Consider the following 57,536-nt stretch of genomic DNA (forward strand, 5'->3'; position numbering starts at 1 on the left):
CTTTCTTTTCATGCCGGGCAACAACCCCGGCATGCTTGCCAGCGCGCAGTGCCTGGGAGCGGATGTGGTCATCTTTGACCTTGAGGACGCCGTGGCCCAGCTGGAAAAAGACGCCGCCCGCACATTGGTGAGTCATGCCCTCACGGAACTGCGCCCGCAAGGCGTGGGGGTGACGGTGCGCATCAACGGTCTGGATACGCCCTACTGGCAGGCTGACATGCAAGCCGTGGTCGCCGCCGGGACGGATTTTGTCATGGTGCCGAAAATTGAAAGCGCTGAGCAGGTGCTGCAAGTGGCCGAAGCCATAGAAAGCGCGCGGCAAAAGCACGCCATAACGGCCCCCGTCAAGGCGCTTGCCATTATTGAAAGTCCCCTGGGGCTCGAGAATGCCTATGCCATAGCTTCGGCCAGCAAAACTCTGCACGGCATCCTTCTTGGCGCCGAGGATTTTACCGCTTCAATGGGTGCGCAGCGCACAGCCGAAGGGGCCGAGATAGCCTACGCGCGCTCGCGCCTGCTCACGGCCTGCAAGGCTGCGGGCGTTCTGGCCATTGATACGCCCTTTCCCTTTGTGTCTGACCTTGAAGGGCTGGAAAAGGACGCCGCCTTCGCCGTGCAGTTGGGTTTTGACGGCAAGGCCGTCATTTCGCCCCACCACGTGCACAGGGTCAACCAGGCATTCATGCCCGCGCCGGACAAGGTCAACTGGGCCAGGCGCGTCATGGCGGCGGCCCGCAAAGCCAGCGATGAAGGCAAGGGAGCCGTTTCACTGGACGGAATGATGATTGACCTGCCCATTATCAAACGGGCGGAACGCATCCTGCTTCTGGCTGATGCATAAGGGGGCGCTGTAATGAAACGCAAATATATCTCCACCATTGCCGCCGCGCTGCGTGAATGCGGCCTCAAGGACGGCATGACCCTGTCTTTTCACCACCACCTGCGCAATGGCGACCATGTGGTCAACATGACAATGGACGCTGTGGCCGCACTCGGGGTCAAGGGCATCACCGTGGCCTGCTCTTCGCTTTTTCCCGTGCATGAGCACCTGATCGAGCATATCAAAAACGGCGTCATCACCGGGCTTGATACGGACTACATGAGCGGCCCCCTGGCCAAAGCCATCACGAGCGGCATTTTGCCCACGCCCGTCATATTCCGCTCGCACGGCGGGCGTCCCCGCGCCATAGGCGAAGGCTCGCTCAAGATCGACATCGCCGTGGTCGCCGCGCCCGCCGTGGACGCCATGGGCAACATCACCGGCACTGAAGGCCCGTCCGCCTGCGGCTCGCTGGGCTATATCATCCCCGACACGCAGCATGCCGCAAAAGTCATCGCCGTGACCGATCACGTGGTTGAGGGTGGCCTCAGCCGCATAAGCATACCCCACGACGTGGTGGACCATGTGGTCGTTGTGGACAAAATCGGCGACCCCGCCGGTATTGTCTCCGGCTCCATCAGCCTCACGCGCGACCCTGTGGCTCTGGCCATTGCCCGCAACGCCCAAGCCGTCATCAAGGCCTCCGGCCTGCTGCAGGACGGCTTCTGCTATCAGACAGGCGCTGGCGGCGCTTCGCTGGCGGCATCGCTTTTTCTGCGCGAAGACATGCGCGCCATGAAGGTGCACGGCGGTTTTCTGCTCGGCGGCATCACCAAATACATGGTCGAAATGCTTGAAGAAGGCCTGTTCGACAACGTATTTGACGTGCAGTGCTTTGACCTGAGCAGCGTCAAATCCATTGCCCAGAACCCGCGCCACGTTGAAATATCCGCCGACACCTACGCAAACCCCAACAGAAAAAGCAATTGCGTGGACTTTCTCGACGCCGTCCTCCTGGGCGGCACGGAAATCGACCTTGATTTCAACGTCAACGTCACCACGGATTCCAACGGCAATATCATTGGCGGTTCCGGCGGCCATAACGATGCCGCTGCCGGGGCCAAGCTGACCATCATTGTGGCCCCCCTGGTGCGCGCCCGCCTGCCCATTGTGGTGGAAAAGTGCACCACCCTGACGACCATAGGCTCCACAGTGGATGTGCTGGTGACGGAGCGCGGCATTGCCGTGAACCCGGCCCGCAAGGAACTTGCCGACAGGTTGCGCGACGCGCGCCTGCCCGTATGCGGCATTGAAGACCTGCACGACCAGGCCGTGCGCATGACCGGCAAACCTCTTGCCTACGAGCGCGGCGACAAGGTCGTGGGCACGATGGAGTACCGTGACGGAACCATTGTGGACCATATCTACGCCACAAAATAACAGACACACGCCATGCTCCGGCGCGGCGAAAGCCCTGACGCCGCCGCGCCGGAAACGGAGTTTTCATGAGCCTGAACGACATCCTTGCCGCCCCCCTTGCTGCCATCCTTGTTGAAAGGGAAGCGCGCTGGAACCTGCGCCGCGAGCTTGCCGCAACCTGCGGGCAGGCCGTGATTTCGCTCACGCTCAATATTCCCGGCGCGGATAAAAATCCGGCAGGGACAGCGCAGGCCTTCGACAGCCTGCGGCAGACCCTTCGCCGCGCCATTGCGCGCGACTGCGGGCACGCAGCCTGCCTTACAGCCGAAAAGGAACGCGCCGGGGTGGACGGCCCCTGCTGGATAGCCGCTGTGAACCTTGACCCGGCACAGCTCAAGGCGCTTTGCGTGGCCGTGGAAGAAGAGCACCCCCTGGGCAGGCTGGCTGATGCGGATGTGCTCAACGCGCAGGGGCAGCCTGTGAACCGGGCGGACGTCGGACTTCCCCCACGGCGCTGCTTTTTGTGTGAAGCCCCGGCAAGCCTCTGCCGCAGACAGGGCAAACACGACCCGCAAGAAATCATGGCCCATGTACGCAGTCTGCTGGCCCTCGCCACCAGCGCGGACGCCCATTCCTGATGTCCTGCCAGATTGCGGCATGGGTACAGGAACGGTGCAGGGCCTGAGTCAGAGCAAGAGTAAGAACAGGAATCAAGGCCAAAATCGGGGGCGTGAAAATGAGTGGAATCTGCCGGAACCAGGCCAGAATCGAAACCGGAGTCCCTGTCGGAGCCAAGGTCAGAATCGGAGCCTGAAATCGGGCAGGCAACAGACAGAATACCATCTTGCGCCGCACAATTGCCCTTATAACCAAAACTGCCAAGTTCACACGGAATCCCGCATGCCTGAAAGCCGCCACGCACTCTCTTCATCCGCCATGCCCGATATGGCACTGCCTGCCTCCGCGCTGCTGTCCGTCTCCATGCCGTCCTTCACTATGCCGCCTGTCGCCATGCCGTCCTCTGCGGCTCTGTCCGCCGTCGTGCTGCCGGGCCTGAAAAACCTGCGCGCCTGCGCTCCCAGACGGCAAAAAAGCTCGTCCCTTTCTTCGGCCCGCGTTGGCGAACTGGCAGTTCGGGCCGCCATTCTTGAAGCTGCCGCCGGGCCAAAGCCGGGGCTGGTCTGCCGTGACAGTCAGGGCGCGCATAAAGACATGGACTACGCCACCTTTGTGCGCAGCGCCCTTGCCCTGCAAGGCTATTTCACCCAGGCCCACGCGCTGGGCTCGGCCACCACAGCGCTGGAATCGGGGGCTGTTTTTCCACGCCTGCGGGCGCTGGGCCTCAAGGCCGAACACGACATGTTTGCGGCCACCAATGGCGTCAATACCCACAAAGGACTGGTTTTTTCTCTGGGCCTCTTCTGCGCCGCCCTAGGCAGATTGGGCAACGCCGCCAACGTGCAGGCGCTGTGCCGCACGGCGGCCTCCTTTGTGCGGGGCATCACCAGAGCGGACATGGCCGCACTGCCCTGCGGCCCACAGGCGGCACAACTGGCCATCCCTGGCTTCTGCCCTCACAAGGCGCGGCATGCCCTGCCCAAGGCCACGCGCCCCCTGCTGGAAAAAGCTCTGGGCCGCAGCCTGACCCCTGGCGAGGTTATCTATGTCATGTATGGCATGCGCGGCGTGCGCGGCGAGGCGGAACAGGGCTTTCCCGGCGTGGCCCTTGCCTGCCACAGCCTGCGGCGGCATGGCGCGGCCGTGAACATGAACAGGGCCATGGTCCATACCCTGCTGGAACTGCTGGCCCGCGTCGAGGATACAAGTCTGCTCTGGCGTGGGGGCGGCAGGGGCTTTGCCCTGGCCAGAACCTACGCAGCCACGACCCTTGACGCGGGCGGGCTGGACACAGCCCACGGCCGCCGCACCCTTGACCGCATGGGTGCGGCCTTTGTGCGCCGCAGGCTCAGCCCCGGCGGCTGCGCCGACATGCTCGCCACTGGCGTTTTTCTGCACCTGCTCGGCCGCGACAGCGGCCACTTCTAGCGGCCCTGCTGGCGGTCGCTGTCAGGACAATGTCAGGTTGTAATGCTTTGTGGAGGAAAAATGTTTTGTGGGGGAGGAAACCCTTTTGCAAAAGGGTTTCCTCCCCCACGCCCCCACCCCCTAAAACTTTTATTGTAGTTCACTGCCCGACCGCACAGGACCAGAGCGCTTTCATAATGAAACTGGCTGGCAGGCGGCGCACACCTGTTCTCTCACATCTCCCTTGCCATCCTACAGTGCTCACTATCCCCAAAAGATTGCCCCGGCGCCTGCCTCTGAACGCATGCAACCACTCGGCTAGCACGCCACGCAAGGCACATGCGGCGCGCCTCCGGCTTGGCGCCATGCCGCGATCCTCATGCCGCGTTCACCCTGGCGCGGCTTTTGTCGAGCGGCATTCACGTATTGCCCTTTGGCAAGGTTTACTGCTAAATTTAAAGGGTTATTCATTTTGTCGGAGCAGGTTGGCCTTGGGGGGACGCGTTCCCAATGGCAAACCACGCCAGTTACGACGCATACTCACGCAAACGGATTGCGTTTGCATTTTTTTGGCGGGCTCTGCCACGCACCACCCGTGTTTCACGGTAAAAACGCTTTAGAGCAGTTTATAACTGAAATGAGTTAACTGCTCTGCAAGGATTTTCCTGAAAATCCTTGCCACGAAATGCGAATAAGCAGGCTTTGCCTGCCGGACATGAGCATTTCAAGTGTTAAATGCTCTAAAATACCACCCGGAGGTCCGGCGTGAAATCCTTTTTGACCTTGCAGCCCGTGGAAAAGGTTATCGGGCATATCCGCACCTTTCCCGCGCTCTGCGCCGAGCGCGTCCCGCTGGACGCGGCCTCTGGCCGCCGCCTTGCGGACGACTTTGCAGCCCCCGCCGACCTGCCCGGATTCGACCGCGCCACTGTGGACGGCTATGCCGTGCGGGCCCGCGATATTTTTGGCGCGCAGGAGGGCAACCCGGCCCTTGTGGAATGCGTGGGCGACTGCCCCATGGGGACGGCTCCCTCCATCATTCTCCACGAGGGGCAGACGGCGCGCATACTTACGGGCGGCATGCTGCCGCAGGGTGCGGACTGCGCCGTCATGGTGGAGTATTCCCGCCCGGCCGGAGGCAACCTTGTGGAACTGACCCGCAGTCAGGCCCCTGGCGACAACGTTGTTCTGCGTGACGACGACGCTGCCGCCGGAACAAAGCTCCTCGCCGCCGGACGCCGCCTGCGCCCGCAGGACATCGGCCTTCTGGCGGCCTTTGGCCAGACCGATGTGGCGGTGCGGCGCAGCCCGCGCGTGGCCATTGTGTCCACCGGGGATGAAGTGGTGCCCATTGAAGAAATGCCGCCGCCCGGAAAAGTCCGCGACGTCAACGCCCACAGCATCGCCGCCCTGTGCCGCGAGGCAGGGGCGCAGGCGGTGCGGGCCGGGCTTGTGCGCGACGATGCCGGTGAACTTGAGGCCTGCCTTACGCGGCTTGCAGAAGAATACGATGTGGTGGTGGTGTCCGGCGGTTCGTCGGCGGGCATGCGCGATCACACGGTTGAAGTGTTCACCGCAGTGCCCGGTGGCGAGATTCTCACCCACGGCGTGGCCCTCAGCCCCGGCAAGCCCTTCATTTTGGGCCGCGCCGCCGCTGCCCGGCGCACGGTCTGCCTCATGGGGCTTCCGGGGCATACTGCCAGCGCCCTTATCTGTGCGCGTGTCTTTCTACTGCCCCTGCTCCACCACCTTCAGGGCCAGGCAGAGCAGGAAATTGCCCCCTGCGTTCCGGCGTGCCTGACGCGCTCCATAGCATCAACACAGGGCCGCCGCGACTACCTGCGCGTTCGTCTGACGCCGCTTGCGCAAACAGCGCCCAACAGCGGCGACGCACTGTGCCCGCTGTATGAGGCCGCCCCCCTCACGGGAACCTCCGGCATCATTACCGGCATGACGGCGGCAGACGGCCTGCTGGTCTGCCCGGAAAACCGCGAAGGATTCAATGCGGGAGACATGGTCATGGTGGAGCTGTTTCAGTAAAGCCTTCACATTTACCCCGCACCAGCACGGAGAACGCCCTTGAAACGCAATACCTACCTGACCCTGCTGCCGCCCGATGAAGCCAGAAGCCTCTGGTTTGCAAAGCTCAACGCCCACATGCACAGCCTGGCGGAAGAAACCGTTCCTCTGACTGAGGCCCTTCGTCGCGTGCTCAGTCGCCCTGTGGCGGCCCTGCGGTCTTCCCCGGCATTTCACGGAGCGGCCATGGACGGCATTGCCGTCAATGCCGAAGACACCTTTGCCGCTTCCCCACGCAATCCCCTGCGCCTTGAACTCGGCAAGGCCGCCCACTGGATCAATACCGGCCACCCCCTGCCCGATGGCTGCAACGCTGTCATCATGGTGGAAAACGTTAATACTGAAACGGCTGAAGACGCTCAGTGGGCCGTCATAGAAAAAGCCGCCTTTCCCTGGCAGCATGTGCGCAAGATGGGTGAGGACATGGTGGCCACGGAGATCATCCTGCCGCCCGGCGTGTGCATTGGCCCGTATGACCTGGGCGCTCTGGCTGCGGGCGGGGTGCTTGAAGTGCCGGTGTTTGCCCGCCCGCGTGTCGCCATCGTTCCCAGTGGATCGGAAATTGTGCCCCTGAATCAGGCCAGGGAGGAAGATCTGCGCGCCGGACGGGTGCTGCCGGAATTCAATTCGCTGATTTTTTCGGCCATGATTACTGAGGCCGGGGGCGATCCCGTCACCCTGCCCGTGGTTCCCGACGAGCCGGAGGCCATTGCCGCCGCCGTCATGGCCGCCCTTGATGGGGCGGGGGCAGAAGCAGGTACGGGGACGGAGTCTGGAGCGTGGTCGGGAGCGGACGCAGGGACGGAAGCGGGAGCCGACCTTGTCATTCTTAATGCCGGGTCTTCGGCTGGCAGCCATGACTACACGGCCCATGTGCTGGAGTCATTGGGCGAGGTGCTGGTGCACGGCGTTTCGGTTATGCCCGGCAAACCCACGGTTCTGGCCGTAGTGCGCGGCAAACCCGTTATCGGCGTGCCCGGCTATCCAGTTTCGGCCGGTATCGCCATGGAAGAATTTGTGCTGCCCCTGCTGGCCCTGTGGCAGAAGCGTGTTGCAACGGAGCGCGAAAAGGCCACGGCCATTCCCTGCAACCCCTTGCCCTCACGCCCCGGTATGGAAGAACGCCTGCGCGTGAAGCTGGGCCGGGTGGATGGAACCATCGTCGCCGTGCCCCTGCCGCGCGGCGCGGGAACCATCACCAGCCTGAGCCGGGCCGACGGCATCATCCGCATCCCCCGCGACAGCGAGGGCTGCGACGCCGGGGAACCCGTGACCGTGGACTTGCTGCGTCCGCAGGCCGCGCTTGATAACGCGCTGCTGGCCATCGGCAGTCACGACAACACGCTGGACCTGCTGGACAGCCTGCTGCGCAAAACCCACCCCCGCTATCGCCTCACCTCTGCCCACGTGGGCTCTCTGGGCGGACTCATGGCCCTTGGGCGCGGCCAGTGCCATCTGGCTGGCAGTCACCTGCTGGATGCCGCCAGTGGCGTATACAACCGCAAGGCCATTGAAGAAAATCTTGAAGAACCTGTTGTTCTGCTGCGTCTTGTGGACAGGGAACAGGGCATTTTGACAGCGCCCGGCAATCCCCTTGGCATCAGCGGCATTGAGGATCTGGCGCGGGAAGGGCTGCGTTTCGTGAACCGGCAGCGAGGCAGCGGCACCCGCGTGCTGCTGGACTACAGGCTTGCGTGTCTTGGCATTGCGCCCACGCGCATCACAGGCTACCGGGATGAGGAATACACCCACATGAATGTGGCCGCAGCCGTGCTTTCAGGCCGCGCGGACGCGGGTCTTGCCGTGCGCTCCGCCGCCAACGCGCTGGGCCTGCCCTTTGTGCCCGTGGGTGTGGAAGAATACGACCTCGTCATCCCCCGCCGCTTTTATGAAACCCCGGCCATGCAGGCCCTGCTGGACGTCATACGCAGCGCTGACTTCAAGCAGACGGTAACGGCCCTCGGGGGCTACGGCACGGAAAAGACGGGGCAGATCATCTGGGAGCACCCAGGCAGATAGGCCCGGCACCCTGCGGAAAGAAGAAGAAGAAGAAGAAGAAGAATTGCCCTGCGGCGTAGGGGGCTGTCAGGCCATGACGACCACGCCAATGTGGCCCGACAGGATACCGCCCGTCCGTGCTGGAGGGTTACTCCCAGAAAAAGCGTTCCAGTTCCGGTACGGACATATCCAGATGGTAGAGGGGCGACAGCACCCCTGGACCATGCCCGGCTGGAAAGTGCCCGGCTGGCATATTACCGACTGGCAGCGGCTCGGGTGCCGGGTTTCCGGCTGGCAACTGTCCAGCTGGCGGCTCTCCGACGGCGGCACTTCCCTGCGAGGCAGTGGCGCATTCCTGCGCCTGCGGCCCGGCGCACGGGCATGGCGCGCCGCCCGCTTCCGCCCCGACGACCTCTTCTGCCCCGGCTCTGACGGTTTCAGCGCCTGCCCCAGAAGACGGGGCAAGCACAACGCGCAGGCACAGTCTGACCATAAGGCAGGCCACAGCCGCCGGAGCCAGCGTTCCCACGCCTTCACGGCGGGTTTGGGCAAGTTCTTCAGCACTTTGCCCCTGCGGATACAGCTCCGTCAGACGGGGCATGGCCCCCCCATTTACGTAGGCAAAGCCCTCGTCCCGCAAGATGGAGCCATGCACAAAGGGCACCCCCGCCGCAAGACAGGCCCCTTCCAGCGCTGTCTTGTCCGCGATGTTGTCGAGGCAGTCCAGGGCCACGTCCACCCCCCGCACAAGATCGGGCAGATTGTGTTCGTCCGCCTCAAGCTGCACTGCCTCGACGTCAAGGTGCGAAGCCACGTCTGCAAGGGCCTGCCGCACCACGAGGGCCTTGGGATGGCCCAGGGCGCTTTCGGTACAAAAACGCTGGCGGTTAAGATTACTCTCGTCAAAAACATCATTGTCCACGAGGCGCAGAAAACCCGCGCCCATACGCGCCAGCAGCTCCGCCGCGTGGCCCCCAAGCCCGCCGCAGCCAAGAACAAGAATACGGCTGCGCAACAGGCGGGCCATATCCTCTGTGGAGAACAGCCCATAGTTACGGCGAAACCGCTCGGGCCATATGTTGAAGGACAGCAGACGCGCCATGGCCTCACGCTCGTGCAGGCCATGTTTTTTCGCCCAGGCCCGCAGGCCCGCAAGGCTCACAAAAAGCGTGCTTTCAGGATCTCCCTGCTCGCAGGAGGCCGTGGCGCTGTCAGAATGTGGGGGGTATTCGGCGCGCAGGTAGGGAGTAAAAAAGGCGCGCGCTTCTGGTTTTGTCATGGCCAACGGACGCTAGCCTCCACCGACAGCCGGGAAGAAGGCAATGCGATCTCCGTCGCGCAGGAGATCGTCCACCTTACGCTGGCGTCCGTTGACCATAACAATTTTGATGTCTTGCAGCGGCAGATTCAGATGCCGGGCCAACTGTTCCGCGCTGCTGCCTTCCGGCATGGCAAGGTGCAGGCCCGCTTCCGGATTATAGCCGGGCACGTGGTCGCGCAGCGTGGTACTCAGCTTCACGGTCAGGTGCATGACAAACTCCTTGGCCGCAACACGGCCAGATCATATATGCCCACGCCGCCGGGTCGCCGTCAAGCCGCAGGCAGAGGTCATGCCAGCCCTTGCGCAGTGCTGGCCATTGCCGATCCCGCCAGTTTTTCCGCCAGACCAAAAGAGGCACGTCTTCGCCAAAGCCTTGACTGGCGCTGTCTGGCTACCAGAAGCTTCAGTAAAAACCCCACTGCCCCGCCTGCTCCTGCCCCTGGCAGTCACAGGCACCTCTGCCGCAAACAGCAAGACAAAATTTTCCACCGCCCCGGTCTTGCCCGACCGGGGCGGACATTTTTCGTAATGCGATCTAGAGCAGATTAACTTTGAAATGTTTTACATTTCAAAGTTTTCATTCAGCCGAAAAATGCGATTTTCGGCTGAATCCACGTCACTTTGTAGCGCGCTGCACTTTCGTGCAGCGTTAGAACATTTACACTTTTTCAAAGTTAAAATGCTCTAGCCCTTTTCCTCTATCCAGTTGAACACGGTCTTGAGTTCGTCGTGGGTGATGTCAAAGGTGGTGTTGTGCGGGGGAAGCTTTTCATCCGTAAAGAAATCGGGCAGGACGTCCGCGGCCTGGGTGATGCCCGCGCGGCGGTTGAAGTCGATTTCCGTAGACAGGATGCGCTGGCCCAGAGTCACCACGTCATCGCCCGTAAGCTGCCAGCCGAACTTGGCGTTGAGCATGTCCACAATGGCGGGCAAAGCGTCCGGCACGTCAAGAATGGCAAAAGCAGTGAACAGGCACAGCCCCACGGAATCCACCGAGGCGGTGGCCACCTGAAGATTGCGCGAAAGCTCGATCTGCCCTTCCTTTTTCAACGGATCAACCGTGCCGCCGCTGCTCAGGATGTTGGCGGTAACGGCATATCCGGCCGTGTGGTCAGCGCCCATGGGCGACGTGGCGTAGGTAACGCCCTGGCCCTTGACGGCGCGCGGGTCATAGGCTGGCAGGCTCTGCCCCTTGACCGTGGGCACCCGGCGCACGCCGAAAACCCGGCCAGTGGTCGCCGTGCCGCAACCGATGATGCGCCCAAGGGGCGTGCCCTCGCTGATGGCATGCATGGCGGCCAGCACGGCCTTGGCGTCGCCGTAAGGAATGGCCCCACCGGCCATGGCAACGCCCATGGCGACACCCACGTCGATGGTGTCCACGCCAATGTCGTCGCACAGATAGTCATACTGCGAGATAGCGTCCAGATCGCCAATGCCCGAATGGGGGCCAAAGGCCCACAGGGTTTCATATTCGGGCCATTTGCTCTGGAACTTGCCTTTCTTGTCGGGCAAAATGCCGCTGCAACGGATCATGCAGCCGCTCATGCAGCCATGCGCCACCGTGCCGCCGCGTTCCTTGGTAATCTGGTTCAGCAGTTCGCCGGACACGGCCTCATGTTTGTCAAACCGCCCCACGGTAAAGTTCGCTGTGGGCAGGCCGCCCGCTTCATGCAGAATGTTGACAAGCACAGCGGTGCCATACTCTGCAAGGCCCTTGCTCGTGATGGGATGCTCGGCCAGAGCCTTGGCAAAACGCTTGGAAGCTTCACGAAAGGCCGCTTCGTTCACAAGGGGCTGATTTTTACCGCCCTCGGGATTCACGATGATGGCCTTGAGTCCTTTAGAGCCCATAACGGCGCCCACGCCGCCGCGCCCCGCATGACGCATGGGACGCAACTCGCGGTCGGTAAAGGCGATGGAGGCGGCGGTAAGCTTGAACTCGCCCGCACGGCCAATGGTGACATAGCTGCAATCACTGCCGTACTTTTCAATAAGCTTGGCCACGGTATCAAAGTTGTTCAGCCCCGCCGTTTCAGAAGGCACAAGCTTTGCGTGGTCCTTGCTCACTTCAAGCTGCCACCACTGGCCTTCTTCGGCCATGTCTTCAACAATAACGGCAAGGATGCCCAGCCGGGCCAGATGTCCGCCGGGCTGGCCGCCCGCGTTGGACTCCTTGATGCCTTCGGTAAGGGGGCTTTTACAGCCAACGGAAATGCGGTTGGCGTTGGGGCTGTTGGTGGCGCCCAGCAGGCCAGGCGCGAAAACCAGCTTGTTGTGGGGGCCGATGGGCGTACAGGTGGGCGGAACTTCGCGCGCCACAATGGCCGAAGTCAGGGCGCGACCGCCAAGGCCAGCATATTCCTGAGGGATTTCTTCAAACACACAGGTTTTTGTCGCCATATTAACGCGCAAAAAACGAAACATGAGGCCTCCTTACAGCGCTGCCGCGCAGTATATGTTTACGCAGTATCTTTTTACACAGCATGTCTTTATGGCTTTCTACGGCAGGATCAGAAAAAACGGCAACTCCCCTAAAAAAACGACACGCTTTCATGCCCAAGCGGCACGAAAGCGGACAAAAGAAGGACAATACGGCAAACGCGCGTCGCGTGCGCCGTGTGCGAGGGCTGGCGCGAATTCATTTTGAAGAACTTTGTGGGGGAGAATGGCCGGAACGGACGCAATCAATCAGCCCTATCGCTCCTCCCTTGGGTAAATTTGTGCATGGTTTTGGGGTATTTTTCTGCATCCTGGCCGGGGGGATTGCCAAACATCCTAGAGTACTCACGACTGAATTGCGAAGGACTTTCATACCCTACATGATACGCGGCCTCAGCAGCGCCCTTCTGTTCCGCCGTTATGAAGCGCCTGGCTTCGATCAAGCGAAGCTGCTTTTGGAACTGCATGGGCGTCAGCGTGGTTATCTCTTTAAACCGCTGGTGAAGGCTGGAAACACTCATCTCCGCAATTCCCGCCAACTCGTCTATTCGTAGTGACTCTCTGAATTTCTGATTGATGTGCGCAATCACTCTGCCCACTTTCTGCAAATTTCCTTCGTGCATAGCCAGGTGTGCAATATGACGCCCGTGCACGGATTTCAAAAGACGGTAGCATACCTCCCTGATGTACATGGGAGCCAGAAACCCGGCATCCCCGGGAGCATCAAGAAGTCGGGCCAACCGCAGCAGCGGCTCTCCCAGGTCATCATCCATGCCAGCCACGAACAGTGAACGTGCGGCCAGCTTGGAGCTGCATGGCAGTATGTTCCCAGCCAGAAAAATCTCCCCGGCCATAGCAAGATCAATTTCCATTTGCAGGCATAAGTATGGTTTTTCGGGAGATGCCTTGGTGATCATGCCCATGATGGGCATGGTCACGGGGATGGTCATGTAGTCGCCCACATTGCATTCGTAAATGTCCTGCCCGTAGGTTATCGCCTTGGCTCCCTGAATCACCAGACAGATGCAAGGATTGTATATTTCGGGAAGATGCTCGTCAGGGTTGTCAATCCGGATGCAAGCCAACCCCCCTATCCTGGTCTGATTGAACTCTTCCCCAGGGGCATGGCGCGCGACAATGTCCGCCAGTTCCTTGAGCGCCGCATTCTTCATGTGCAACCTTCTTCGTATTTCATAAAAATTAATTTTTGGATTATCAGGCAAGTATCACGGAAGATCGTGTATTCACCATAAGCCCGTAAATCCATAATGTCCACCGCAGGCCGCAACGAAAATGCATGCAAATAAGTCTGGCAATGTTGAGACAGATCACCCGGAGCCCCCTCGCCAGGGGAAACCACTTCAGATCATAGCTACTGCGCCAATAAATAAAAATTTGCATTTTTCGGCAATGCCAAACACAATTCAAGGAGAAAAACATGGTACGGTTCACTATTCCACGTGAAGTTTATTTCGGTGAAAACGCGCTTGACAGACTGGCTTCGGTCAGCGGGTCAAAGGCAATGCTGGTGGTCGGTTCAGAGAGATTGAAAAAAGACGGGACGACCGCCAAGATTCAGTCTCTTTTGAAAAAGGCCGGTATTGAATCTGACGTTTTTTCTGGAATCGAGGCGGACCCTTCAATTACGACCGTGATGAAAGGGGTTGCCGCCATGAACAGCTATAATCCTGACTGGATTATCGGCATCGGCGGCGGCTCGCCCATTGACGCCGCCAAAGCCATGTGGATTTTCTATGAACATCCCGACTTCACTTTTGAGGAGGCGGCAAAGCCGTTCAACCTTCCCGAACTTCGCCGCAAGGCGCGGTTCATCGCCATCCCTACCACCAGCGGCACCGGTACGGAGGTCACGTCATTTTCCGTTATCACCGACTATGAAACCGGCATGAAATACCCTATTGCGGATTACAATATCACCCCTGATATTGCCATCCTCGACACGTGCCTAGTGGCCGATATGCACCGCACCCTGATTGCGGATACCGGCATGGATGCTCTGACCCATGCCATTGAGGCGTACACATCCACTATGGCAAATCCCATTACTGACGGCCTGGCCATCAAAGCGATCCAGATGATTGTCCGCGATTTGCCAGCTTCTTATGGAGGTGATGTAACTGCCCGCAACAGCGTCCACCTCGCTCAGTGCATGGCGGGAATGGCATTCTCCAACGCCATTCTTGGCGTCGTACATTCCATGGCCCATAAGACAGGAAGAGTGCTTGACATTGCTCATGGAAGGGCAAACGCCATCTACCTCACATACGCCACGCAGTATAACGCCAGAACGGCTCCTGAAAAATACGCCGAGATCGCCCGCTACCTTGGTTTGGAGGGAAAAACCGATGCTGCATTGGTGACGGCCCTGGTGGATTGCATCAAAAAACTGCGCTCCGACCTGAATATGCCATCCTCTCTCAAGGAGCATGGCACGGACGAAAAGTTCTTTATGAGCCAGATCAAAGAGATAGCCAAGGAGGCAGTCGGAGATCCGTGCACGGGAACAAATCCTCGTCCTGTCTCGGAAGAAGAAATGACTGGGCTGTTTGAGGCGGTATATTATGGTAAGGACGTGACGTTTTAATCGTCCCATCCCTTATCTCCTGTTTGTAACCGGGGAACGACGTTCAACATCTTGCGGAACAGCAAGGCGCATCCAGATGGTCTTGTGACGATTTCCGGCATTGGCGGGCTTGGGGATGATTGAGGTTTTTTCGCTGGAACGCGCCATGGAAGCATTTGAAAAAATGGTGGCCGCAAAGACGCATTCCCGCGCGGGTCTGAGCATACCCCAATAAATAACTACGCCACTGAACACTTCGTATGTGTTTAGTGGCGTAGTTACTTTACGCTATGAGGAATCCATATGAGGGGCAGATTATACCAGCATGGATGGCACTGCTGTCAGCGTGCCGCTCTCAAGCCGGAACTGCGCATTGGCATGGCGCAGGATGTCCTGATGATGGTGCGCAACCTGAACCACAGCCATGGCGGCCCCGGCCTGCCCTGCGCCCACCAGGCTTTCAATCAGCGCCTTCATGTCTTCACGCAAGGGGCCGTCCAACCCCGTGAACGGCTCGTCCAGAATGAGAAGATCCGGACGCACCGCCAGGGCGCGGGCCAGAGAAACCCGTTGCCGCATGCCGCCGGACAACTCGCCCGGCAACAGGGACGCCGCCCCGGAGAGGCCCATGGCTTCCAGCATTTCGAGGGCGTAACGCCGCGCTTCCGCTTGATGCGCGTCACAGGGCAGCAAGACGTTTTGCAGGGCCGTGCGCCAGGGCAGAAGACGGGGCTCTTGAAAAACAAAGCCCACACGCCGGACAGTGAGGTGCGCTATCCCTTCCTGCGGGCGCAACAGGCCCGTCATGATGCGCGTCAATGTGGATTTTCCCGCGCCGCTGGGGCCTGTAAGCACCACGCACCCGCCCGCCTCAAGCGTAAAATTGACCTTGCGCAGCACCGTATGCGCGCCGAAACAATGCCCAACGTCACAAAGCCTTACCAGAGGGGCCAGTGGAGTCTGTGGGGCCAGTGGCGTCTGTAGGGTCATTGGAGTCCTTGGAGTCTGTCGGGTCATGCCCTTCCTCCCCCGCACAGTTTATTGCGCAGGCAGCGCAAAAACGTGGCCTCAATGGCTCTGACCAGCAGCATGCTGACCAGTGCCACGGCGTACAGTCCTGGCGTGTTAAGGTCTGCCCGCGCCAGAGCCAGCGTATAGCCGAGTCCCTGCGAAGCCCCGAGGGTTTCCCCCAGAATCGCCACGCGCATGCCGCCGCCCAGAGCCACCACGCAGGCTGACACCAGCGGCGCGGCCACTGCGGGCAGGTAGAGTTCCGTAAACCGTTTGCGTAAAGGAACCCTGTAGGCCCGCACCATTTCGCACAGCGCCGGATCAACCGCGCCCAGCCCTTCCTGAAGCGCCATATAGATGGTGGGGGCGCTGGTAAGCGCCACAATCAGGATGATCATGCCCGACCCCACCCCGCACCAGAGCATGGCCAGGATAACCAGCACAACACCCGGCACGCTTGAAAGCACCCAGCGAAAAGGCAACAGCAGCAGGGCCGCCTCTGGATAGATTCCGGCAATCCACCCCAGCAGCCCTCCAGCCAAAATTCCCAACCCGAACCCGGCCAGCACCCGCCCAAGGGTGGGCAGCATGCCTTGCGTCCAGAACCAGGGCTGTGCGGCAAGATCCACCAGCGCGAACCAGGTTTCCAGAGGCGAGGCCAGCGCCAGCCCGCCACCGCGTGCAGCGGCCCATTGCCATGCGCCCAGAAAAAGCGCGCATCCAAGCAGCCGCCACAACAGACTGCGCCGCAGTTTCAGTATCCGCAGACTATTCTTCACGGCCCATATCCCAAAAATCTTTTGTGGGCAGGCTGCCGCCCACGGAGGCCGGAGTCAGTTCCAGCAGGCGTTGCAGCATGAAAAGCGCGGACTTTTTGCCGCGTTCACCCACAAGAACCGAAGAAGACATAAAAGGCCGTTCTTCGGCTGCGGCGCGTTCCAGCACTACGCCCAATTCCGGGCTGTGCCGCTTCGCTGTCACGAGGCTGGCCTGCGGATTGTTCTCCATTTCGTGCATACCTTCTACAAAGCCCTGACGCAGCAGCGCACGCAGGGCCGGATCACGCGCCGTCGCTCCCACGACCATAAGGCAGGCCGTGGGCATATCCGTATGCTCGGGAAAGGCAGTCGACCACGCATCACGCAAGTCCAGCAGCCGGACCATACCTCCCCCGGCAGTGGCCAGAGAAGCGGAAGGCTCCGGCAAAAGCGCCGCGCCGCCCTGCCCCAGGCGCAGCAGATTGACCGCCTCAAGGGCGCTGCCGCAGTGACGCAGGGGGCAGTCAAGGCTGCTCTGCGCCGCCAGCACCCGCAGGGCCAGTTCCGGCATGTTGCCGGGACCGAAGGGCAGCAGGATTTCCCTGTTCAGCAGCCGACGGAGCGTATCAAGAGGCGGTTCGCCTTCGCGTGCGAGATCCGGCGGCCCCACCAGCCACAGGGGCGCGGCATAGGCGGCCAGCACCACGCAGGGCACGCCGCGTTGCGCCAGAACCGCCGCAGTGGGCAAGGCCGCCACCACGGCATCGACCTGCCCGTTGGCCACAAGGGCGCGCAACTGCTCGGGCGAACGCCAAAGGCTGAAAGACGCCCCGATTCCGGCCTTTTGGAATAACGCGCTCTCCCCGGCGGCCAGCAGAGGAACCGCCTGCGGCACCAGCGGCGCAGCCAGCCGTAAGTTCGTGGTTGGGCGCGATCCAGTGGGTTCCTCCCCATTATCCTGACCTGCCCGGTCTGGTGGGCTTGGCGGATTTGCCGGATTTGGCTGGCCTGCCGGATATATTGAATGGGACTGGTCTGCCGGGTCTGCCAGGTTTGCCGGATTTGCCATGGCCGAAGCCCCCCACCCTGCCATAACAAGCACGCACACCGCCAGCATGGCCCATGCCTTCATGCCTCACCTCCCGTGACGGCTCTGAGCGGCTTTCTGAACACTTCCAGTTCCGCTTCGCCAAACAGCATGGGAACGGGCCTCACCAGAATGCGCTCCAGACCGGCCCCGATGGCGGCGGCGGCCATCTGCCCGTGCCTCAGGGACACGTCCTGCCCCTCCATGGCCAGTGAAAGACGCGAAAGAACGAGCACCTCCGGGGCCACGCCTTCACGCACGCCCTCATGCACGCTGGCAAACAGCCCGCCGGGGCGCAGCGCGGCGCACACTTTTTTCAGAAATTCTGGCAGGTTCGTGGCGTAGTACAGGCTTTGGCAGGCCCAGACGAGATCGTGGTCATGGCCCAGCGCCACGGTGTTGAAATCACCGGGGCGCAGTTCAACTCGGTCGGACATTCCGCAGGCTGCGGCTTCTGCCCTGGCCATATCCAGCACCGGAGAAAAGTCGCACAGCGTGACATGCAGATCAGGCAAAAGCGTGGCCGCGCGCAAGGCCGTGATGCCCGGCCCGCACCCCAGATCCAGCATGGACAAAAATCCCTCCGCACCGGGAAGCCCGGCAATCAGCCGGGCCAGAATGTCCGCAGCGCCCGCTTTCTGATAGGCCGCAAGACCAGCCAGCGAGCGCTTCCAGTGCTGCTCGTCGTTCAGTTTGCTTTCGGGGTTTAGTTTGCTTTCGGGGTTCACCGTGTTCACCACGTTCGCAGTCGGGTGAGGCTCTTCGCCAAAAAGCCTTTCACGCAGGCAGGGCAAATTGCGGTGCTGCATGCCCGACAGCGAGGCCACAAGGCTTCCCAGAAAAAGGGGCGAGCCCTTGCGCAGATACGCCCCTGCCAAGGCGCTGTTGCTGTATGCGCCGTCCTTCTTGCAGGCCAGACCGGCCGCGACCATGCCGTCCATAAGGCTTGCCAGGCGTGACGCGTCCGCCGCCTGACCGCAGTTTTTTTTCAGGCAGGCCGCAATGCCGGACACACTGTGAACTTCCTCCAGAATGTCCGGCAATTCCAGTTCCAGAGCCAGATTGAGCAGCGCCATGCGCACCGGGGCAACCAGCCAGTCGGACAAAGAAGCGAAAGGCAGTGCGTCCACAAGATTTTCAAGATTCTTATGCTGTGCGGTCATGCCTAGAATCTCCATCCCACAGTGACGCCAAAGGTCATGGGCGCGCCGTCTTCCACAATAGTCTGGCTATTGCTGACCAGTTTTTTGGTGGCGTAGCGGGCATCCAGAACGTTTTTGCCCCACAGCGATACGTCCCAATTGTCGCCGTGGTAGCCCACCTGCGCGTTGACGGTCTGATAGCCGTCATCGCTGAGCTTGTTTTCGGCGTCAAAATACTGCTTGCCCGCGCCAAACAGGTCCACCTGCGCGAACAGGCCGGTTTCATGCGTGTAACCAACGCCAATATTGTAGGTCAGGTCAGGGGCCCAGGGCAGGCGCTTGCCGCTGAAGTCCTTTTTCACGCCGTTGACGGTGGTGGTCCAGTCGTCAATGACCGAGCGGGCGTATCCCACGCCGCCGCGCAGTTCCAGCCCGGCAAGAGGATAGGCCTTCACCTCGGCCTCAAATCCCGACGAGTGCGCCTGCGCGGAGTTGGTGAACTTCCAGGTGCCCACGCCGCCCGTGGGGTCTTCTTCGCGCACCTGTTTGTCGCGAATGGTGGAATAAAAGGCGGACACGTTGGCCAGCAGCCTGTCATTAAGCCAGTGCGTTTTGAACCCGGCCTCATAGTTGGTGCTGTATTCCGGCTCATAATAGAAATTGCCCCGGTTGCTGGCGGAAAAGATGTTGAATCCGCCGGGCAGATAACCCTGCGACCAGGAAATGTACGGCGTAACATTGGCTGTGGCGTCCCACGAAAGTGACGCCATGGGCAGCAGCTCCGTAAAGGTCACGTCCTTTGCGTAGCTGCGGCGCACGGCCGAGTTGCGGTAGGTCTGCTCGCCGTTGAGGCGGGTATTTTCCGCGCGCAGGCCCACTGTCAGCCGCAGCCCGTCCACAATGGACCACGTGCCCTGACCAAAGAGCGCCTGGGTGTCGCTGGTATAGTCCGTATGCAGATACGAAGTCGCCACGGCCTGCTGCATCAGCCGGTCCATATCGGTTTTTGTGCGCGAAGCACCCACGAAGGCCCCCGTCACCCAGGACAGCCGCGACGTGCGCACCGAGGCCAGCCGCAGTTCCTGCGTAAAGTTGCGCTGGTCGATCTTCATGTCTGAAACCCCTGTGGGCAGCGGGGTACGGTCGATGTCGCTCTTCATGTCGTAGTTGTAGGCCATATAGCTTGTTATGGATGTCAGCTTGGCCGCGTCACCCGTATAGCTGGCCACCAGCGCGGGCAAGGTGAAGGTTGCGGATGACGAGTCGGCGGCGTTGGAGCGTACCTCCCACCTGTCAGACCGGTAGGGGCCCGTATCCATGCGCATGGTGCCCACGCCCACATCCTGGCGCGAGGCGTCCAGAGAAAGGCGCAGGTCTACCCGCTCCGTTGGCGTGAAGCGCAACATGCCGCGCCCGGAAGTGGCGTCATTGCGCGCGGCGCGGGTGCTGTCCTTGTACAGGTTTTCCACATAGCCATCGCTCTGATGGCGCAAAAAACTGCCGGAAAAATAGACCTTGTCCTCAAGAATAGGCGCGGATGCCGAGGCTCCCAGCCTGTAGGTGTTGTATGTGCCGCCTTCGGTAAAAATATGCGCTCGTTTGTTGTTGTCGGGCACTTGGCGCACCAGATTGACCACCCCGGATTCGCTGTTCTGCCCGAAAAGGGTTCCCTGAGGGCCGCGCAGCACCTCGGCGCGCTCCATATCCATAAGATACAGGTTCTGCATGTAGGAAAGCGGATAGGGTATCTCGTCCACGTACAGCCCGGCCGGAGATTGCAGGGCCGTATCCCAGGTGGAAAACCCGCGGATGACCATTTCATTGCCGGAACTTGTGCTCTTCATATGCACGTTGGGGAAAAGCCGGGTCGCATCTTTCAGCGTCTGGGCGGCGCTGTTTTCAAGGTCAATGTCTGTGGCGGTGGAAATGCTTGTGGCAATATCCTTGACCTTCTGCTCCCTCTTCGTGGCGGTAACAGTGATTGCGTCCAGCGTGTAGTCGGGCGTTTTGGGCGTTGCTTCCGCCGCGATCGCTGACGCCGCCGATACCGCAGCTACGCCCAGGCACAACACAAGGGCCGAAAAATACAGGGGAAAGTAGCGCATGATTTATCGTCCTGCCTGATGTTGAAATTGAATGTACTTTTCAATACACTGCACACATCAGTCGGGCTAATCCTTCAAGGGTCAAAAACTGTCCCCTGCGGGGAAGGGGTTTAACCGTGCGCTATGAATCATAAGCAGGATACGGCGGCTTTTGCCGCTTCAAATGTGTACCGGATGGCAGGCGGCTCTGCCCTGCCGCTCAAGCCTGGCCTGGCGCTGCAGTTCGCCCAGGTGCCCGCGTCGGCCTGCTTTCGGAAGGAATTTGCCATTGACCGCTCACCGGTGATTTTCGGCTTCATGCTTGCGGGATTAAACTGCTGCCACTATGCGGACGGCGCGCTCAGGCATACCCGTTGCGTGCATACAGGCGGCAGCAACCGCATCACCTACCTGCCGGAAACCAGCGGAGTGCTGGACTGCAAGGGCGGCATGCAACGGCTGAGCATCCTTGTGGCGCCGGAATTTCTTGAAGGATATCTTGAACAGGAAAGGGCAAAGCTGCCCACGGGTCTGGCGGGCGCCATAAACGGCAAAGATGTGGCCTTTCAGTGGACAGGCAGGCAGTGCCCGCAAAAAATGCGCATCGTGGCTGACATACTGGGAGCCGCCTATGCCGGGCCGCTGCGCAAAATGCATCTGGAGGCGCGCGCCCTTGAACTCATAGGCATGCAGCTTTCAGAGTATCTTGCCCTTGATGCCCCCCGGCCCTTGCCCAGACTCGCGGCTTCGGACGTGAGCCGCGTCAGGGACGCCAGAGAGATCCTGCTTCAGGATATGGAAAATCCCCCATCCATGACGCAGCTGGCCAGAATGGCCGGAATAAACGAAAAAAAGCTGAAGTACGGCTTCAAGCAGGTGTTTGGCATGCCGGTATTTGAATACTTCAGGAACTACCGGCTGGAAATGGCGCGGGATCTGCTGGCTTCGGGCATAATGAGCGTTACGGAGGTGGGCGTGCATATCGGCTATCAGAGCCTCAGCCACTTCAGTGAGGAATTCAGAAAAAAATTCGGCGTGACTCCCAAAAAATTTCAGGGGGGGAGACAGCCGTAGATTGACGCGCCTCATGCTGAAGCCGCGCTGACTTTCTCATGATTGAAACCGCGCTGCCGTTTTCGTGTTGAAGTTGCACTGCCGATCTCGTGACTGCCCTCAGCTCACAGGCTGCAGGCTTTTCACAATGCCAATGCCAGAACACTTCTGGCGCAAAAATCAGTTCACTTCACTCCAGTGTCTGCCCAGCCGAATCTCGCGTGCCCCCAGCGTGCGGATCAAGGCCGGATCGTGCGTGGCGCAGACCACGGTCGCGCCTTGGCTGCGGCAGTTCTCAATGGCGCGCACCATGGCGCGGGCGCTGGATGCGTCCACATTGGCGGTGGGTTCGTCAAGCAGAAGCACCTTGGGGCATAGCGCCAGGCGCGAAGCAAGGGCGATCCGCTGGCGCTCGCCGCCCGAAAGTTCGCCCGGGCCGCGCTCCGCGAAATCCCAGGGGCTGTCAAAGCCTGTCGCGCGCATGCACTGCTCATACACAAGCTTCAGTGACGCCGAATCATGCCGCAGCCGCAGGCCCAGCACCACGTTGCTGAAAATGCTCATGCGCAGCAAATAGGGGTCCTGAAGCAGCAGGGTTGCCTCCCGTCTGCCATTGCCCGCCCCGGCGTAGCGCAGTTCGCCCGAAACCGGGCGCTCAAGAAAAGCCAGCAGCCGCAGCAGGGTGGATTTTCCGCAGCCGTTGGGCCCGGTCAGAGCCACGGCTTCTCCCTTGCGCACCTCAAGCAGGGGCATGTCCAAAACCTTGCGGCCTCCGTAAACCTGCACAAGGTCGCGCCCTTCATACAGCAGTTCACTCATGCCCGTTCCCTGTGGCGAAAAAAAGCCAGCACAAGATTGATGACAAAGGCCATGAGCAACAGAATAAGGCCAAGCGCTATGCCCTGGGCAAAATCGCCCTTGCTGGTCTCAAGCGCAATGGCCGTGGTCATTGTGCGGGTGGAATACCGGATGTTGCCCCCAAGCATCATGGCGACGCCCACCTCGGTGATAACCCGCCCAAATGCGGTTATGCAGACCATGCCGATGGAATACCGGCACTCCCATAGCGAAAGCGCCGTGACCTGCCGGGCATTGGCCCCCAGCGTCAGCAGGGTTTCGCGGCAGCGCGGATCAAGGCTTTCCACTGCCTGCGCCGTCCAGGACACCACAATGGGCAAGGCGAGCACCGCCTGCCCCACGGCCATGCCCGGCAGTGTGAACAGCAGTCCGTACTGCCCCAGTGGCCCGCGCGCCGTTATGAAGGCATAGACCAGCAGGCCGATGAGCACGGTGGGAAAAGCCAGAAGCGTGTCTGAAACAAGGCGCAGGGCCCGCTTGCCGGGAAAGGAGCAGTAGCCGAGCGCAAACCCCATGGGCAGACCCAGGAGCAAGGCCGCCGCCATGGCATAGCATGTGGAAAGCAGCGTCGCGTAGATGGCGGACAGCGTGGCCGCGTCCATATGCGCAAGAAGAGAAAGCGCGCTGGAAAAACCGTTGACCAGATAGTCCATACAAATGCCCGAAAATTCCTGAAATGACGGCAAGGCACACTCGCGGCGCGGATGCGGAAAAAGGCTTCCCGATCCGCGCGCCGCGAGATACGTCAGTTATTTACTGGCGTTGGGAAAGAAGAGCTGTTTGCCCTTGAGCTTGTAGTCCGCAATTTTCTGCTGTGTGGCAGGGGCCACCCACCAGTCTTCGAACTTCTGGGCCAGATCTTTTTTGACCTTGGGGCACTGGGCGGGATTTACCGAAATGACGCTGTACTGGTTAAAAAGCGCCTTGTCCCCCTCAACAATAATAACCAGAGGATTCTTGTCGCCCATCTTGTCGGCAAAGGTGATCCACGTTCCACGGTCGGTCAGCGCATAGGCCTGCTTTTCAGCGGCCATGTTCAGCGTGGCGATCATGCCCTGACCAGCGGAAAAATATTGGGAATCCTTGTCGGGCGTGATCTGGGCCTGCTTCCAGAGCTTTTCTTCAGCCTTGTGGGTGCCGGATTGGTCGCCACGGCTCACAAAGCCCGCCTTGGTTGTAAAAATGCCGCCAAGCGCTTCAACAGTGCTTTTTCCTTTTACCTTGGCAGGGTCAGAGGCGGGCCCCACAATGACAAAGTCATTGTACATGACCTGACGACGGTCAATGCCGTGCCCGGCTTTGACAAATTCCATCTCGCTCGCCGGGGCATGCACCAGCAGCACGTCAGCATCGCAGTTTTTGGCGATCTCAAGCGCCTTGCCCGTTCCAACGGCCACCCATTTGAGTTCGATGCCCGTTTCTTTTTTGAACATGGGCTCAAGATATTCCAGCAGGCCAGAGTCCTGAGTGCTGGTGGTGGTGGCCATCATGAGCGTATCCGCAGCCTGAGCGGCGGGGGCCAGGGTCAGCGAGCCCAGCAGACAGGCGGCCAGAGCGAAACGGGGCGCACGGAACATTTCAGAAATACGGAACATGAGAAACTCCTGTTAAAGGTACTTCGTTGCCCGAGGGCAGCGTCATGCCATTACATATGATTATCACGGTATCATCAAAAACCGTGATATAAAAGGCGGGGTCGGGCGGAAAGTCCCGGCTATGCAGCTACGGGCGTGTCAGCAGCGGTCAGCATGGCCGGAAGTTTTCAGAAATTTTGCGATAAAGGCCGTGGGATGTTTCAGGAGGGTCGAGTTAAACCCTTTGTGCGCACCAGCCCTTGGAGCAGACAGCTTTGCTATGGCGTAACGCCCGGAAGACGCTGTGCCCGGAAGACTTAGCGCCTAAAAGACTCTGTCTTTGTCCCGCTCCAGGGCAGAAAGCTCATTGTGTCACACTAAAACACACTGAGAGCATTTCGTGGCAAGGATTTTCAGGGAAACCCTTGCAGAGCAGTTACTCCACTTCATTCGTGAATTTCTTCAAAAGTTTTAGACAGCGCCGCCACGAGATGAATTTCCTGTCATATCAAGGAGAACGAGCCTTTTATGCAGGGAGTGTACTCTGATGGTACTCGACCGGAATAAAAGGCGAAGTTCGACGCAGAAATAACTGGAAAGGCGCTCGTGGCAACACTGTCTAGAGGGTGGGGGCGTGGGGAGGAGATCTTTTTGCAAAAGGATCCTTCCCCCACAAAACATTCCACCATAAAATTACATCCAGAAATTACATCTAGTCTGCCAGCAGGGTCACGGCGCTGGTGGGAAAATACGCGAAGATTTTTTTGCCTTCGGCAAGATGCAGCCGTGTCACCGCTGGTGTTTCCACCGTGGCGCGCAGAATTGCGCCATCCGGCAGACTCAGGCATACGAAAGTTTCCACCGCGTCGGCGTGCAGGCTTTCCACCACGCAGCGCACGCAATTGCCCAGGCTTGTCTGGACGCGCTCGGCGGAAAGCGCCACACGCTCAGGATCAACACGGGCGCTGAGCACCTGGTTTTCATGCACTTCCAGCAGACCTGCCTGCTCGTGGGTGCAGGAAGCCGTCAAACGCACGTCAGAGAACGTCGTTATTTCCACATGGATTTTTCGCATGCCCGTGTGGATGCCGCTGACAATGCCCCAAAACAGATTTGTGGCATCATCGTCTGCGGCCTGTACCTGTCGTGAGGCCCTGCGGTCCTGAGCCTGCGCGTTGAGCATTTTTCGGGCCTGACCATCGGAAAAATCCAGAAAAGCCTTAAGCTGGGCCGTGTCCTGCTGCCCAAGAAATTTTTGCACCAGCGACATGGGCACGTGCAGATCAAGAAGTTCCAGTCCTCGGGAATACCGTATGGCGCGCGGCCCTAGCACGGCCGAGGGCAGGCCCATTGTCTTGCCGACGGCATAGAATTTTTTGCGCACAAAGGCCTGGTCAAGACGCAGAAAATCTGGCTCGCCAGCTTGCGGCAGACTGAGAATCCGGCGGATATGCCGCATGGCGCTCAAAGGCAGCAATAGCTCGCGGGCATTGGGGCCGGGCACACGCATCATGCCCGTGATGGTGTCTATGGCGGCGCGGGGCTCAAAAGTCAGGGCCTCGCCAAGCCGCAGCCCGCCATACCGGAACAGCAAAAACAGCAGGTGCAGCCGCGCCCGCGCAATTTTTTGCGCTGTCGTGGCTGCTTCCGCCTCCCAATGCTCCCAGCACAGGGTAAGGGCTTCCAGTTGCTGACGGGTTAAATGACTGTGCATGACTATACTTTGAAACAGGTTAACAAATCGGCAAAAAACTGTCATCAGGGGGCAGCGCGGCCTTCGCCCTGGCGTAAGGGTGGCGCGAGGGGCGGTGCTATGTTGAAAGATGTTGCAAGGCTTTGTGGAGGAGGGACCCTTTTGCATAAGGGTCCCTCCTCCACGCCCCCACCCCCTAAAACTCCTAATATAACTCGCTGATGATACAATGGGGTTTTTGATCCAGGCGGGGGTTGCAGAAGCGGCGTCTTCAAGGCATCACAGCATCGCAACATGAATCTGCCGCAGCACAGGCAGATGTCAGAGAGATTTCAGCGTGAGATTCCCGGCCACCGCTGCCGGGCGGGCGCCGCTACGCTTTCGTCGTATGACAGCACGGCCAACCGCGCCATTTTCAGTCAGGGAGAACAGTATGACGACCATAAGATTTGCCGCGCCAGCAGACAGCTGCTCGCTTTTAGCCATTTATGCCCAGTACATAACAACGCCCATAACGTTTGAATGCGTCCTGCCTTCAGAGCAGGAGTTCGCGGGGCGCATCTCCAGCATTTCCAGCTGCTATCCTTACATTGTCTGTGAAGAGGGCGACAGCATTGTCGGCTACGCCTACGCCCACAGGCATATGGAACGCCAGGCATATCAGTGGAATGCCGAACTTTCTGTTTATCTTGACATGGCGGCGACTTCCAAAGGGCTGGGCAAACGCCTGTACGGCATCCTTATCAATATTCTTGCGTTGCAGGAAGTCAGAAACGTATACGGCTGCGTTACCCTGCCCAATGCCAGAAGCGAGGCCCTGCACAGGTCACTGGGCTTCCGCACGGTGGGAATGTACACCAATGCTGGGTACAAGAACGGCAAATGGCACGATGTGGGCTGGTTTGAAAAATCCATTGCCGCCTATGACTCTCCCCCCAATCCCCTCGTCTCCATCAACAGTTTGCCGCAAGACGCTCTGCAAGAAATCATGGCGCGCGCTTTATAGCATTCTTGAGGGTGCTTCGGCCTTTTGGGTCGCACGCAGCGGGCGACAGCCCTTGCCGCAGCTACATCCGCCACAGCCGCAGCATTCACACAGCCTTAACATTCAAGACAGCCGCGATATTTGGCGGAATGGCATATTGCGGCGCGGTTGCGTCCAGGCTGTCGTCACAGGACCAGACGGACTGCTAGAGCATGTAGCGCTTGAAATACTCGTGGAGGGCAGGCAAAAGCCTGCCTGTTCGCATTTCAAGGCAAGGATTTTCCTGAAAATCCTTGCGGAGCAGCTAGCTCATTTCATTCGTAAACTGCCATAAAAAGAGTTTTAGGGGGTGGGGGCGTGGGACCCTTTTTCAAAAGGGTCCCTCCCCCACAAAACCTCTCCCGCAAAACCTCTCCCTCAAAAGCATTTCCTCCCCCATGAACTACTTCAAATTGCTCTCTGTCAGCGGCTGCCGGGTTTGAGCGGAGAAGGCGGGGGGCTTTTTTTGCGGGCTGCGGCTTTTTGGGCTGGACGCCCGGAAAACCTGCGGGAAAGATGCGGTTTTTCAGGCTGCCCGGCCTGCGGTCCTGAAACGGCGTCTGCATGCCCGGTGGCGGCGGCCACGGGCAGATCCAGCACCCCGGGCGTTTGCAGGCCCGCGCTGGCGGAGCTTGCGCCCTTTCGCAAATGGTTGTGCAAGGCGCACATGAGCCGGGGCAAATCCGCATATTCTTCATGCACGCCAGCGCCGCGCAGATGCCAGCGGCTCTGCCCGTGGGCAACCTTGTGCACGGCCCGCAACTGCCGCTCGCGCATGATCAGACTTACGCGCCAGTCGCCATCAGGCGTGTGCAGCACCAAGGATTTTTCATTGGCAGCGCTGCGACCGCTCTCCTGCACCTCAAGCCAGAATCCCGATGGATAATCGGCCAGACGCAGCATGTCGCGCAGTCCTGCCAAGGCAATATGCAAATGTTCGCTGGAGGCCATATTTTTCTGATCCTGGCGTATCTGCTCCTCCATGGTGCGGATACGTTCGTCGCACAGGGCGCGCTCGTCCTCCAGCGTGGTGAGCCCGCGCTTCATGAGGCGCACGCAAAATACCACGACTATCAACAGCACCACGCCAGCTGCGCCCCATTCCCAGGCCATATATCCTCCACCCGGGCAAAGCCCGGTTTATCTTGTAAATTTTCACAGCAGCGACGGCGTCTGTCAAGCAGGGCTTTTACACCTTTTATAAACAGGCAGATCTCTAAGCCCGTCTGGCACTTTCCTTTTTTTTGGCAAGTATGTATCGTGGACAATAATAGCATATGGAACGCACGTTTTTCCCATGGACCGTCAAGGGTCTCGCAAGCGGAAAATGCCCGCAGGCCGCCGTAACCCGGTGGCCCGTTCCGGAAAATTCCGCCCGATGCTGCCGGGCGAGCCATGCCCTCAAGGCACGCGCCCCGACCCTTCTATGGGATCTCACGTTCCTTCCCTGGTTTCGTTCACCCGGCTAGCGCCGCACGCGCCCGCCTCATCGCTTACTAAGGGAGAAAACCATGCCTACCCCACTGGAAATGCAACGCACCTTTGCACTCGTCGGCACCGGAGGTTGCGGCAAAACCTCTCTGGCCGAGATGCTGCTGTTCAAAGCTGGAGCTGTCACCCGCCTGGGCGCCATTGAAGACGGCACCACGAATCTTGACTACGAGCCCGAAGAGATCCGCCGTCGCGGGTCGGTGCAGCCCGCGTGCGCCACGTATATGTGGAACAAAAACCGTCACTTTTTGCTGGATATTCCTGGTGACGGCAACTTTACCGGTGATATGGAATGCCTGCTCAAGGGTGTGGACAGTGTGGTTTTTGTGCTGGACGCCGTGGACGGCGTGCGCCCTCTCGCCAAAAAATTTTGGAATATAGTTCGGCAGGCCGGTCTGCCTGCCATAATCGTGGTCAACAAGCTTGACCGCGACCGCGCGGATTTTCAGATGACCTTCGACGGACTTTCCTCCCTTGGCATCAAGCCGGTGGCCCTGCAGCTGCCCATCCGTCAGGGCGAGAGCTTTCTGGGCGTGGCAGACGTGCTCTCTGGCAAGGCCCGCATGTTTAAAGCTGACGGCGATTCCGCCGAAGCGGAAATTCCCGCTGGCCTGGCCGACGACGTCAGCCTTTTGCGCGACATTACCGTGGAAAACATCGCCGAGAGCGATGAAGTTCTTATGGAAAAGTACCTTGAAGAAGGCAGCCTGTCGCTGGAAGACCTGCGCTCGGGCTTGCGCTCCGGCGTGGTGAAGGGCGAACTGACCCCGGTACTGACCTGCTCCGCCCTTGAAAACAAGGGTGGTCAGGCCCTGCTGGCCGCCATTGAGGCCCTGCTGCCCTCGCCCCTGGACCGCCCCCCCTTTGAGGGCCAAAACGGCGAAACGCGTTCTCCTGACCCGGATGCTCCGGTGGCCTGCTTCGCGTTCAAAACTCTGGCTGACCCCTTTGCCGGTCAGCTGACCTTGCTTCGTGTGCTTTCGGGCACCATCAATGGCGATGTGAACCTCAAAAACATGCGCACCGAGGACAATGAGCGCCTGGGCAACATGTTGTATCTGACAGGAAAAAATCAGACGCCCTGCAAGGAACCCGTGGGCCCCGGCGCCATTGTGGCCGTAGCCAAACTCAAAAACACCCGCACCGGCGACACCCTGTGCGATGAAAAATCTCCCTTTGTACTGCCCATGCCGCAACTGCCGCCCCAACTCATCACCTATGCCCTGGCCCCCAAAGAAAAAGGCGAGGAAGACAAGGTATATGCGGCCATGCAGCGCCTGCTGGACGAAGATGTGACCCTGAAGCTTGGCCGTGATGGAGAAAACGGCGACATTCTGCTTTCGGGCATGGGGCAGCTGCACATCGAACTCTCGGTTGAAAAGGCCAAGCGCCGCTTCAAGGTGGATATTGTCCTCAAGACTCCCAAGGTTCCGTACCGTGAAACCGTGCGCGGCAAATGCCAGGTACAGGGCCGCCATAAAAAGCAGTCTGGCGGGCGTGGACAGTTTGGCGACTGCTGGATCGAGATGGAAGGGCTGCCGCGCGGCTCCGGCTATCAGTTTGAAGACGCCATTGTGGGCGGCGTTGTGCCCCGCCAGTATATTCCCGCCATTGACAAGGGCATACAGGAAGCGGCGGCGCGCGGCTTTCTGGCCGGTTGTCAGGTGGTGGACTTCCGCGCCAAGGTTTATGACGGCAGTTACCACACCGTGGACTCCTCTGAAATGGCGTTCAAGGTGGCGGGCTCCCTGGCCTTTAAAAAAGCCATGGAAACCCTCAAGGCTGTGCTGCTGGAACCCATTGTTCTGCTGACGGTGTCCGTGCCGGACGAAAGCATGGGCGACGTCATCGGCGACCTGTCTTCGCGCAGGGGCAAGGTGCTTGGCTCTGATTCACAGGGCGGCAGCACAGAAATAAAGGCCCACGTGCCCATGAGCGAAGTGCTGCGCTATGCGCCAGATTTGCGCTCGATGACGGGGGGCCAGGGCTTCTTCACTATGGAATTTGCCCACTATGAAGAAGCGCCGCAACCTGTGGTGGAAAAAGTAGTCGCCGAATATCAGGCTGCCAGAGCAGGCGATTAACAAAACAGGCGCAAACAGCGCGTGCGTTCAATCAAGCCGGAACCCTCTTGGGGTCCGGCTTTTTTTATGAACGGTTTTCACGGAAACGCGGCATCTTCGCGCATATATTTCTCAAAGGATGAAGGCGCACGCCTAGGCGCTGTACCTGGCGGATAACCCGCGCTTGCGCCTCCGCAAATGCCGCCTGCCCCGCAGCCAGCAGCGAAATGGCAACGAAAAACCGCCCCGGCATCCACAGACGATTGGTATTTTTTATTTGTAATATGATATAGTTATCATATATTCTTATTCATTTCTTTTTTGCTTGTCTGCATATACTCTGCCCAGCTGACCCATAGGTTGCAGCCCCTGCCAGGGCCATTCCATCTCATATTAATCAGCTATGTTATTGGCAACAATGGACAGGGCAATTTTGTATGCAATCGCATACTTGGTTCCAGCGTAAAAGCTTTACACATACTCTATGCAAATTTTACCGGGGCTGAACACAGCCATCGCCAAAACTGTGCGCAATATTCGCGTCCGCAGTGGCCTGTCGCAAGAGCAATTTGCCGACTTTGCCGGGCTGTCGCGGGTCTATATTGCGCAACTTGAAACCGGGGAGCGTGGCGCATCGCTCAACGCTCTCATTCTCATTGCGCGTTCCGTGCGCATGACCGGCGCTGAGCTTGTTGCGCTTATTGAAGAAGAAATACAGAGGCTGCCCCATTAGGGCAAAGCAACGTTGACAATATCCATTCGTTAAGCTTACGGCATGCCCGCTACAGTTCCTATCAGCACGAAATATCCACTCTTGCGCCTTCATCACGTCCGTCTACGCGCACAACACCCGGCATTTCAAGGCGCAAATCCCCTTATCCGCCTGTGACGGGCCGATCCGGACACTCCCCTACCCTGTTCAGAGCTTTTTACTGCAATATTTTTTCATGCGTATCCAAAACGTAAAACGCTCGACCTCAATACGGTTTTTTGATAACTATTATGAGTAAGACCAGTTGCGCTCCTCCCTGCGACAGGTCGCCTATGTGTAGCCAAGGCTGCCTCTGATGCTCTTATTACATATATTACAGAAGTATACATTCTGTTTAAAATACGGACACTACCATGCCTAAAGACGCTGCCTGTCTTCCCCCCGATACAGATCAACAGAATCCCGTTGCCCATTGCGGCCCTGTCTTCACGTTTCGCCGTATGGCCGGGCTTGACCAGGCCCTGCTGTCCACCGATGCGGAGTGGCAAAACCTGCGACAACTCGATCCCAAGCTCTGGATGGCCATGAGCTGCCCCACCTATGGCCTTGAGTTTGACGCGCAGACCCTGACCCTTCTCGACGCCGACAAGGACGGGCGCATCCGCGCCAAGGAAATTCTGGATGCGGTGGACTGGCTGTGCCAGCGCGTCAGCCACCCAGCACGCCTCAGTGAGCGCCGCGCAGAACTTCCCCTGGACATCTTGCGGCAGGACACGCCCGAAGGCGTCAACATGCTGGCTGCCGCCCGTCTGGTGCTGGACAAGACCGGGGCTGACGACAAGACCAGGGTTGACCGCAGCCAGGCGGCCGCCGCTCTGAGCGCCGCCGCTGGCTACGCCTTTAACGGGGACGGCGTTGTTCCCTCCACTTCGGTGGAGGCCCAGGATACAGAGGGAGAGGCCGTCAGCCATTTTATTATCACCGGCCTCACGGTTGTGGGCGGCATGCGCGACGATTCCGGCACGCCCGGCCTTGACGCCGCCCTTGCCGGGCACTTTCGCGAAGCCCTTCACAGCGTACTTGAATGGCGGCAAAAAACGCATGATGCAGACCTGCCCCTGGGTCGCGACACAGCTGAAGCCTGGAGCCTCATGCAAAGGCTCGGCCCCAAGCTGGACGACTATTTCGCCCGCTGCCGCATGGCCGCCTTCGCGCCGCAGACCTTGCCCGCTCTTAATGAAGAAAACGAGTTGGCCTCGCTGGAAAACGCCACAACAGAACTTTTTTCAATGGACCATCTGAGCCGCCGCCCCCTTGCCAGAATAGCCGCCGGGCAGCCGCTTGACCTGCAAACGGGCGTCAACCCCGCATGGGAAAAAGACGTGCGCGCCTTTCGCCGCCTGTTTGAATCCCTGCTGCCCCTGCCCAAAAACGGGCACACCGACGCAGACGCCGCCTTTGCTCTTGATGAAGAAACCTGGCGCGCCATCCAGAACCGTTTTGCGCCCTATGCCGCGCTGCTGGCGCAAAAACCGCAGTTTTCCCGCGCTCCGGAAGACGCCGCCCCCTTCAGCGCGCAAGGTCAGCCCCCTCTGGCGCTTGCTCCCGACAACGACCCCCTTGGCAGAACATTTCTGCCGCTGCATCCTGAAGAAGCCGTGGACAAGCTTTCGGACGAAGAACTGGACGCGCTGCTTTCTCCCGCAACGGAAAAGGCCTTTGCCGCGTATGTGGAGCGCGATCTGGCCGCCCCCCGCATGGACGCTTTGCGCGACCTTGAAAAACTTGTTCTGCTGCACGCCAATCTCTACACCCTGCTCATGAACTTTGTTTCATTTGCGGATTTTTACGAACCCGGCAACAGGGCCATATTTCTGGCCGGCACGCTGTATATCGACAGCCGCTCCTGCTCGCTCTGCGTGCATGTGGACGATGTGAACGCCCATGTGCGGCTGGCCACCCAAAGCCACCTCTGCCTGCTCTACTGCCTTTGCGTCCGTAAAGACGCCAGCGGCAATGAGCATACAGCCACCATTGCCGCCGCCCTTACCGCAGGCAAGGCCGATGACCTTATCGAGGGCCGCCACGGCGTTTTTGTGGACAATGCCGGGCAGGCATGGGACAGTACACTGCTGCGTGTGGTGCGCAATCCCATCAGCCTGCGCGAAGCCATGTGGGCTCCCTACATCCGCTTTGCCAATCTTGTGGGCGGGCAGTTGCAAAAACTGGTAGCCGCCAAGGATGCGGCCATTTCCAACGCCTCGTCCAAGTTGGCCACATCCACGCCTGGAGGGCAGGCAGACGCAGCGGCCAAGGCCGCGCCGCAAAAGCAGCCCTTTGACATCGCGAAAAGCGCAGGCATTTTTGCCGCCGTCAGCGTGGGCATAAGCATGGTCAGCGCCTCGTTCACCTACATCGCCAGATCCATTTTCTCTCTGGGCTGGTGGTGGCCCATGGCGTTGCTGATTATTTTCGCCGTGATCTCCGGCCCATCCGTGGTCATGGCTTGGTTCAAGCTGCGCCGCCGCAGCCTCGGCCCTTTGCTGGACGCTTCCGGCTGGGCCGTCAACACGGGCGCGCCCATAAACTTTACCCTGGGCGGCGCGCTCACGGCTGTAGGCGAAATGCCCCCAGGCGCGCAGCGCTCGCTTGACGATCCTTACGGCTTGCCCGCCCGCCTTGGGCACTCGCGCGTGCGCCGCGCCTTCATGACCGTCCTGGCCCTGCTCCTTCTCGCAGCCGCCAGCCTTGGGGGCTACTGGGCGTGGCACGGTGAAGCGCCGTCATGGATCAGGTTCTGGCGGCATGAAGCGCCCGCAGCCAGCGCGCCCGGCGGCAATAACGCCGGATCGCCCGGCCAGCCCGCTTCTGGAAAATCGGTTCCCGACCAGCCCGCTCCCGGCACGTCTGGTCAGTCTGGCAAAACGGACGGCACGCCGCAGCACAACGAGGGCGGCACGGCAGATCCTTCCGGCGCGGCTCTATCCGGCAAGGATGCCCCTGCTTCTGAAAAAACAGACGGGCAAAACCCGACTGACAAGAATACGCAAAAGGCCAATGCCAAGGATGCCGCCAAGGCAGGAAAAGACTCTGGCAAAACCGCCGGACAGACTTCTTCAAACGCGGCATCCACAGGCAGTCCCCTTTCCGGGCTTGAGGCCCTCGTGCCGGGTAAAACCCCCGGCCCGGCCGCCTCGGACGCCCAACCAGAAGCTAAAGGCAAGTAGGGGCATCATGGGTAAAGCAGTTACTGACGAAAATTCACCAGCGCAGTCCTTGTTCCGCTTCTCACCAGGGCAGACCCTCAAGCCGCTGGCCGCTTCTCGGCCCGGCTCCGCGCCGCCTTCATGTACGTGGGCACAGACCTCCGCCGCCGACCTGAGCTGGATATGGGCGGCACAGGCCGCCAAGCGCGGCGTCATTATTGTGTATTCTCCCCTGCCCCGTCTGGAAGGCCAGGCGCTGCACCATTGGTGCACGCGACTGGAAAAGATCATAGTGCCCTGGCTCAGCCCATTGCAATTGAACCACCTGCAATGCTTCGGCTCCAGCGATGCGGCCCTCAAGGCCCGGTGCAGCCGCCTGCTCGCAAGGGCACTGCTCATACGGCTGGTCATGGCCGCCGCGCATGCCGCCATGATCACGCGCGGCGAGGCTGACGGGGCCAAAAGTCTGCAGCAACAGCCCGACATTGATTCGCACATGGCATGGTTGAGCCTTAACGGTCTTGATATGGACTACCTCGGAAGGCCCGTGATGCCAGGCTGGCGGGCCGCGTTCAGCCACAGCGGCCAGGCGGCCTTCTGCGCCGCGTTCCATTTGGGGAAAGAGGGTGAACATTCTCCCTGTCATCAGGGCAACGAAGCGCCGGGCAGTGATGCACAGCAGGATTTTCGCCCCTGTCTGGCCGTTGACGCCGAATCCCTGTTCAATCCACCGCCTGCCCCCCGCGCCTATTCCAGTAAGGAGATGGTCGCGCCCATTGCCAAGGAGTCCAAAATCCGTGATGCGTTGCGCCGCTGGACCATCAAGGAGGCCCTTCTCAAGTCCGCCGGGCTTGGCCTCTCGCGCGACCCCGCCCTGGTTCACAGCGGATTTTCCGGGCAACGGCGAGGCCGCGCGCAATTCTGCCATGAAGGCACCACGGGTTTTGCCATTGACGGAAGCAGCGCCAGCCGGGCTGCGCCGTGCAGGCAGATTGGCTGGCAGCTTATTCCCTGCGCCGAACACTGGCTGTGCGTTGCAGCTCCCGTATTGCCGGACCGCCCCCTTCTTGTGACAGGACGCCCCCTGCGCGCGCACTGGAGCGGCATCCTCCACACACTGGGCTAGTTGTGTTGTTACGGTAAAATACTTTGTGGGGGAGAGACCCTTTCGCAAAAGGGTCCCTCCCCCATACCCCCACCCCCTAAAACTCTTATGGTGTTTTGGTGTGTCATAATAAGTTTTCTGAACTGGGCGGGGTTCAAGAGGCAACGCCTTTCAGGCATCGCACCACCTCAAAGTTTGTCTATATAAAAGGCAAACAAGACCGCTGAGCAGCCAGTCAGCCCCGCATCCGTTCAGATCCGGGCTTTCTTGGGCACAGGGAGCTTGCGCCCCTGTTCCGCCCGCAGGCAAAGCTCTTCTTGCAAGACAGTGCGTTTTACGGCACTCTCCGCCCATGCCGCGTTTTCACCTGGTTTCCCTCTTTCCCGAATTTTTCCAGTCGCCTCTGTCCACAGCCCTTATGGGGCGTGCGCGGGAAGCTGGACTTGTGGATTTTTCTTTTCACGATCCCCGCGAGTTCAGCACCAGCAAACACCGGCATGTGGACGACCGCCCCTACGGCGGCGGGCCCGGCATGGTCATGCAGGGCGAACCACTGGCTGCGGCGCTGCGCTCCATCGGGCAGCCGGGGCGCATCCTGCTCATGACGCCCGGCGGCCGCCCGCTGACGCAGAGCATGGCTGCCGAACTTGCGCGGGAAGAAGACCTGACCATTGTCTGCGGTCGGTATGAGGGCATTGACGCCCGCCTGCTGGATATTTTTTCCATTGAACCCGTGAGCGTGGGGGATGTGGTGCTCAACGGCGGCGAAACGGCGGCTCTGGCTGTCATTGAGGCTGTTTCGCGCCTTATGCCCGGCTTTATGGGCAAGGAAGAATCCGGCGAGGACGAAAGTTTTTCACACGGCCTTCTGGAATACCCGCACTACACCCGTCCAGAAGTTCTGGAAGGCCTGCCCGTGCCCGAAGTGCTGCGCCGCGGCGATCATGCGCGTATCGAGCAGTGGCGGCGGCGGCAGTCCGTGCTGGCCACATTGCGCATGCGGCCTGACCTGCTGGACTCTGCCCCGCTGACAAAAGAGGACGTGCTGACACTGGCCGAAGCCCCGCGCGAAAGGCCGGGCCGCAACCTTTCTTTCTGCCTTGTGCACTATCCGGTGCAGCTTGATGCAAAAAAATCCGGCGCTTCCTCTTTGACAAATCTCGACATACACGATATAGCCCGAATTTCCCGCAGCTATGCAATGGGTTCTTTCCATGTGGTGACCCCCTTGCAAGACCAACTACGGGTGCTGGATGAAATTTTGCGCCACTGGACGCGGGGTCCGGGCGGTTCAGGCAATGCCGACCGTGCGCAGGCTCTCGGTCTGGTTTGCCCCGCAACCTCTCTGGACGAGGCCGTGGCGCATATGACCGCACGGCACGGCGTCCGGCCCAGACTGGTGGCAAGTTCCGCCGTTTGGCCCGGCAAAAATACAGGGCAGGCCCACACGGGCCCGCTTATGACGCCGCAGGAAGTGCGACACTGGTGCAGCCAGGGGCCGGTCATGCTTTGTCTCGGCACTGCGAAGGGGCTTGCCCCCGAAGTGCTGGAGCAATGTGACGGCCTGATTCGCCCTGTGCGGTTTTTAGGGTATAATCACCTTTCGGTGCGCAGCGCAGCCGCTATTCTGGCAGACAGAATTTTAGGCGATTACAGCTGACAAAACAGGCGGCCTGAACGCATCGGCGCCGCTACGCAACGACGCAACAATCCGCCCGGATTTGCAAGGAGTTCACGATGGATATCATCAAAAAAATCGAACGGGAAAACATGCGCATGGATGTACCCGCGTTTCGCTCCGGCGACACGGTGAAAGTACACCTGCGTATCGTGGAAGGCGAAAAACAGCGCATCCAGGTTTTCCAGGGCAACGTCATCCGCATCAAACGCGGCACCACCAATGCCACCTTCACGGTGCGCAAGGTTTCTGACGGCGTGGGTGTGGAACGCATCTTCCCCATCAACTCGCCCTTCATCGACCGCGTGGAACTGGTCACCCAGGGCCGCGTGCGCCGCAGCCGTCTGTACTACCTGCGCGCCCTCAAGGGCAAAGCGGCGCGTATCAAGCCGCGTGGCCGCTTCTGATAGCCTGCTGAGGCATCGGAACACACACAGCGCCTTTTTGACGGCGCGCCGTGAGATGGCGGGCAACCGCGCTCATGGCGCGCCTCTTGCGCGTTTATTGCCGGAGTTGACAGAGTTAGGGAAGCACTGATTAAAGAGCCTCCTGGAAACGCGAATTATTTCTTTTGGCAAGGCGCGATCTTTTTTTGAAGCAGGAGTGGACTCTTCCGTCCTCGACTGTTTCAAAAAAAGTGAAGCAACGCCGCCAAACGGAATAACTCAGCGCTTCCTTAGAGCAATTTACCTTTGAAAAAGTGTACCTGCGCTAATGCTGCACGAAAGTGCAGCGCGCCACAGCGTGGCGTGGATTCAGCCGAGCTTTAGCCGTTGCGGCGAAGGAAGTTACGGGGGAAGCTCTACTACATGAAAACTTTGAAATGTGAAGCAGTTCAAAGTTAATCTGCTCCAGGAGACCATGCGTGAAAAAGCCCTCCTCCCGCCCATCGTGCCAGCCTGATCTTCAGGGCAGTCTGCTTTTTGCAGCAGGCAGCCCCAATGATCCCAGCGTCACGGCGGGAGTGGATGAAGCCGGACGCGGCTGCCTTGCGGGGCCGGTGGTGGCCGGTGCCGTCATCCTGCCCGCAAGCTTTGACCTGCCCGGCCTTACGGATTCCAAGGCCTGCACAGCCAGGCAGCGCGATATCCTGGCTCCGCGCATCAAGGCCTGTGCCGTAAGCTGGGGGCTCGGCATCGTCTGGCCGCGCCGCATTGATGCCATCAATATCCTTCAGGCCACTTTTGTGGCCATGAGCCTGGCAATACGCCACCTGCGCGCAACACCGGCCCTTCTGCTCATTGACGGCGACAAAACCGTGCCCGACCACGTTCTGGCGCACCTGTGGAGCCTGGGGCACGCGGGTACGCCGCCGAGACAGCGCGCCATCATACACGGCGACGCCACAGAACCCGCCATCTCAGCCGCGTCCATTCTGGCCAAAACCTGCCGCGACAGGCTCATGACCAGCCTTGACAAACGCTGGCCCGGCTACGGTTTCGGCGTGCACAAGGGCTACGGCACCAAGGAGCATTACGAGGCGCTGCGCCGCCTTGGCCCCTGCCCGCAGCACCGGCTGACGTTCCGGGGCGTGTGCGAGGAAAAATCCGCTGCCGTGCGGCAGGGCAGCTTGCTGTGAACCTGCGCCGCCTGTTGCCGGAGCTTTTTGACAAAATGACCGGCAAGAAGCACTCTGCTCGTGAAGACGGCCAGTGCAAAGGCGCTGACAAAAAAACCGACACAGCCGCGCACCTGCTTCTGGGCAAAGAAGGAGAGGACGCCGCGACGACCCTGCTGACCCGCAAGGGTTACGCCATACTTGACCGTAACTGGCGTCAGGCCCGCCTGGAACTGGACATCGTCTGCCGTGACGGCGACACCATTGTTTTTGTTGAAGTGAAAACGCGCGGCAGCGACAACCACGGCGGCCCCATCCATGCTCTGGGCATCGCAAAGCAGCGCACCCTCTGCCGCGCGGCCCGCGCGTGGCTGTCGGCCCACGAGGCATGGGAACAGCCCTGCCGTTTTGATGTCATCTGCGCCCTGCGCGATGGCTCTACCCTGCACCTGGAGCATTTTTGCCATGCCTTTGACTGCCCCCCGGCTCTGGATAGTAGCCACGCCTCTTGGCAACCCTGGTGATCTCTCGCCCAGGGCACGCGCCGTATTGACCGAAGCCGACCTTGTGCTTGCGGAAGATACGCGCCGCACGGCCCGCCTTTTTCGTGACTGCGGCATTGAAGCGCGCCGCCTTTTGAGCTTCCACGACCACAATGAGGCCGAGCGGCAGGAACATGTGCTGCGCGCCCTGCGCGAAGGCCAGAGTGTGGCCCTTGTTTCCGACGCGGGCACGCCGCTCTTGGCCGACCCCGGCTACCGCCTTGTACGCGCCTGCCGCAAGGAAGGCTTGCCTGTTTCTCCCCTGCCTGGCCCCTCAGCGCCTGTTGCGGCCCTTTCCGCTGCGGGCCTGCCGCCCCTGCCGCACAGCTTTCTGGGCTTTCTGCCGCGTGACGCTTCGGGACGCGACGCCCTGTTTGCCGCATTTGCTCATGTGCCCGGCTCCCTCATTTTTTTTGAGCGCAAGGACCGTCTCAAGGAAAGCCTGGCCCGGGCAGCCAAACTGCTGGGCCCGCGCGAGGCGGCGGTTTGCCGTGAATTGACCAAGGAGCATGAGGAATTTATACTCATCAGGCTGGAAAACAGCGAAGACCTGCCCGACGACCTGCTTGGCGAAATTACTGTTATCATCGGTCCGCCGGAGCAGGTAAGCCGCAGCCCTGAGAACGAGGTTCTGGCCCTGCTGCGGCAGGAACTGGAAGCGGGCGGCCCGGAGGGCAAGCCCCGGCAGGTGGCCCGCAGGGTTCAGGATATGGTGCGCGGCTGGAGCGGCAAAGAAATATACGCTCTGCTCACGGCCGATACAGACTCCCAACGCAACCTCTAACCACCGCAACGCCGCCGTGCGTCCGTTCATCTGCCGCCGGGCGGCAGACGTCAGGGACGCCCTTACGGCTTTGGGCGAAGTCCACGGTAAACCCCGGACTTCATGCGGGCAGGACGCACTGATGTATCCCACACTCGTCGCACTCAACTGCCTTGGCCGCACATGCTGCATCAATGCGGCCACCACGGCCAGAGGCATGCAGCAGGTGGGGCTGCTCTTTGTGCTGAGTCCCGCCCTGTGCTGGTTGTATCCTGAAGGCGCGGCCCGCGCCCGGGCCTTTGCCCGCTATGGCGGGCACAGCAACACCCACCCCTTCATGATCCCGCTTTTTGTGGGCATTCTGCTGGCGCTGGAAGAAGAAATAGCCAAGGGCACGCTTCCTGAATCCGCCGTAAGCTCTGTTCGCGAAACCCTGGCCACCACGCTTTCTGCCCTGGGCGATTCCTTTTTCAGCGGCACCTTGCTGCCCCTGTGGGCGCTTGTGAGCGTGGCGCTTCTGCTTTCGGGCCATATAGCCCTGGCAGGGTTCCTGGCTGTGGGATTTTTTTTCGCCCTGCTGCTTTTCAGGGCGGGCAGCTTTTTTTCAGGCCTGCGCCACGGCATGCCGGTGCTGGCACGCCTGAGACGCCTCAACCTCATCAACTGGGTGGACAGGCTCAAGATGGTCAACGCGGTGCTGGTGGCCCTGGTCATCTGGCACCTGCCCATGAGCCGTCTGAAGCCCTTTCCGTGGGACGTTTACCTGTTGGGCGCGCTGGCGGTACTGGGCGCATCCTGGCTTGTGGCGCGGCTCCGGCTGCCGCGCATACTGCTGTGGGCCATGACGCTTGGGGCGTTGATTCTCATGGACGTTGACCTCATAGGTATGTAGTATGTCCCCGACTGCCAGCAGGCACAGCAGGGCTGGCAGAAGGTCGAGGCAGACATTCGGCGCCGCCGCGCCATATACGGCCCCAACCGCCCTGACATTGTTAAAAGGTGAGGAAATGGAAGAGACCATTGAAGAAACGTCACGCGGGCTGGAAATGCGGCTTTGCCTTAATTTGCGCAATGGCCTTCACGCCAGGCCCGCAGCACGACTGGCCCAGGAAGCCCAGCGCTATTCGTCGGCCATTCAGCTCATCAGCGATACCGGCGAGGTTGACGCCAAAAGCATGCTTGACGTTCTTTCACTTGCCCCGCCCTTCAACGCGGAACTGACTCTTCTGGCTCAGGGGCATGACGCCCGCGAGGCCCTTTGCGGCCTGGCCCGTCTTCTCAGCACCATGCAGGATTGATATGGCCCGCGCGGTACTTTTTGGCACTCCAGTTTCTCCCGGCATAGCCATTGGCCGGGTGCGCTTCATGCACAAGCTGCGGCAGGATGAGGAGCGGCGCATCACGCCCGCTGAAGTGGAGGCCGAGCAGGCCGCCCTGCGCCTTGCGGCTGAAAACGTGCGCGTTTCGCTGCAAAACACCATGGACAACGTGCCAGAGGATCTGGCCGAATACCGTGAGGTTATTGCCGCGCAGATGGAAATGGCCCGCGACGCCAAACTGCTCAACACCGCCTCCGCGCGCATCGAGCAAAAGCTCATTGCCGCGCCCTGGGCCTTGCGCCTGACGGTCGATGAGCTGTGCGCCCTGTTCCGGGGCATGGACGACCCCTATCTGCGCGACCGCGCGCAGGATATCCGCGCTGTGGGTTTACGCCTGCGCGAGAGCCTTTCCACTGGCCCTTCCGAAACACGGGGCGCCGATGAACCGGGCGTGCTGGTGGCCGAAGACCTTTCTCCCGCCGATGTTATGGAGCTGAACCTGGACTGCGTGCTGGGCATCCTGACCACCGAGGGCGGCCCCACCTCGCACACGGCCATCCTTTCGCGCAGCCTGCGCATCCCCTGCCTTTCCAGCGTTACCGGCCTTGTGACCGTGGCCCGGGAAAACGAGCAGGTCATTATTGACGGTCTTGGCGGCTGCGTGCTGCTGGACCCGGATGAGGCGGACATTGCCCGTTATGAGGCCCGCCGCCTTGAATACACCGGATGGGAAGAATTCACGCTCAAGACGGCCCGTTGGCCCGCTGAAATGTGTGATGGCGTGCGTGTGGTGGTTCAGGCCAATCTGGAAAGCAGCGAGGAGCTTGCGGCAGTGCCGTGCAGCGGAGCCGACGGCGTGGGTCTGTACCGCACGGAGTTTGCCTATCTCAAAGGCCGCCTGCCAGACGAAGATGAGCTGCTGGCCGAATACGCCCTTGTGGCCCAGAAAATTTCACCGGAGCGCGTTGTTTTTCGTACCCTTGACGTGGGCGCGGACAAGATGCTGCATGCCCAGGCGGCCCTCAAGGAACCCAACCCGGCCCTGGGCTTGCGCGGCATACGCTTTTGCCTGCGCCATCAGGGAATTTTTCGCACGCAGTTGCGGGCGCTCATGCGCGCAGGGGTGCACGGCAACGTGGCCATCATGCTGCCGATGGTTTCCGGCATGGACGAAGTACAGCAGGTGCGCCGCATCATGCAGGAAATGCATCAGGAACTCAGCGCCCAGAACCTGCAGCACGCGCCCGAACTGCCCCTTGGCGTCATGATAGAAACTCCTGCGGCGGCCCTCATCTGCGACGCCTTGGCCAGAGAATGCGATTTTTTCAGTATTGGCACAAACGATCTCATACATTATATTATGGGAATAGACCGCAACAACCGCCATGTGGCGTATCTCAATGAACCCTTGCATCCCGCCGTTGTGCGCTCGCTCAAGCATATTGTTGACGCCGCACACCGCGAAGGCATAGGAGTTTCCGTTTGTGGCGAACTGGCTTCCGATCCGCTGGGCATGGCCCTGCTGCTGGGCATGGGGGTAGACACCATATCCGCTGCTCCACGCTTTGTGCCAGGCCTGAAACACCTTATCCGCCAGCTTAACGCCGAAACCTGCGTGGAACTGGCCCACAGCGTGCTCATGAGCACGGATGTGGCCGCCTCCCGCCGCATGGTTCGTGAACAGTTGCATCAATCCCTTGGGCCTGAACTGGCCTTTCACACCACCAGCCTTTTGATCCACAGCCAGCCATGAGCCAAAAAACATCGCCTTCCACCATCGCCGTCAATAAAAAGGCCCGCCACCTCTACGAACTTTCCGAGTTTACCGAGGCGGGCATTGTGCTTACCGGCCCAGAAGTCAAAAGCATCCGCGCGGGCAAGGTCAACTTCATCGACAGCTATGTTGACTTTCGCAAGGGCGAAGCCTGGCTTGTCTCGCTGCATGTGGCCCCATACTCCAATGCGGGCTACGCCCCGCAGGAGCCCGAGCGCGCCCGAAAGCTCCTGCTGCACCAGCGCGAAATCGCCAAACTGGCCGGGCTTGTGGCCCAAAAGGGCCTTACGGTCGTGCCCGTGCGCCTGTATCTCAAGCGGGGCAAGATCAAGGTGGAACTGGCCGTTGGCCGGGGCAAAAAGCTGCACGATCATCGTGAAAGCCTTAAAAAACGCGCTGAAGAAAGGGATCTGGCCCGCGAACTGGCCTAGTTTTTCAGGGGCAGCATCCCCCTGCGCGTAGACATTTTGACGTTTGCAAGCCGCTCGCTTTGGCGCGTAACCACGCAGCCAGCCAGCGCTTACGTCTTTACGGCAAAGGCCTGCCCTCGCGCCGCCGGAGCAATGGCAAAGCGCCATTGCCCGCAAAAAGATAGTTCAGCCCCATTGATATCACCGATGCGTGATACGCCACGCCGCCGCTTTGGCAGGACGGGCACGCCCCAGGAACTCCCGCCATCGGCGGGGTCGCCGGCGTGTTTGCTGCGCTCATGACGCAGGCCAGACAAGATGAAGGCTGGCGTTTTGCAGGACAGAGGCGCGCATACCGCTGGCGCGACCAACTCAGAACACGTCTGACCCGCCGCCCCCAACCGGACGGAGGTTTTCCACGGGCACGAAAAAGCATGCGTTATCCGCCACTGCAAGCCCCGCTGTTCTGGCAGACCTGCCTGTGCTTCTGGATAGGCGGCATTGCCGCCGCCGTATGGCCACACCAGACCCTTCTTTGTTTTTTCCTTTTAATTCTTGCGGATAAACGCCTGTGGCACACAGCCCCACTGGCTTTTTGCGCTCTGCTGGCGCTCGTGGGGCTGCTGACCGCGCAGTGGCAACTGTACGGCAGTCCGTGGCAGCACGGTTTTTCCAGCCCGGAACGGCCCCCCTGGCTGGCGCAGGCAGGCAAAAAGGCGCGGCTATGCGGCACTGTCACGGACAGCCAAGGCCTGCCGGATCAGCGTTTGCGACTTTTGCTCGCCGATCTGGCCCCAGAGGGGGACGGCCCCCTGAAACAGGCCAGAGACGGGAGCGTAGCTGCGCCAGCACGCGCGCAGTCGACAGCCTTCACGTCATTATCCGACATGGCCACGCCATTGTCCGGCCAAAATGTGCCACTGTCCGGCCAGACGGCGCTCACCTGGGAGCATCCCCCGCTGCGGCCATTGCCGGGACAGACTCTCTGCCTCAGTCTTCGGCCCATTCCCATGCAGGGTTTTGCCAACGAGGGGCAGGCCGCATGGGAACTCTGGTGGGCTACGCAGGGCGTCTACTGGCGAATGTGGACTCAGGAGAGGCGGGCAGAGCCCCAACTGCACGGCGAACCAGGGCGCTCCGCCCGCTTGCGCGAGGCCCTGCGCGCGGATTTTCTGTCAGCCCTCGTTCCTCCCCGGCCTTTGCCCCTTACAGACAATGCCGCGTCCCCCGCGCTTTCTGACGCCGCCCCAAAGTCTTTGGCCTATTCTCCCCCTCCAGGCGCGGCAGAGATGCGCCAGGGCAAGGCCATCCTGCTCGCCCTGCTCTTTGGCGACAGGCAGTATCTTGATCAGGCCACGCTGAACAATTTTATTGCAGCTACCCTGGTGCACAGTCTGGCCCTTTCAGGGCAGCACCTTGTCATCGCTGGCATGCTCGGACTGGCCTGCGTGCTGGCCTTGGCGCGCTTGCGGCCAGGCATCTACCTGCACCGGCCGCGCACTCTCTGGGTCATACTGGCCTCACTGCCTCCGGCCCTTGCCTATTTGTGGCTGGGCAACGCTCCTGCGTCGCTTTTGCGGGCCACGGTCATGCTCTTTGTGGTGGCCCTGTGGCTGACCATGGGCCGCCCGCGCACCACACTGGACGCCCTGTGCGCGGCGCTGCTGTGCATCACCGTGGCCGCGCCGCTGAACGTGTTTGATACCGGGCTGCAACTCTCCGCCCTGTGCGTGGGCGCCATCGGCCTGAGCATGCCCTGGCTGCGTGAACTTATGCCGGGATTCGACGGCGCGCCCCAGTCAGGCGCGCGCGCCCGCTTCGCCCAATGGGGCCGCGCGCTTTTGCGTATTTTTCTCGTTTCGCTCTGCATCCAGGTGGTTCTTCTGCCGCTGAACATGCTCCTTTTCGGCAATGCGGGATTCTGGTTTCCGCTCAATGTGGCGTGGCTTCCTGTGGCTGATCTTTTTGTGCTGCCCGCCTCTGTGCTGGGCCTGGTATGCGCGGCCCTTGGCATGGAAACCACGGCCCGTCTGGTTCTGGACCTGGCGGCCCTGCCCTGCCAATGGCTGGTGGACCTGCTGGACTGGCTGGCCGCAAACGACCTTTTGCTGGCTCCCTCCATGCTGCGCCCCCACTGGACGGCCCTGCCGGCTTTTGCCGCCCTGCTCACGGCTCTGGCCTTCAAGGCAGGACGTCCCACCTTGCCGACAGCAGCGAAACACCTGCTGCTGGCAGGGGGACTTCTGCTGCTGGTCGGCCCAGCGCTGCGGCTGGTGGAACGGCTTTCGCCCGAAATCCGCCTGGATGTGCTGGACGTAGGCCAGAGTCAGGCCGTGGCGCTACGACTGCCGGGGCACATGCGCCTGCTGCTGGACGGCGGCGGCAGCGCTTCGCCGCGCTTTGACCCCGGCCAGAACATCGTGGCCCCGGTGCTGCTCTACAACGACGGCCCCCGCCTCAAGGCCGTGCTCAACAGCCACCCCGACCTGGACCACATGGGTGGGCTTGTGCATATCCTGCGGCAGTTCACTGTAAGCGCCTTCTTTGACAACGGGCGGGACAGCGGCGACGCCAGAGGAGGCTGGGCCGCGATCTGGGCGCGTACACGTCAGCAGCACGGAGCCCAGCCTCTTGCGCAAGGGGATGTGCTGCAACTGGGCGACCCCGCATATGGCCTGCAACTGGAAATACTGCACCCGCCGCGCGCCGACAGGAGCCTACACGGCGCGGGCGCTGCTGGCCGCGAAGTTTGGGACGGCAACAACGCCTCGCTGGTGGCCAGGCTGACCCTCTATGGGCAGGGGCTGGCGCTCATTCCAGGTGACGCAGAACGCCGCTCGCTACGCCATATGCTTGATCAGGGGCTGGATCTGCGGGCCCAGGTGCTGGTGCTGCCCCATCACGGGTCGGACAGTAGCTATCTGCCCGAACTGTATGAAGCCGTGCAGCCCGAGGTTGCGGTGGCGGCCTGCGGCTTTGAAAACCGCTACGGATACCCGGGAAAAAAGGTACGGGAGTGGCTGGACAGTGCGGGGATTCCCCTGCTGTTCACAGGGAGGGATGGGCAGATAAGCCTGAGTTGGGCAAGCGCGCCGGGCCGCGCAAAACGGAAAGATAAAAACACGGACGTAACCCTGCGCCTGCAAACGCAAAGATCGTTGTACGAAAATCCCGCCCCCGGCGAGCAGGCAGGAGAATAGAAATACTTTGTGGGGGAGGGACCCTTTTGTAAAAGGGTCCCTCCCCCACACCCCCTAGACAATGTCGGCACGAGCGCCTTTCCAGTTATTTCTGCGTCGAACTTCGCCTTGATATGACTGGAAATTCATCTCGTGACGGCACTGTCTAAAACCTTTATTCTGGTTTAGGAGTGGGAGCTCCAGAGGCCGTGCTTTCTTGATATCACGCGCTGCAATGTTGTCATTCTGCCGAAAATTGCGATTTTCGCCTGGGTACTCGCTACATTGCGGAGCGCAGCACTCTTGAGCAACGTTAGATCAGGTACCCTTTTACAAAGGGTACCTGATCTAAACGAAAAAAACTGATCTGCCGGGATGCGCCTACCCCTGCTGACAAACCGGCTCTACCCCCATATGCTCTTTCCCCCACTGGTACAGTTCTTTCAGCGTTGGCAGCAAACGCCAGCCTTGCGGCGTCAGGGCATATTTCACGCGGCGTACCTTGCCCGCAGCAAGTTCCGTTTTGCTGACCAGACCGTCGCGTTCCAGCTCTTTCAGGCATTTGCCAAGCATCATGTTGGTGATGCCCGTCACTTCGCGGCCCAGGGCATTGAAGCCGCAGCCGCCCGTGTCGGCCAGATGCCAGAGGATGGGCAATTTCCATTTACCGCCTATGAGGTTAAGGGCGTAGATGAGGGGACAAGGGATATCATATACGCTTTCACGCGGCAGTGCCGTATTGTAGCCCACCGTCATCATTGCCTTCATGCCTGACGCTCCTTGAAAAGCCTTGTGCGACGGGACGTTGCCCGCCTTCTGCGGCACAGGTGAAAACCCGCATTCCAGGTTAGAAAAAACTGCGTACTTGTTTTCTAACCCGCGCTTCTTTTAAAGTATATCTGTCGATACAACGCGCCAAGCGCAGGCGCAAGAATGAAAACCCGCATTGTTCATAAGGAGAAACCATGAAATATTACGCAGTTAACGGAAGCCCCAGAAAAAAGCACAACACGGCCACTGTGCTGGCCAAAGCTCTTGAAGGCGTGGCCGCAGCGCAGCCTGACGCGCAAACCGAAATGCTGCACCTCTACGACTACACATATAAAGGCTGTATCAGCTGTTTTGAATGCAAGCGAATTGGCGGGAAGTCCTACGGCAAATGCGCAGTAAAGGACGAGCTGGCCCCAGTACTGGAAAAACTTTCTCTCGCTGACGGCATTATTTTTGGCTCGCCCATCTATTTTAAGGGCATTACGGGTGAAATGCGTTCATTTTTTGAGCGCTTTCTTTTCCCTTATCTGGTATATGACGCCACCTATTCTTCCATTGCCCCCAAGAAGATGAAAACGGCCTTTATCTACACTATGAACGTCACGGAAGCCTTCATGCGGAGCATGGACTATCCCGAACATCTCTCCGGAATGGAGTATTTTACGGGCAGGATGCTGACGCCGCCCTCGGTGCTGTATGTGAACGACACCTATCAGTTTATGGACTACAGCAAGTACAAGGTGGAGTGCTTCTCTGAAGAAGCCAAGCTCAAACGCAAAAATGAGGAGTTCCCCAAGGACTGCCAGAAAGCCTTTGAAATGGGCATGGCCATGGCCCGATCCTGAGGTATTGAAGCTCATGCGCTGGGGGCGGCTAGGCCGCCCCTCAGCTCTGGACGCCGGACTGCCAGTATCTTTGGCTGCCGCCGTTCTGCGAGCTACTCTGGCCGCCAGTCGAGTTGTTACACTGGCCGCCACTTTGACTGATGTTCTGCCAGCGCCATGCCGCTGCGTTGGCCGCCGCTGCGCATCACAAACCCTTCACCGCCAAAACTCTTTTTACGCCAGCCTGCGTTTATGCCGCCTTACCGTTGACACTGCGGGCAGTACACGGTGCCTCGGCCTGCAACCCTGGCTTTTTCAAGGGGGCGACCGCAATTCTTGCAGGGCTGGCCGCCGCGTCCATATACCGCAAAGGTATTCTGGAATGCGCCCGCATTGCCGTTGGCGTCCTTGTAATCGCGAATGGAACTGCCGCACTGTGAAATGGACAGCAACAGCACGTCCTGCAGGGCCTTCAGCAGGCGATCCATTTGATCTCGGGTAAGGTCTGTTGCTTTGCGGCGCGGGTCAATGCCTGCCGCGAACAGGCTTTCATCCGCATAGATATTGCCCACGCCTGCCAGGATTTTCTGATCCAGCAATACGGCCTTGATGGCTGATTTTCTGCCCGCGAGGCTTTTGGCGAAATTTTTTGGCGTCAGGGTCAGAGGTTCTGGGCCAAGTTCGCTCCAGAAGGGCCAGCGGTCAAAGATATCGGGCGTGCCCGCCAGCACGAGGCCGAATGCGCGCACGTCGTCGAAAAACAGACGGCGCGGCCCTTCGTGAACGTCAGGAGCCATATCCTTCGCTTGATCCTGTGCGTCTTTCACCTGAACGGATGAGGCGTGTCCGGCACGCGCCCCTTCATTATCTTTCTGAATCCCCACCTGCGAAGCGGGAATGTCCAGATCAAAAATGCAACGGGTGTGCGAGCCCGGGGCTGTTTCGGGCGCATAGGTCATGAGCCGCCCTGTCATGCGCAGGTGCACGGCAAGCCGCAGGTCTTTGCACCCGCGAACAGCGGCATTTTCAGCGCTTGAGGCGTCAAGCTGCAACAGGAGCAGCTTGCCGCGCCGCCCGACTTCCGCAATGCGGCAGCCGCGCAAATGTTCCAGCGGGAGGCTGAGAGGATGCTGGCTGGTGGCGCGCAGTACCTGCGCGTTGGTGATAACGCAACCCTGCACATGAGGTCGCAAGGTTCGGGCAATAGTTTCTACTTCTGGCAGTTCGGGCATGATGTTCCTCTGTTTGCCGGAAAGATAAGACATTTTGCCCGTATGGCAAGATGGGCGTCCACCTGACGTTCCATTCACACCAGCCACACATTTGCATAGATGAATTTTGATAATTCAGATGCTCGTTACGGAGCGGCGCAGATAAATAGCGGTGCAGTCTTCGTCCGCAGCGATGCTGTCCTGCCGCGTAAGACGGTTCCATCAACGGTTCACAGGCAAGCCCTGCGGCCTACGGCTGGAGCAGCGCCTATGCCTCTCACGACGGAAAGCCGCGCACACAACACAACGCAATTATTCAGAAATTATCATATTATTAGCCACGTTAAGCTGTTCTGGTCGGTTATGACGAGTCAAAGCAAAGCTCACAGATGGCATTGCGCGGCGCGGAGGGAGATCGCCGAGCGCAGCGAGGAAGCTCCCGTAGCAGAGGCCGCGCAGCCCTCGCGGGATTATGGTATGAGGAAAGCCCAGCGGGGTCGTCCGGGGGGAGTGCAGAGGGGTCCTCGGAGGGGCGGCAGCCCCTAACAGGCCCCCTCTGCCGCCCGCCGCGCAGGCGGCCAAAACTAAATTAATAAAAAACCCCCATGCCCGTAGGGCACAAAAATCGTCTCTCAAAGGACAAGCCTGCTTTATTTTCTCTGAAGCCGCAACTGCACAGCCCCCTCTGCCGCCCGCCGCGCAGGCGGCCAAAACTAAATTAATGAAAAACCGCCATGCCCGCGGGGCACAAAAATCGTCTCTCAAAGGACAAACCTGCTTTATTTTCTTTAAGAGATTACTGCGAACCCACTTCCGCCGCCGCGCAGGCACCCCAACAACACAAAAAAAGCTGCCATGCCCAAAGACACAGCAGCCCCAAAAATCAACCAGACGACAATGCCGCCCTACATATCCTGTTTTTTCTCTGAATTATCCGAAAGATAAATATCCAGCAGCCCTTCCGGCGGATCAATAACCACAGCCGGGGCTTCTACGTCAAAGCCCACGATAAACTCCGGCCTGGCGGGAAAAAGCACTTCCCGGTCGTCATCCGTCATGATGACCCACATTTCCAGATCAGCGGGGTACTCAAAGTGATCGAGCCTGCCGATCCGCTGCCCATCGGGCAGCAAAACGTCCCCGCCGAGCAGATCTTCCAGATAGACCTCATCGTCATCAGGTTCGGGCAGGGTTTCGCGCTTTGTGAGCAGCTTGTAGCCCCGAAAGTTTTCGGCGGCTGTGCGGTCTGCCACGCCTTCCAGCAACAGCAGCGGGCGGCCTTTATGGCTGCGCACTGCAAGAGGCCGGATCGGGCGCGGTTCGGCATTGCCCGCCTGAATCCAGAGAGGGGTGGTCAAAAGCAAGGGGGAGTCCGCATACCAATCGATGCAGATCTCCCCTTTGATACCGTGGGGCCGCGCAAGCGTGCCCATATGAATCCATGAATCCGCCATAGTATCCGGCGCTATTCCAGAATTTCCAGCACAGTGCGTTTTTTGCACTTGATGGACGCGGCGCTCAGTATGGTGCGCATGGCCCTGGCCGTGCGCCCCTGCTTACCAATGACCTTGCCCAGGTCTTCTTTGGCAACCTTGAGTTCCAGAACGGTAGTCTGTTCGCCTTCCACTTCGCTGACCTGCACTTCGTCGGGATGATCTACCAGGGACCGGGCAATATATTCGATCAGGGCCTTCATTGAGTACCTCCAAAGGGGTCTGCGCCGGAGAAGACCGGAGCAGTAAAGGCCGCGCGCAGTGCCGATATTGCCCAAAACGGCCTTTCCCAACATGCTTTCGCATAATTTGGGAGGCCGCAGGGCGTCTGCCGCCGTGGCGGAAGCTTAGCGGAATGCGCTAGGCCATGTGTTTCTTGATCAGGGAACGCACGGTATCCGTGGGTTCAGCGCCACGAGCCAGCCATTCCTTGATTTTATCCGCATCAAGCTTGACCTCGATCGGATCCTTCATGGGGTTATAATAGCCCAGGAATTCCAGCGGACGGCCATCACGACGGGTTTCGTCAGTGGCGGCCACAACCCGGTAGAAGGGGTGCTTTTTGCTTCCGAGGCGGGTCAGTTTCAACTTTACAGCCATGAGTCCAACTCCCTTTGAGGTGGTATGTTATCGTTGCGCCCGGGAAAGGGCAAGGGCGGAAAAGCCCTGGCGCAAAGAGGTGTTGCCGTTACGACGGCGCTCCTTGCCGCGAAATATCTATTTTTTCTTACGCTTTTGACGTTCTTTTTTCTTGCGTTTTTTTGCGGCGGCCGATTTTCCGGTACCCGCGCGCCCACCGGCTGCGCCGTCCATACCGGGCAAACCGCCCATTCCGGGCATGCCGCCCATGCCTGGCAGACCGCCAAGGCCGGGCATTCCGCCCATACCGCCGGGCGGGGTCATGCCGGGGGGCATGCCGCGCATGCGGGGCATCGAAGGCATCTTGGCGCCCTTGCCGCCCATCATGCCCTTCATCATCTGGCGCATCTGCTCAAACTGGCGCACCAGCTGATTGACCTGAGCGACGGTCACGCCCGAGCCCTTGGCAATGCGCGCCCGGCGACTGCCGTTGAGGATGTCGGGGTTGCGCCGTTCTGCCATAGTCATCGAGTTGATGATGGCTTCGGTACGGGCCATTTCCTTTTCGGGCATGGCCCCGCTTGCTTCGGCAAGCTTGTCGCGCAAGCCGCCGAGCCCCGGAATCATCTTGAGGATGCTGTCCAGCGAGCCGAGCTTTTTGATGCGGCGCATCTGGGTGCGAAAATCTTCAAGGTCAAAACTGGCCTTTTTCATCTTGCGGGCCAGTTCTTCGGCCTCCTCGGCATTGATGGCGCTCTGTGCTTTTTCCACAAGGGTCAGCACGTCGCCCATGCCCAGGATACGCCCGGCGATGCGGTCGGGGTGGAAAACTTCCATCTCCGACAGTTTTTCGCCCATGCCCACAAATTTTACGGGCGCGCCAGTAACCGCGCGGATGGAAAGGGCCGCGCCGCCGCGTGCGTCACCGTCCATCTTGGTGAGCACAACACCGGTGATGCCAAGGCGCTGGTTGAAGCTTTCAGCCACAGTCACGGCATCCTGGCCGGTCATGGCGTCAGCCACAAACAAAATTTCCTGCGGCCGCACGGCCGCCTTGATGGCCTCAAGCTCCTGCATGAGGGGTTCGTCCACATGCAGACGACCCGCCGTATCCAGCAGCAGCACCGTGGCCTGCTCGCGCCGCGCTTCTTCAAGGGCGGCCTTGGCTATGTCCACTGGGTTCATGTTCACAGTGGAAGGATAGCATGGCATGTCCAGCTGTTTGGCGAGCACTGTCAGCTGGTCAATGGCTGCGGGGCGGTACACGTCGGCAGGCACAAGATAGGGACGCATCTTTTGCTTGCGTAAAATATTTGCTATCTTGCCCGCAGAGGTGGTTTTGCCCGAGCCCTGCAAACCCACAAGCATGATGACCGCAGGCTCGCGCCCCTGAAGGTCAAGACCGGCAGTTTCACCGCCAAGCAGGCTTACCAGTTCGTCATTGACGATCTTGACCACCTGCTGGGAAGGATTCACGCCCTTGAGCACTTCCTGGCCAAGACACTTTTCGCGCACGCTTTCAACAAAGTCTTTGACGACCTTGAAGTTAACGTCCGCTTCCAGCAGGGCCAGCCGCACTTCGCGCAGACCGGCCTGCACGTTTTCTTCGGTAAGCTGGCCTCGTCCGCTAAAAGAGCGGAATACGCCGGAAAGTCTGTCTGAAAGGCTTTCGAACATGCAGTCTCCACAGGGGCCGCAGGGCGGCAAAAAGCGGTGCGGTTATTACCTCGCGCAGATACCCTGCACGTGGCCGCCGCACGGCGCAAAAGCCCCTACAGGGGCGAAGTGGTGATTCATAGGATGTTTGCCGCCTCACGTCAAGTCTTGTAAGAAAAAGGCGCACCGGGGCTTGCAAAGCACGGCCAAAAACTGTACGCGCAGGCACCCGTCCCGAACTGGCCCGCCCGACTCTCAGGATCTTCACCGGGCAATGGCGGGGCACCCGCCTTTTCCCGGCGAGAAGGCAGCCCGCAAATGCGCAGCCCGCATTGACATACGGGCCACAAGGGGATACTCTGTCAGACTATAATTTGAACAATTATTCCAGCATATTACGAGGAAGTCATGTTCACCAATCGCGGCAAGGCGCTGACCTTTGACGATATTTTGCTCATCCCCGGCTATTCGGACATAACCCCTGACGCCGTGGACATAGCCACCTGGCTCACCCCTTCCATTCCTCTTCGCATCCCCCTGCTCTCCGCCGCTATGGACACCGTGACGGAATCAGCCATGGCCATTTCCATGGCGCGCATGGGCGGCATCGGCATCATCCATAAGAACATGCCCGTTGCCCGGCAACGCCTTGAGGTCGAGAGGGTCAAAAAGAGCGAGAGCGGCATGATTCTCGACCCTGTGACCATTTCACCCAACAATACCGTGCAGGATGCCCTTGACCTCATGTCGGACTTCCGCGTTTCGGGTCTGCCCGTTGTGGAAGATGGCCGCCTGGTGGGCATTCTCACCAACCGTGACGTGCGCTTTATTGAAGACGGGCACGCCGTGCGCGTGGCCGACGTCATGACCAGTAAAAATCTGGTCACCGTGCCCATGGGCACCTCCCTTGAAGAAGCCAAGCAGCACTTGCACGAACACCGTATAGAAAAGCTGCTTGTGGTTGATGAAGACGGCCTTTTGCGCGGCCTCATCACCATGAAGGACATCGACAAGGTGCAAAAGTACCCCAATGCCTGCAAGGATGCCGCCGGACGCCTGCGCGTTGGCGCGGCCATCGGCATTGGCAAGGATTGCGAGTCCCGCGCCGAGCAGCTGCTTGAAGCCGGGGTCGACGTGCTGGTGCTTGATTCTGCCCACGGGCATTCTGTCAACGTCCTCAATGCCATACGCATGGTCAAAACGGCCTTTCCCAACTGCCAGCTTGTGGCTGGCAACGTGGCCACCTATGAAGGGGCCAAGGCCATTCTTGAGGCTGGCGCCGACACCGTCAAGGTGGGTATCGGCCCCGGCTCCATCTGCACCACCCGTATTGTGGCGGGCGTTGGCGTGCCACAGGTAACGGCTGTTATGGACGGCGGACGCGCCGCGCGTGAGTTGAACCGCTGCTGCATCGCTGACGGCGGCATCAAGTTTTCGGGCGACATCGTCAAGGCCCTGGTCGTGGGCGCGCATTCGGTCATGATCGGCTCGCTGTTCGCGGGCACCGAGGAAAGCCCCGGTGAAACCATTCTGTATCAGGGCCGCACATACAAAATCTATCGCGGCATGGGTTCCATCGACGCCATGAAGGAAGGCAGCTCCGACCGCTACTTCCAGGAAAAGAGCAAAAAGCTCGTGCCCGAAGGCATCGTGGGCCGCGTGCCCTATCGTGGCCAGGTGATGGAGGCTGTATATCAGCTCATGGGCGGCCTGCGTTCCGGCATGGGCTATGTGGGCGCGCACAACCTCAAGCAGTTGTTCGAGAACACCACGTTCTGCGAGATTTCTCCGGCTGGCCTGCGTGAAAGCCATGTGCACGACGTGGTCATCACCAAGGAAGCCCCCAACTATCGCATTGAGAACTAGGGCGTATTGAACGCCAGGGCAATTTCTTCTTGAAACTGCCCTGGCGTCTGCGCGAGCAGGCATCCGCCACGGGGCGCAGGCGCACGCTGTTTGCACTGACGACGCCGGGACGGACGCCATGAAAATATTGAGAATACGCATCTCACAGTGAAGATGCTCTGGCTGGCGGCGCAGCGACGCCGCATGCCCCCTGCACACAGGGAACCGGTGCGCCCCCGGCTGGGCGCGCACAGATCATGAGGAAGTTATGCCCAGCAAGGTCATTATTATAGATTACGGCTCGCAAGTTACCCAGCTTATCGCGCGACGCGTACGCGAAGCCGGGGTGTATTCTGAAATCCACTCCTGTGTGACCACTGCCGAACAGGTGGCCGCCATGAAGCCCCAAGCCGTCATTCTGTCCGGCGGCCCGGCCAGCGTGGGCGAAGCCGACGCCCCGGCGCTGGACCCCGGCTTTCTGGAACTGGGCGTGCCCGTGCTCGGCATCTGCTATGGCATGCAGTTGCTGGCCCAGAACCTCGGCGGGCAGCTGGCCCAATCTCTCACGCGCGAATACGGCCCGGCCGACCTCAACCTCATCGCGCCCTGCACGTTGATGGAAGGCGTCACCTCGCCTACCCGCGTGTGGATGAGCCACGGCGACAAGGTTATGGTGCCGCCGCCCGGCTTCACCGTCACGGCCAGCACCAGCACGCTTGAAGTTGCTGCCATGGCCGATGAAAAGCGCAAAATCTACGCTGTGCAGTTCCACCCCGAAGTGCACCACAGCGTGGACGGCGAGCGCATGCTCCAGAACTTCCTGTTTAAGATTGTCGGCATCAAGCCCGACTGGACCATGTCGTCCTTTGTGGAGCGCGTGATCAAGGAAATGGCCGAGCAGGCTGGCGACAAGCATGTGGTCTGCGCCCTTTCAGGCGGCATTGACTCCACGGTTGTGGCCGTGCTGCTGCACCGCGCCATCGGCAAGCGCCTGCACTGCATTTTTGTGGATAACGGCCTGCTGCGCCTTGGCGAAGGCGATGAAGTGGTCGGCTTCCTGCGCGAACATTTTGACCTCAATCTCAATTTTGTGCAGGCGCAGGAGCGCTTTCTCTCCAAGCTCAAGGGCGTGGAAGATCCCGAAAAGAAGCGTAAAATCATCGGCCACACCTTTATTGAAATTTTCGATGAAGAAGCCAAAAAGCTCCCTGAAGTCGATTTTCTGGCTCAGGGCACGCTGTACCCCGACGTCATCGAATCCGTTTCCCACAAGGGCCCCAGCGCGGTCATCAAGAGCCACCACAATGTGGGCGGCCTGCCCGATACGATGAAGCTCAAGCTCATCGAGCCCCTGCGCGAACTCTTCAAGGACGAAGTGCGCAAGGTTGCCGCTGAACTGGGCATGCCCGACTCCATCGTGTGGCGGCATCCCTTCCCCGGCCCCGGCCTTGCCATTCGTGTGCTTGGCGAAGTGACGGAAGAGCGCCTCAGCATTCTGCGTCAGGCTGACAAAATCGTGCAGCAGGAGTTGCGCGAATCCGGCTGGTACCGCAAGGTCTGGCAGGGCTTTGCCGTGCTGCTGCCGCTCAAGACCGTGGGCGTTATGGGCGACGGACGCACTTATGAGCATGTCATTGCCCTGCGCGTGGTCGACAGCGTGGACGCTATGACCGCAGACTGGGCCCGCCTGCCCGCCGAGCTTATCGAGCGCATGTCCGGCCGTATCATCAATGAGGTCAAGGGCGTCAACCGTGTGGTCTACGACGTGTCCTCCAAGCCGCCCAGCACCATTGAATGGGAATAGGAGAGCCCTATGTTCGGTATAGGCAGCACTGAGCTTCTGGTCATCCTTGTGGTGGCCCTGATTGTGCTTGGCCCCAAGAGCATGGCCAACATTTCGCGCACACTGGGCAAGGCTTTGGGCGAATTCCGCCGGGTTTCCACCGACTTCCAGCGCACCCTCAATGCCGAGGTTGAAGAGGAAGAGCAAAAAAAGCGTAAAAAAGAGGCTGCCCAGGCTGCCAGAGAGGCCGCCAGAGCTGAAGCCGAAGCCGCCGCGCAGGCCGCCGCCCAGGCGGCTGGATCGGAAGTCGCGCAGGAAGCGGGACAGCCCGCAGGCCAGGCTGAAGGTCAGACTGAAGGCCAGGCCGAGGGCCAGCCGCCCCAGGCTGGCGCGCAGGCGACTGGTCCGCAGGACATACCTGCGGCTGAGGCCGTGCTGGACACCACTGCGGTACATGCCGAACAGCCTTCGGAGTCCGAAGCCCAGGCTGCCAGCCAGCATGCGCAAGAAGCTGCTACCGAGGCAGAACAGCCGCAGGCTTCTGCTGCCAGCGAGACGGCAAATGCCGACGCTGGCGTGCCAGCGCCGCCGGAAGGCAGCCC

At 60.0% G+C, this 57,536-nt stretch carries 48 protein-coding genes (2 of these 48 running past the window's edge); 27 read left to right on the forward strand and 21 right to left on the reverse strand.

Annotated elements, in window-relative coordinates; genetic code table 11:
• From BCS36_RS07440 to BCS36_RS07465, 6 genes are all read left to right on the forward strand, one after another.
• A protein-coding gene (locus tag BCS36_RS07440; RefSeq protein WP_291302348.1) for a CoA ester lyase crosses the window boundary here: on the forward strand, nt 1-841 show its 3' portion. The gene continues 14 nt to the left of window position 1, outside the view; the window shows 841 of its 855 coding nt (coding positions 15-855); the start codon falls outside the window, past its left edge; the stop codon is at nt 839-841.
• A 12-nt stretch (nt 842-853) separates the two neighbouring features.
• Complete coding sequence (gene citF, locus BCS36_RS07445; RefSeq protein ID WP_291302275.1) at nt 854-2,260, forward strand: citrate lyase subunit alpha; 1,407 nt, start codon at nt 854-856, stop codon at nt 2,258-2,260.
• Nucleotides 2,261-2,325: 65 nt separating this feature from the next.
• Complete coding sequence (gene citX, locus BCS36_RS07450; protein WP_291302276.1) at nt 2,326-2,877, forward strand: citrate lyase holo-[acyl-carrier protein] synthase; 552 nt, start codon at nt 2,326-2,328, stop codon at nt 2,875-2,877.
• A 262-nt stretch (nt 2,878-3,139) separates the two neighbouring features.
• Complete coding sequence (locus BCS36_RS07455; protein ID WP_291302277.1) at nt 3,140-4,285, forward strand: triphosphoribosyl-dephospho-CoA synthase; 1,146 nt, start codon at nt 3,140-3,142, stop codon at nt 4,283-4,285.
• A gap of 744 nt (nt 4,286-5,029) precedes the next feature.
• A complete protein-coding gene (gene glp, locus BCS36_RS07460) occupies nt 5,030-6,304 on the forward strand; it encodes a gephyrin-like molybdotransferase Glp (RefSeq protein WP_291302278.1) in 1,275 nt (424 codons plus the stop codon).
• A 39-nt stretch (nt 6,305-6,343) separates the two neighbouring features.
• Entirely contained in the window at nt 6,344-8,362 is a 2,019-nt protein-coding gene (locus BCS36_RS07465) for a molybdopterin biosynthesis protein (RefSeq protein ID WP_291302279.1), read from the forward strand.
• 127 nt (nt 8,363-8,489) lie between these two features.
• Here BCS36_RS07465 and BCS36_RS07470 read toward each other — a convergent pair whose 3' ends face one another.
• The 4 genes from BCS36_RS07470 to BCS36_RS07485 form a co-directional block, all read right to left on the reverse strand.
• On the reverse strand, nt 8,490-9,620 hold the full coding sequence (locus BCS36_RS07470; RefSeq protein WP_291302280.1) for a ThiF family adenylyltransferase: 1,131 nt from the start codon (nt 9,618-9,620) through the stop codon (nt 8,490-8,492).
• 12 nt (nt 9,621-9,632) lie between these two features.
• Nucleotides 9,633-9,872: a MoaD/ThiS family protein gene (locus BCS36_RS07475; RefSeq protein WP_291302281.1), complete on the reverse strand. Its 240-nt coding sequence runs from the start codon at nt 9,870-9,872 to the stop codon at nt 9,633-9,635.
• A gap of 474 nt (nt 9,873-10,346) precedes the next feature.
• Nucleotides 10,347-12,089 (reverse strand): aldehyde ferredoxin oxidoreductase C-terminal domain-containing protein, encoded by a 1,743-nt coding sequence (locus BCS36_RS07480; RefSeq protein ID WP_291302282.1) that lies wholly within the window; start codon nt 12,087-12,089, stop codon nt 10,347-10,349.
• 260 nt (nt 12,090-12,349) lie between these two features.
• Nucleotides 12,350-13,276 (reverse strand): AraC family transcriptional regulator, encoded by a 927-nt coding sequence (locus BCS36_RS07485; RefSeq protein ID WP_291302283.1) that lies wholly within the window; start codon nt 13,274-13,276, stop codon nt 12,350-12,352.
• A gap of 266 nt (nt 13,277-13,542) precedes the next feature.
• Here BCS36_RS07485 and BCS36_RS07490 point away from each other — a divergent pair, with 266 nt between their 5' ends.
• Complete coding sequence (locus BCS36_RS07490; RefSeq protein WP_291302284.1) at nt 13,543-14,709, forward strand: iron-containing alcohol dehydrogenase; 1,167 nt, start codon at nt 13,543-13,545, stop codon at nt 14,707-14,709.
• A gap of 12 nt (nt 14,710-14,721) precedes the next feature.
• On the opposite strand, the gene BCS36_RS07495 is transcribed toward BCS36_RS07490, so the two are convergent.
• The 6 genes from BCS36_RS07495 to BCS36_RS07520 all read right to left on the reverse strand — a co-directional run bounded on the left by BCS36_RS07495 (nt 14,722) and on the right by BCS36_RS07520 (nt 20,791).
• Complete coding sequence (locus BCS36_RS07495) at nt 14,722-14,856, reverse strand: hypothetical protein (RefSeq protein WP_291302285.1); 135 nt, start codon at nt 14,854-14,856, stop codon at nt 14,722-14,724.
• Between the two features lie 147 nt (nt 14,857-15,003).
• Entirely contained in the window at nt 15,004-15,705 is a 702-nt protein-coding gene (locus tag BCS36_RS07500) for an ABC transporter ATP-binding protein (RefSeq protein WP_291302286.1), read from the reverse strand.
• Nucleotides 15,702-16,478, reverse strand: coding sequence for an ABC transporter permease (locus tag BCS36_RS07505; protein ID WP_291302287.1), 777 nt, complete (start codon nt 16,476-16,478; stop codon nt 15,702-15,704). The genes BCS36_RS07500 and BCS36_RS07505 overlap by 4 nt, the downstream gene beginning before the upstream one ends.
• A complete protein-coding gene (locus BCS36_RS07510) occupies nt 16,468-17,589 on the reverse strand; it encodes a hypothetical protein (RefSeq protein ID WP_291302288.1) in 1,122 nt (373 codons plus the stop codon). The genes BCS36_RS07505 and BCS36_RS07510 overlap by 11 nt, the downstream gene beginning before the upstream one ends.
• Nucleotides 17,586-18,707 (reverse strand): trans-aconitate 2-methyltransferase, encoded by a 1,122-nt coding sequence (locus BCS36_RS07515; protein ID WP_291302289.1) that lies wholly within the window; start codon nt 18,705-18,707, stop codon nt 17,586-17,588. Before BCS36_RS07515 ends, BCS36_RS07510 begins: the two co-directional genes overlap by 4 nt.
• A 2-nt stretch (nt 18,708-18,709) precedes the next feature.
• The gene (locus BCS36_RS07520) at nt 18,710-20,791 is read right to left on the reverse strand and encodes a TonB-dependent receptor (protein ID WP_291302290.1); all 2,082 of its coding nucleotides are present in this window, start codon (nt 20,789-20,791) and stop codon (nt 18,710-18,712) included.
• Between the two features lie 123 nt (nt 20,792-20,914).
• Between BCS36_RS07520 and BCS36_RS07525 the strand changes: the two genes are divergently transcribed.
• Nucleotides 20,915-21,844: a helix-turn-helix transcriptional regulator gene (locus BCS36_RS07525; protein WP_291302291.1), complete on the forward strand. Its 930-nt coding sequence runs from the start codon at nt 20,915-20,917 to the stop codon at nt 21,842-21,844.
• Between the two features lie 159 nt (nt 21,845-22,003).
• Here the strand turns inward: BCS36_RS07525 and BCS36_RS07530 are convergent, their stop codons facing one another.
• From BCS36_RS07530 to BCS36_RS07545, 4 genes are all read right to left on the reverse strand, one after another.
• Nucleotides 22,004-22,642, reverse strand: coding sequence for an ATP-binding cassette domain-containing protein (locus tag BCS36_RS07530; protein ID WP_291302292.1), 639 nt, complete (start codon nt 22,640-22,642; stop codon nt 22,004-22,006).
• Nucleotides 22,639-23,334 carry an ABC transporter permease gene (locus BCS36_RS07535; protein ID WP_291302349.1) on the reverse strand — a complete coding sequence of 232 codons (696 nt, stop codon included), beginning with the start codon at nt 23,332-23,334 and terminating at the stop codon, nt 22,639-22,641. Before BCS36_RS07535 ends, BCS36_RS07530 begins: the two co-directional genes overlap by 4 nt.
• Before the next feature lie 96 nt (nt 23,335-23,430).
• A complete protein-coding gene (locus BCS36_RS07540) occupies nt 23,431-24,276 on the reverse strand; it encodes a substrate-binding domain-containing protein (protein ID WP_291302293.1) in 846 nt (281 codons plus the stop codon).
• A gap of 691 nt (nt 24,277-24,967) precedes the next feature.
• Nucleotides 24,968-25,969: a TOBE domain-containing protein gene (locus tag BCS36_RS07545; protein ID WP_291302294.1), complete on the reverse strand. Its 1,002-nt coding sequence runs from the start codon at nt 25,967-25,969 to the stop codon at nt 24,968-24,970.
• Nucleotides 25,970-26,381: 412 nt separating this feature from the next.
• On the opposite strand from BCS36_RS07545, the gene BCS36_RS07550 reads away from it, so the two are divergent.
• Nucleotides 26,382-26,954 carry a GNAT family N-acetyltransferase gene (locus BCS36_RS07550; RefSeq protein WP_291302295.1) on the forward strand — a complete coding sequence of 191 codons (573 nt, stop codon included), beginning with the start codon at nt 26,382-26,384 and terminating at the stop codon, nt 26,952-26,954.
• A 441-nt stretch (nt 26,955-27,395) separates the two neighbouring features.
• On the opposite strand, the gene BCS36_RS07555 is transcribed toward BCS36_RS07550, so the two are convergent.
• The gene (locus BCS36_RS07555) at nt 27,396-28,085 is read right to left on the reverse strand and encodes a hypothetical protein (protein WP_291302296.1); all 690 of its coding nucleotides are present in this window, start codon (nt 28,083-28,085) and stop codon (nt 27,396-27,398) included.
• Nucleotides 28,086-28,483: 398 nt separating this feature from the next.
• Between BCS36_RS07555 and BCS36_RS07560 the strand changes: the two genes are divergently transcribed.
• From BCS36_RS07560 to BCS36_RS07625, 14 genes are all read left to right on the forward strand, one after another.
• A complete protein-coding gene (locus BCS36_RS07560) occupies nt 28,484-30,547 on the forward strand; it encodes an elongation factor G (protein ID WP_291302297.1) in 2,064 nt (687 codons plus the stop codon).
• A gap of 463 nt (nt 30,548-31,010) precedes the next feature.
• The gene (locus tag BCS36_RS07565; RefSeq protein ID WP_291302298.1) at nt 31,011-31,259 is read left to right on the forward strand and encodes a helix-turn-helix transcriptional regulator; all 249 of its coding nucleotides are present in this window, start codon (nt 31,011-31,013) and stop codon (nt 31,257-31,259) included.
• A 392-nt stretch (nt 31,260-31,651) separates the two neighbouring features.
• On the forward strand, nt 31,652-34,465 hold the full coding sequence (locus BCS36_RS07570) for an ABC transporter permease (RefSeq protein WP_291302299.1): 2,814 nt from the start codon (nt 31,652-31,654) through the stop codon (nt 34,463-34,465).
• A 7-nt stretch (nt 34,466-34,472) separates the two neighbouring features.
• Nucleotides 34,473-35,570: a 4'-phosphopantetheinyl transferase superfamily protein gene (locus tag BCS36_RS07575; RefSeq protein ID WP_291302300.1), complete on the forward strand. Its 1,098-nt coding sequence runs from the start codon at nt 34,473-34,475 to the stop codon at nt 35,568-35,570.
• Nucleotides 35,571-35,901: 331 nt separating this feature from the next.
• The gene (gene trmD, locus BCS36_RS07580) at nt 35,902-37,209 is read left to right on the forward strand and encodes a tRNA (guanosine(37)-N1)-methyltransferase TrmD (RefSeq protein ID WP_291302301.1); all 1,308 of its coding nucleotides are present in this window, start codon (nt 35,902-35,904) and stop codon (nt 37,207-37,209) included.
• 77 nt (nt 37,210-37,286) lie between these two features.
• Complete coding sequence (gene rplS, locus BCS36_RS07585; RefSeq protein WP_183717307.1) at nt 37,287-37,634, forward strand: 50S ribosomal protein L19; 348 nt, start codon at nt 37,287-37,289, stop codon at nt 37,632-37,634.
• 509 nt (nt 37,635-38,143) lie between these two features.
• Nucleotides 38,144-38,806, forward strand: a complete 663-nt coding sequence (locus BCS36_RS07590; protein WP_291302350.1) for a ribonuclease HII — start codon at nt 38,144-38,146, stop codon at nt 38,804-38,806.
• Nucleotides 38,803-39,309: a YraN family protein gene (locus BCS36_RS07595; RefSeq protein ID WP_291302302.1), complete on the forward strand. Its 507-nt coding sequence runs from the start codon at nt 38,803-38,805 to the stop codon at nt 39,307-39,309. The genes BCS36_RS07590 and BCS36_RS07595 overlap by 4 nt, the downstream gene beginning before the upstream one ends.
• Nucleotides 39,251-40,111 (forward strand): 16S rRNA (cytidine(1402)-2'-O)-methyltransferase, encoded by an 861-nt coding sequence (gene rsmI, locus BCS36_RS07600; protein WP_291302303.1) that lies wholly within the window; start codon nt 39,251-39,253, stop codon nt 40,109-40,111. Before BCS36_RS07595 ends, rsmI begins: the two co-directional genes overlap by 59 nt.
• 121 nt (nt 40,112-40,232) lie before the next feature.
• Nucleotides 40,233-40,982 carry a PTS system mannose/fructose/sorbose family transporter subunit IID gene (locus tag BCS36_RS07605; protein ID WP_291302304.1) on the forward strand — a complete coding sequence of 250 codons (750 nt, stop codon included), beginning with the start codon at nt 40,233-40,235 and terminating at the stop codon, nt 40,980-40,982.
• 115 nt (nt 40,983-41,097) lie between these two features.
• Complete coding sequence (locus BCS36_RS07610; RefSeq protein WP_291302305.1) at nt 41,098-41,388, forward strand: HPr family phosphocarrier protein; 291 nt, start codon at nt 41,098-41,100, stop codon at nt 41,386-41,388.
• 1 nt (nt 41,389) lies between these two features.
• Nucleotides 41,390-43,162, forward strand: a complete 1,773-nt coding sequence (gene ptsP, locus BCS36_RS07615; protein ID WP_291302306.1) for a phosphoenolpyruvate--protein phosphotransferase — start codon at nt 41,390-41,392, stop codon at nt 43,160-43,162.
• On the forward strand, nt 43,159-43,614 hold the full coding sequence (gene smpB / locus BCS36_RS07620) for an SsrA-binding protein SmpB (protein ID WP_291302307.1): 456 nt from the start codon (nt 43,159-43,161) through the stop codon (nt 43,612-43,614). The genes ptsP and smpB overlap by 4 nt, the downstream gene beginning before the upstream one ends.
• Before the next feature lie 413 nt (nt 43,615-44,027).
• Nucleotides 44,028-46,793 (forward strand): ComEC/Rec2 family competence protein, encoded by a 2,766-nt coding sequence (locus BCS36_RS07625; RefSeq protein ID WP_291302308.1) that lies wholly within the window; start codon nt 44,028-44,030, stop codon nt 46,791-46,793.
• A gap of 360 nt (nt 46,794-47,153) precedes the next feature.
• On the opposite strand, the gene BCS36_RS07630 is transcribed toward BCS36_RS07625, so the two are convergent.
• Entirely contained in the window at nt 47,154-47,540 is a 387-nt protein-coding gene (locus BCS36_RS07630; RefSeq protein WP_291302309.1) for a helix-turn-helix domain-containing protein, read from the reverse strand.
• A gap of 197 nt (nt 47,541-47,737) precedes the next feature.
• Between BCS36_RS07630 and BCS36_RS07635 the strand changes: the two genes are divergently transcribed.
• Entirely contained in the window at nt 47,738-48,388 is a 651-nt protein-coding gene (locus BCS36_RS07635; RefSeq protein WP_291302310.1) for a flavodoxin family protein, read from the forward strand.
• Nucleotides 48,389-48,627: 239 nt separating this feature from the next.
• Here BCS36_RS07635 and BCS36_RS07640 read toward each other — a convergent pair whose 3' ends face one another.
• The 5 genes from BCS36_RS07640 to ffh form a co-directional block, all read right to left on the reverse strand.
• Nucleotides 48,628-49,599, reverse strand: coding sequence for a DNA-formamidopyrimidine glycosylase family protein (locus BCS36_RS07640; protein ID WP_291302351.1), 972 nt, complete (start codon nt 49,597-49,599; stop codon nt 48,628-48,630).
• 884 nt (nt 49,600-50,483) lie between these two features.
• Nucleotides 50,484-51,032 carry a ribosome maturation factor RimM gene (gene rimM, locus BCS36_RS07645; RefSeq protein WP_291302311.1) on the reverse strand — a complete coding sequence of 183 codons (549 nt, stop codon included), beginning with the start codon at nt 51,030-51,032 and terminating at the stop codon, nt 50,484-50,486.
• Nucleotides 51,033-51,043: 11 nt separating this feature from the next.
• Complete coding sequence (locus tag BCS36_RS07650) at nt 51,044-51,274, reverse strand: KH domain-containing protein (RefSeq protein WP_012625423.1); 231 nt, start codon at nt 51,272-51,274, stop codon at nt 51,044-51,046.
• 157 nt (nt 51,275-51,431) lie between these two features.
• Nucleotides 51,432-51,671, reverse strand: a complete 240-nt coding sequence (rpsP, locus tag BCS36_RS07655) for a 30S ribosomal protein S16 (protein WP_179979665.1) — start codon at nt 51,669-51,671, stop codon at nt 51,432-51,434.
• A 117-nt stretch (nt 51,672-51,788) separates the two neighbouring features.
• The gene (gene ffh, locus BCS36_RS07660; RefSeq protein ID WP_291302312.1) at nt 51,789-53,327 is read right to left on the reverse strand and encodes a signal recognition particle protein; all 1,539 of its coding nucleotides are present in this window, start codon (nt 53,325-53,327) and stop codon (nt 51,789-51,791) included.
• Between the two features lie 387 nt (nt 53,328-53,714).
• Between ffh and guaB the strand changes: the two genes are divergently transcribed.
• From guaB to tatB, 3 genes are all read left to right on the forward strand, one after another.
• Nucleotides 53,715-55,172 (forward strand): IMP dehydrogenase, encoded by a 1,458-nt coding sequence (gene guaB / locus BCS36_RS07665; protein ID WP_291302313.1) that lies wholly within the window; start codon nt 53,715-53,717, stop codon nt 55,170-55,172.
• A 247-nt stretch (nt 55,173-55,419) separates the two neighbouring features.
• Nucleotides 55,420-56,955 (forward strand): glutamine-hydrolyzing GMP synthase, encoded by a 1,536-nt coding sequence (guaA, locus tag BCS36_RS07670; protein ID WP_291302314.1) that lies wholly within the window; start codon nt 55,420-55,422, stop codon nt 56,953-56,955.
• Between the two features lie 9 nt (nt 56,956-56,964).
• Nucleotides 56,965-57,536, forward strand: partial view of a Sec-independent protein translocase protein TatB gene (gene tatB, locus BCS36_RS07675; RefSeq protein ID WP_291302315.1) — the 5' portion only. It continues 100 nt past the right edge of the window; the window shows 572 of its 672 coding nt (coding positions 1-572); it begins with the start codon at nt 56,965-56,967; its stop codon lies off the right edge, out of view.

The sequence above is a fragment of the Desulfovibrio sp. MES5 genome (genome assembly GCF_002237645.1).
Classification (GTDB): domain Bacteria; phylum Desulfobacterota; class Desulfovibrionia; order Desulfovibrionales; family Desulfovibrionaceae; genus Desulfovibrio.

What these genes read in the sequence shown, in the direction of transcription:
- BCS36_RS07555 (WP_291302296.1), bottom strand. Translation starts at nt 28,085, where the DNA reads ATGGCCTGGGAATGGGGCGCAGCTGGCGTGGTGCTGTTGATAGTCGTG.
- BCS36_RS07630 (WP_291302309.1), bottom strand. Translation starts at nt 47,540, where the DNA reads ATGAAGGCAATGATGACGGTGGGCTACAATACGGCACTGCCGCGTGAA.
- BCS36_RS07530 (WP_291302292.1), bottom strand. Translation starts at nt 22,642, where the DNA reads ATGAGTGAACTGCTGTATGAAGGGCGCGACCTTGTGCAGGTTTACGGA.
- BCS36_RS07480 (WP_291302282.1), bottom strand. Translation starts at nt 12,089, where the DNA reads ATGTTTCGTTTTTTGCGCGTTAATATGGCGACAAAAACCTGTGTGTTT.
- BCS36_RS07485 (WP_291302283.1), bottom strand. Translation starts at nt 13,276, where the DNA reads ATGAAGAATGCGGCGCTCAAGGAACTGGCGGACATTGTCGCGCGCCAT.
- BCS36_RS07510 (WP_291302288.1), bottom strand. Translation starts at nt 17,589, where the DNA reads ATGAAGGCATGGGCCATGCTGGCGGTGTGCGTGCTTGTTATGGCAGGG.
- BCS36_RS07625 (WP_291302308.1), top strand. Translation starts at nt 44,028, where the DNA reads ATGCGTTATCCGCCACTGCAAGCCCCGCTGTTCTGGCAGACCTGCCTG.
- rimM (WP_291302311.1), bottom strand. Translation starts at nt 51,032, where the DNA reads ATGGCGGATTCATGGATTCATATGGGCACGCTTGCGCGGCCCCACGGT.
- ffh (WP_291302312.1), bottom strand. Translation starts at nt 53,327, where the DNA reads ATGTTCGAAAGCCTTTCAGACAGACTTTCCGGCGTATTCCGCTCTTTT.
- BCS36_RS07540 (WP_291302293.1), bottom strand. Translation starts at nt 24,276, where the DNA reads ATGTTCCGTATTTCTGAAATGTTCCGTGCGCCCCGTTTCGCTCTGGCC.
- BCS36_RS07500 (WP_291302286.1), bottom strand. Translation starts at nt 15,705, where the DNA reads ATGACCCGACAGACTCCAAGGACTCCAATGACCCTACAGACGCCACTG.
- BCS36_RS07475 (WP_291302281.1), bottom strand. Translation starts at nt 9,872, where the DNA reads ATGCACCTGACCGTGAAGCTGAGTACCACGCTGCGCGACCACGTGCCC.
- BCS36_RS07495 (WP_291302285.1), bottom strand. Translation starts at nt 14,856, where the DNA reads ATGGCGCGTTCCAGCGAAAAAACCTCAATCATCCCCAAGCCCGCCAAT.
- BCS36_RS07565 (WP_291302298.1), top strand. Translation starts at nt 31,011, where the DNA reads ATGCAAATTTTACCGGGGCTGAACACAGCCATCGCCAAAACTGTGCGC.
- guaB (WP_291302313.1), top strand. Translation starts at nt 53,715, where the DNA reads ATGTTCACCAATCGCGGCAAGGCGCTGACCTTTGACGATATTTTGCTC.
- BCS36_RS07575 (WP_291302300.1), top strand. Translation starts at nt 34,473, where the DNA reads ATGGGTAAAGCAGTTACTGACGAAAATTCACCAGCGCAGTCCTTGTTC.
- trmD (WP_291302301.1), top strand. Translation starts at nt 35,902, where the DNA reads ATGCCGCGTTTTCACCTGGTTTCCCTCTTTCCCGAATTTTTCCAGTCG.
- rsmI (WP_291302303.1), top strand. Translation starts at nt 39,251, where the DNA reads ATGCCTTTGACTGCCCCCCGGCTCTGGATAGTAGCCACGCCTCTTGGC.
- BCS36_RS07470 (WP_291302280.1), bottom strand. Translation starts at nt 9,620, where the DNA reads ATGACAAAACCAGAAGCGCGCGCCTTTTTTACTCCCTACCTGCGCGCC.
- BCS36_RS07560 (WP_291302297.1), top strand. Translation starts at nt 28,484, where the DNA reads ATGCCTACCCCACTGGAAATGCAACGCACCTTTGCACTCGTCGGCACC.
- BCS36_RS07550 (WP_291302295.1), top strand. Translation starts at nt 26,382, where the DNA reads ATGACGACCATAAGATTTGCCGCGCCAGCAGACAGCTGCTCGCTTTTA.
- citX (WP_291302276.1), top strand. Translation starts at nt 2,326, where the DNA reads ATGAGCCTGAACGACATCCTTGCCGCCCCCCTTGCTGCCATCCTTGTT.
- smpB (WP_291302307.1), top strand. Translation starts at nt 43,159, where the DNA reads ATGAGCCAAAAAACATCGCCTTCCACCATCGCCGTCAATAAAAAGGCC.
- BCS36_RS07520 (WP_291302290.1), bottom strand. Translation starts at nt 20,791, where the DNA reads ATGCGCTACTTTCCCCTGTATTTTTCGGCCCTTGTGTTGTGCCTGGGC.
- BCS36_RS07545 (WP_291302294.1), bottom strand. Translation starts at nt 25,969, where the DNA reads ATGCACAGTCATTTAACCCGTCAGCAACTGGAAGCCCTTACCCTGTGC.
- rpsP (WP_179979665.1), bottom strand. Translation starts at nt 51,671, where the DNA reads ATGGCTGTAAAGTTGAAACTGACCCGCCTCGGAAGCAAAAAGCACCCC.
- BCS36_RS07515 (WP_291302289.1), bottom strand. Translation starts at nt 18,707, where the DNA reads ATGACCGCACAGCATAAGAATCTTGAAAATCTTGTGGACGCACTGCCT.
- BCS36_RS07490 (WP_291302284.1), top strand. Translation starts at nt 13,543, where the DNA reads ATGGTACGGTTCACTATTCCACGTGAAGTTTATTTCGGTGAAAACGCG.
- BCS36_RS07525 (WP_291302291.1), top strand. Translation starts at nt 20,915, where the DNA reads ATGAATCATAAGCAGGATACGGCGGCTTTTGCCGCTTCAAATGTGTAC.
- BCS36_RS07610 (WP_291302305.1), top strand. Translation starts at nt 41,098, where the DNA reads ATGGAAGAGACCATTGAAGAAACGTCACGCGGGCTGGAAATGCGGCTT.
- citF (WP_291302275.1), top strand. Translation starts at nt 854, where the DNA reads ATGAAACGCAAATATATCTCCACCATTGCCGCCGCGCTGCGTGAATGC.
- BCS36_RS07455 (WP_291302277.1), top strand. Translation starts at nt 3,140, where the DNA reads ATGCCTGAAAGCCGCCACGCACTCTCTTCATCCGCCATGCCCGATATG.
- guaA (WP_291302314.1), top strand. Translation starts at nt 55,420, where the DNA reads ATGCCCAGCAAGGTCATTATTATAGATTACGGCTCGCAAGTTACCCAG.
- BCS36_RS07635 (WP_291302310.1), top strand. Translation starts at nt 47,738, where the DNA reads ATGAAATATTACGCAGTTAACGGAAGCCCCAGAAAAAAGCACAACACG.
- BCS36_RS07535 (WP_291302349.1), bottom strand. Translation starts at nt 23,334, where the DNA reads ATGGACTATCTGGTCAACGGTTTTTCCAGCGCGCTTTCTCTTCTTGCG.
- rplS (WP_183717307.1), top strand. Translation starts at nt 37,287, where the DNA reads ATGGATATCATCAAAAAAATCGAACGGGAAAACATGCGCATGGATGTA.
- BCS36_RS07570 (WP_291302299.1), top strand. Translation starts at nt 31,652, where the DNA reads ATGCCTAAAGACGCTGCCTGTCTTCCCCCCGATACAGATCAACAGAAT.
- ptsP (WP_291302306.1), top strand. Translation starts at nt 41,390, where the DNA reads ATGGCCCGCGCGGTACTTTTTGGCACTCCAGTTTCTCCCGGCATAGCC.
- BCS36_RS07640 (WP_291302351.1), bottom strand. Translation starts at nt 49,599, where the DNA reads ATGCCCGAACTGCCAGAAGTAGAAACTATTGCCCGAACCTTGCGACCT.
- BCS36_RS07605 (WP_291302304.1), top strand. Translation starts at nt 40,233, where the DNA reads ATGTATCCCACACTCGTCGCACTCAACTGCCTTGGCCGCACATGCTGC.
- BCS36_RS07650 (WP_012625423.1), bottom strand. Translation starts at nt 51,274, where the DNA reads ATGAAGGCCCTGATCGAATATATTGCCCGGTCCCTGGTAGATCATCCC.